General features: G+C 70.0%; 52 protein-coding genes (2 of these 52 only partly in view). 38 read left to right on the top strand and 14 right to left on the bottom strand.

The features are described 5' to 3' along the window. The 6 genes in view from ABZ027_RS02120 to ABZ027_RS02095 are tightly spaced (at most 33 nt apart) and all read right to left on the bottom strand, a layout consistent with a single transcriptional unit that may run on beyond the window. Positions 1–210, bottom strand: partial view of an alginate lyase family protein gene (locus ABZ027_RS02120; RefSeq protein WP_356763378.1) — the beginning only. Its footprint begins 1041 nt before the window's first position; 210 of the gene's 1251 nt are visible here — the first part of the coding sequence; it begins with the start codon at positions 208–210; its stop codon lies beyond the left edge, outside the window. Between the two features lie 29 nt (positions 211–239). Continuing rightward, positions 240–3572, bottom strand: a complete 3333-nt coding sequence (locus tag ABZ027_RS02115) for a putative Ig domain-containing protein (protein ID WP_356763376.1) — start codon at positions 3570–3572, stop codon at positions 240–242. Then, entirely contained in the window at positions 3569–5098 is a 1530-nt protein-coding gene (locus ABZ027_RS02110) for a glycosyl hydrolase family 28 protein (protein WP_356763374.1), read from the bottom strand. The genes ABZ027_RS02115 and ABZ027_RS02110 overlap by 4 nt, the downstream gene beginning before the upstream one ends. 33 nt (positions 5099–5131) lie before the next feature. After that, on the bottom strand, positions 5132–5998 hold the full coding sequence (locus ABZ027_RS02105; RefSeq protein WP_356763455.1) for a carbohydrate ABC transporter permease: 867 nt from the start codon (positions 5996–5998) through the stop codon (positions 5132–5134). A 23-nt stretch (positions 5999–6021) separates the two neighbouring features. Continuing rightward, on the bottom strand, positions 6022–7020 hold the full coding sequence (locus tag ABZ027_RS02100; protein ID WP_356763372.1) for a sugar ABC transporter permease: 999 nt from the start codon (positions 7018–7020) through the stop codon (positions 6022–6024). Next, positions 7017–8366, bottom strand: coding sequence for an extracellular solute-binding protein (locus ABZ027_RS02095; protein ID WP_356763370.1), 1350 nt, complete (start codon positions 8364–8366; stop codon positions 7017–7019). Before ABZ027_RS02095 ends, ABZ027_RS02100 begins: the two co-directional genes overlap by 4 nt. A gap of 493 nt (positions 8367–8859) precedes the next feature. Here ABZ027_RS02095 and ABZ027_RS02090 point away from each other — a divergent pair, with 493 nt between their 5' ends. The 7 genes from ABZ027_RS02090 to ABZ027_RS02060 all read left to right on the top strand — a co-directional run bounded on the left by ABZ027_RS02090 (position 8860) and on the right by ABZ027_RS02060 (position 17639). Further along, positions 8860–9873 carry a hydroxyacid dehydrogenase gene (locus ABZ027_RS02090; RefSeq protein ID WP_356763368.1) on the top strand — a complete coding sequence of 338 codons (1014 nt, stop codon included), beginning with the start codon at positions 8860–8862 and terminating at the stop codon, positions 9871–9873. A gap of 210 nt (positions 9874–10083) precedes the next feature. Then, on the top strand, positions 10084–11172 hold the full coding sequence (locus ABZ027_RS02085) for a LacI family DNA-binding transcriptional regulator (RefSeq protein ID WP_356763365.1): 1089 nt from the start codon (positions 10084–10086) through the stop codon (positions 11170–11172). Positions 11173–11567: 395 nt separating this feature from the next. After that, positions 11568–12902, top strand: a complete 1335-nt coding sequence (locus ABZ027_RS02080) for an extracellular solute-binding protein (protein WP_356763363.1) — start codon at positions 11568–11570, stop codon at positions 12900–12902. 11 nt (positions 12903–12913) lie between these two features. Continuing rightward, entirely contained in the window at positions 12914–13798 is an 885-nt protein-coding gene (locus ABZ027_RS02075) for a sugar ABC transporter permease (protein ID WP_356763361.1), read from the top strand. Further along, entirely contained in the window at positions 13798–14712 is a 915-nt protein-coding gene (locus ABZ027_RS02070) for a carbohydrate ABC transporter permease (RefSeq protein ID WP_356763359.1), read from the top strand. The genes ABZ027_RS02075 and ABZ027_RS02070 overlap by 1 nt, the downstream gene beginning before the upstream one ends. A gap of 22 nt (positions 14713–14734) precedes the next feature. After that, entirely contained in the window at positions 14735–16375 is a 1641-nt protein-coding gene (locus ABZ027_RS02065; protein ID WP_356763357.1) for a family 43 glycosylhydrolase, read from the top strand. Between the two features lie 178 nt (positions 16376–16553). After that, positions 16554–17639, top strand: coding sequence for a substrate-binding domain-containing protein (locus tag ABZ027_RS02060; protein ID WP_356763355.1), 1086 nt, complete (start codon positions 16554–16556; stop codon positions 17637–17639). A gap of 73 nt (positions 17640–17712) precedes the next feature. Here the strand turns inward: ABZ027_RS02060 and ABZ027_RS02055 are convergent, their stop codons facing one another. Continuing rightward, positions 17713–18117, bottom strand: coding sequence for an SgcJ/EcaC family oxidoreductase (locus ABZ027_RS02055; RefSeq protein WP_356763353.1), 405 nt, complete (start codon positions 18115–18117; stop codon positions 17713–17715). A 92-nt stretch (positions 18118–18209) separates the two neighbouring features. After that, positions 18210–19118, bottom strand: coding sequence for an SMP-30/gluconolactonase/LRE family protein (locus ABZ027_RS02050; protein WP_356763351.1), 909 nt, complete (start codon positions 19116–19118; stop codon positions 18210–18212). 391 nt (positions 19119–19509) lie between these two features. Between ABZ027_RS02050 and ABZ027_RS02045 the strand changes: the two genes are divergently transcribed. After that, positions 19510–21696: an SdrD B-like domain-containing protein gene (locus ABZ027_RS02045; RefSeq protein ID WP_356763349.1), complete on the top strand. Its 2187-nt coding sequence runs from the start codon at positions 19510–19512 to the stop codon at positions 21694–21696. 73 nt (positions 21697–21769) lie between these two features. Here ABZ027_RS02045 and ABZ027_RS02040 read toward each other — a convergent pair whose 3' ends face one another. Next, a complete protein-coding gene (locus ABZ027_RS02040; protein WP_356763347.1) occupies positions 21770–23020 on the bottom strand; it encodes a Dyp-type peroxidase in 1251 nt (416 codons plus the stop codon). 53 nt (positions 23021–23073) lie between these two features. On the opposite strand from ABZ027_RS02040, the gene ABZ027_RS02035 reads away from it, so the two are divergent. The 4 genes from ABZ027_RS02035 (at position 23074) to ABZ027_RS02020 (ending at position 26645) form a co-directional block, all read left to right on the top strand. Next, complete coding sequence (locus ABZ027_RS02035) at positions 23074–24456, top strand: right-handed parallel beta-helix repeat-containing protein (protein WP_356763345.1); 1383 nt, start codon at positions 23074–23076, stop codon at positions 24454–24456. Continuing rightward, entirely contained in the window at positions 24453–25175 is a 723-nt protein-coding gene (locus ABZ027_RS02030) for a hypothetical protein (RefSeq protein WP_356763343.1), read from the top strand. The genes ABZ027_RS02035 and ABZ027_RS02030 overlap by 4 nt, the downstream gene beginning before the upstream one ends. A gap of 109 nt (positions 25176–25284) precedes the next feature. Beyond that, entirely contained in the window at positions 25285–25791 is a 507-nt protein-coding gene (locus ABZ027_RS02025; protein WP_356763341.1) for a GNAT family N-acetyltransferase, read from the top strand. A 74-nt stretch (positions 25792–25865) separates the two neighbouring features. After that, the gene (locus ABZ027_RS02020) at positions 25866–26645 is read left to right on the top strand and encodes a helix-turn-helix transcriptional regulator (RefSeq protein WP_356763340.1); all 780 of its coding nucleotides are present in this window, start codon (positions 25866–25868) and stop codon (positions 26643–26645) included. Here the strand turns inward: ABZ027_RS02020 and ABZ027_RS02015 are convergent. Beyond that, entirely contained in the window at positions 26624–27046 is a 423-nt protein-coding gene (locus tag ABZ027_RS02015; RefSeq protein WP_356763338.1) for a hypothetical protein, read from the bottom strand. The two genes, ABZ027_RS02020 and ABZ027_RS02015, sit on opposite strands and share 22 nt — an antisense overlap. A gap of 106 nt (positions 27047–27152) precedes the next feature. Here ABZ027_RS02015 and ABZ027_RS02010 point away from each other — a divergent pair, with 106 nt between their 5' ends. The 3 genes from ABZ027_RS02010 to ABZ027_RS02000 all read left to right on the top strand — a co-directional run bounded on the left by ABZ027_RS02010 (position 27153) and on the right by ABZ027_RS02000 (position 28596). Beyond that, a complete protein-coding gene (locus tag ABZ027_RS02010) occupies positions 27153–27929 on the top strand; it encodes a helix-turn-helix transcriptional regulator (RefSeq protein WP_356763336.1) in 777 nt (258 codons plus the stop codon). Beyond that, entirely contained in the window at positions 27926–28114 is a 189-nt protein-coding gene (locus ABZ027_RS02005; protein ID WP_356763334.1) for a DUF397 domain-containing protein, read from the top strand. The genes ABZ027_RS02010 and ABZ027_RS02005 overlap by 4 nt, the downstream gene beginning before the upstream one ends. A gap of 77 nt (positions 28115–28191) precedes the next feature. Continuing rightward, the gene (locus ABZ027_RS02000) at positions 28192–28596 is read left to right on the top strand and encodes a VOC family protein (protein WP_356763332.1); all 405 of its coding nucleotides are present in this window, start codon (positions 28192–28194) and stop codon (positions 28594–28596) included. Here ABZ027_RS02000 and ABZ027_RS01995 read toward each other — a convergent pair. Further along, on the bottom strand, positions 28576–29265 hold the full coding sequence (locus tag ABZ027_RS01995; protein ID WP_356763330.1) for a helix-turn-helix domain-containing protein: 690 nt from the start codon (positions 29263–29265) through the stop codon (positions 28576–28578). The genes ABZ027_RS02000 and ABZ027_RS01995 overlap by 21 nt on opposite strands. 10 nt (positions 29266–29275) lie before the next feature. Then, on the bottom strand, positions 29276–30247 hold the full coding sequence (locus ABZ027_RS01990) for an AraC family transcriptional regulator (protein ID WP_356763328.1): 972 nt from the start codon (positions 30245–30247) through the stop codon (positions 29276–29278). A gap of 131 nt (positions 30248–30378) precedes the next feature. On the opposite strand from ABZ027_RS01990, the gene ABZ027_RS01985 reads away from it, so the two are divergent. After that, positions 30379–31206, top strand: coding sequence for an NmrA family NAD(P)-binding protein (locus tag ABZ027_RS01985; RefSeq protein ID WP_356763326.1), 828 nt, complete (start codon positions 30379–30381; stop codon positions 31204–31206). Here the strand turns inward: ABZ027_RS01985 and ABZ027_RS01980 are convergent. After that, entirely contained in the window at positions 31203–32366 is a 1164-nt protein-coding gene (locus ABZ027_RS01980) for a YihY/virulence factor BrkB family protein (protein ID WP_356763324.1), read from the bottom strand. The two genes, ABZ027_RS01985 and ABZ027_RS01980, sit on opposite strands and share 4 nt — an antisense overlap. Before the next feature lie 81 nt (positions 32367–32447). On the opposite strand from ABZ027_RS01980, the gene ABZ027_RS01975 reads away from it, so the two are divergent. The 21 genes from ABZ027_RS01975 (at position 32448) to ABZ027_RS01875 (ending at position 55198) form a co-directional block, all read left to right on the top strand. After that, the gene (locus tag ABZ027_RS01975) at positions 32448–32651 is read left to right on the top strand and encodes a hypothetical protein (RefSeq protein WP_356763322.1); all 204 of its coding nucleotides are present in this window, start codon (positions 32448–32450) and stop codon (positions 32649–32651) included. Between the two features lie 161 nt (positions 32652–32812). Then, positions 32813–35254: a Pls/PosA family non-ribosomal peptide synthetase gene (locus ABZ027_RS01970; protein WP_356763320.1), complete on the top strand. Its 2442-nt coding sequence runs from the start codon at positions 32813–32815 to the stop codon at positions 35252–35254. Positions 35255–35367: 113 nt separating this feature from the next. After that, positions 35368–37488 (top strand): non-ribosomal peptide synthetase, encoded by a 2121-nt coding sequence (locus ABZ027_RS01965; RefSeq protein ID WP_356763318.1) that lies wholly within the window; start codon positions 35368–35370, stop codon positions 37486–37488. A 77-nt stretch (positions 37489–37565) separates the two neighbouring features. Further along, a complete protein-coding gene (locus tag ABZ027_RS01960; protein WP_356763316.1) occupies positions 37566–38558 on the top strand; it encodes a TauD/TfdA family dioxygenase in 993 nt (330 codons plus the stop codon). Beyond that, a complete protein-coding gene (gene sbnB / locus ABZ027_RS01955) occupies positions 38555–39589 on the top strand; it encodes a 2,3-diaminopropionate biosynthesis protein SbnB (protein WP_356763314.1) in 1035 nt (344 codons plus the stop codon). Before ABZ027_RS01960 ends, sbnB begins: the two co-directional genes overlap by 4 nt. Before the next feature lie 35 nt (positions 39590–39624). Beyond that, complete coding sequence (gene sbnA / locus ABZ027_RS01950; protein ID WP_356763313.1) at positions 39625–40596, top strand: 2,3-diaminopropionate biosynthesis protein SbnA; 972 nt, start codon at positions 39625–39627, stop codon at positions 40594–40596. 132 nt (positions 40597–40728) lie between these two features. Next, positions 40729–42363: an acyl-CoA dehydrogenase family protein gene (locus ABZ027_RS01945; RefSeq protein ID WP_356763312.1), complete on the top strand. Its 1635-nt coding sequence runs from the start codon at positions 40729–40731 to the stop codon at positions 42361–42363. Between the two features lie 426 nt (positions 42364–42789). Beyond that, positions 42790–44085 carry a hypothetical protein gene (locus ABZ027_RS01940; RefSeq protein ID WP_356763310.1) on the top strand — a complete coding sequence of 432 codons (1296 nt, stop codon included), beginning with the start codon at positions 42790–42792 and terminating at the stop codon, positions 44083–44085. Positions 44086–44145: 60 nt separating this feature from the next. Next, positions 44146–44718: a GNAT family N-acetyltransferase gene (locus ABZ027_RS01935; RefSeq protein ID WP_356763308.1), complete on the top strand. Its 573-nt coding sequence runs from the start codon at positions 44146–44148 to the stop codon at positions 44716–44718. Positions 44719–44845: 127 nt separating this feature from the next. Further along, on the top strand, positions 44846–44929 hold the full coding sequence (locus tag ABZ027_RS01930; RefSeq protein ID WP_356763453.1) for a putative leader peptide: 84 nt from the start codon (positions 44846–44848) through the stop codon (positions 44927–44929). Positions 44930–45053: 124 nt separating this feature from the next. Continuing rightward, positions 45054–46751, top strand: coding sequence for a nitrite/sulfite reductase (locus ABZ027_RS01925; protein WP_356763306.1), 1698 nt, complete (start codon positions 45054–45056; stop codon positions 46749–46751). Beyond that, positions 46748–46927 carry a hypothetical protein gene (locus ABZ027_RS01920; protein ID WP_356763304.1) on the top strand — a complete coding sequence of 60 codons (180 nt, stop codon included), beginning with the start codon at positions 46748–46750 and terminating at the stop codon, positions 46925–46927. Before ABZ027_RS01925 ends, ABZ027_RS01920 begins: the two co-directional genes overlap by 4 nt. Then, positions 46924–47634 (top strand): phosphoadenylyl-sulfate reductase, encoded by a 711-nt coding sequence (locus tag ABZ027_RS01915; RefSeq protein WP_356763302.1) that lies wholly within the window; start codon positions 46924–46926, stop codon positions 47632–47634. Before ABZ027_RS01920 ends, ABZ027_RS01915 begins: the two co-directional genes overlap by 4 nt. Continuing rightward, positions 47631–48206: an adenylyl-sulfate kinase gene (cysC, locus tag ABZ027_RS01910; protein ID WP_356763300.1), complete on the top strand. Its 576-nt coding sequence runs from the start codon at positions 47631–47633 to the stop codon at positions 48204–48206. The genes ABZ027_RS01915 and cysC overlap by 4 nt, the downstream gene beginning before the upstream one ends. Then, positions 48203–49141, top strand: a complete 939-nt coding sequence (gene cysD, locus ABZ027_RS01905; RefSeq protein WP_356763298.1) for a sulfate adenylyltransferase subunit CysD — start codon at positions 48203–48205, stop codon at positions 49139–49141. The genes cysC and cysD overlap by 4 nt, the downstream gene beginning before the upstream one ends. 2 nt (positions 49142–49143) lie before the next feature. Then, a complete protein-coding gene (locus ABZ027_RS01900) occupies positions 49144–50478 on the top strand; it encodes a GTP-binding protein (protein ID WP_356763296.1) in 1335 nt (444 codons plus the stop codon). 223 nt (positions 50479–50701) lie between these two features. Next, positions 50702–51811: an ABC transporter substrate-binding protein gene (locus tag ABZ027_RS01895; protein ID WP_356763294.1), complete on the top strand. Its 1110-nt coding sequence runs from the start codon at positions 50702–50704 to the stop codon at positions 51809–51811. Between the two features lie 12 nt (positions 51812–51823). Further along, positions 51824–52627 (top strand): ABC transporter ATP-binding protein, encoded by an 804-nt coding sequence (locus ABZ027_RS01890; protein WP_356763292.1) that lies wholly within the window; start codon positions 51824–51826, stop codon positions 52625–52627. Continuing rightward, entirely contained in the window at positions 52614–53519 is a 906-nt protein-coding gene (locus ABZ027_RS01885; protein WP_356763290.1) for an ABC transporter permease, read from the top strand. Before ABZ027_RS01890 ends, ABZ027_RS01885 begins: the two co-directional genes overlap by 14 nt. Positions 53520–53524: 5 nt before the next feature. After that, positions 53525–54265 (top strand): sirohydrochlorin chelatase, encoded by a 741-nt coding sequence (locus tag ABZ027_RS01880; RefSeq protein WP_356763288.1) that lies wholly within the window; start codon positions 53525–53527, stop codon positions 54263–54265. Between the two features lie 84 nt (positions 54266–54349). After that, entirely contained in the window at positions 54350–55198 is an 849-nt protein-coding gene (locus ABZ027_RS01875) for an aldo/keto reductase (protein WP_356763286.1), read from the top strand. A gap of 3 nt (positions 55199–55201) precedes the next feature. Here the strand turns inward: ABZ027_RS01875 and ABZ027_RS01870 are convergent, their stop codons facing one another. Beyond that, a complete protein-coding gene (locus ABZ027_RS01870; RefSeq protein WP_356763283.1) occupies positions 55202–55753 on the bottom strand; it encodes a DUF1697 domain-containing protein in 552 nt (183 codons plus the stop codon). Between the two features lie 243 nt (positions 55754–55996). On the opposite strand from ABZ027_RS01870, the gene ABZ027_RS01865 reads away from it, so the two are divergent. After that, positions 55997–57671: the 5' portion of an MMPL family transporter gene (locus ABZ027_RS01865; protein WP_356763281.1), read on the top strand. Its footprint extends 572 nt past the window's final position; only the first 1675 of its 2247 coding nucleotides appear in the window; its start codon is at positions 55997–55999; the stop codon falls past the right edge of the window.

The following is a 57671-nucleotide window of genomic DNA, read 5'->3' as shown; positions in this document are numbered from 1 at the left end:
CGCGGCGACCCTGACCTTGGCTCGGTTGATGTCGCCGGCGTTGTGCAGCATGCCGGGGTGGGTGAAGGTGGCGGGCGCCGCGTCCGCGGTGGTGGCTGCGAACGTGCCGCCGAGAGCGAGTGCGGCGGTGAGACCGCCGGCGGTCCTGAACAGACCGCGGCGGCTCAACTCGGTTTCCTGGAGGTATGTGTGGGGGGAAGTGCGGCTCATGATGGGTGCGACTCCAATCCGTGGGGGGATCAGCCGGGGTTGATGCTCACCTCGTCGAACTCGGTGGTGGCGAGGGCCAGGGGGTTGCGGGAGCAGACCACGAGGCCCACGTGATAGGCGGCGTCACCGAACCCGGGGATCTGGCCGGAGGCCAGGGAGGTCCAGGTGGCGCCGTCGTCCGATGAGACGGCCGCGGCGAAGGTGGTCCCGGTGCGCTTCAGCCGGAGCAGCAGCGGCAGGGCCACGGTCGCGGTGCCGGAGAAGGCGGAGGCACCGGCCACGGTGGGCCGCAGCATGAGCTGCGCGGTGGTCCCGCCGGTGACGATCACTCCGGCCGCCTGGTCGAACGGTGACAGCGACTTCGCCATCAGCAGCCCCACCCGGTCGGCACTCGCTCCGGTACGGGAGACCAGCCGGGCGGTGACCGTGCAGTCGCCGGTGACCGGTTGCCGGACGAACTGTCCCGTCATTCCCTGGTTGTTGACGGTGAGATCGGCTCCGGCGCCCCGGACCACGAAGGTCCCGTCCTGGTGGGCGGTGCTGCCCGGGGTGCGGACGGCGACGACGCCGAGCGTCCCGAAGTCCCGGTCGTCGAGGACGACGTCGCCGAGGTCTCCGTACGTCCAGGGGACGGGCGGCGGTGTGCCGACCGTGAGGGTGAGCGTGCCGGAGACGTCTCCGGCCGCGTTGCCCGCGGTGAAGGTGACCGTGAACTCGCCGGTCTCGGTGGGGGTCCCGGAGATCAGGCCGGTGCGCTTGTCGACGCGCAGCCCGTCGGGCAGGCCGCTCACGGCGAACCGGATCGGCTCATGGGTGGCCCGCAGCAACTGCCGGAACGGGACCCCCTGGTTGGCGAACGCCGTGCTGGCGGAGGTGAGTTGAGGCAAGGACGGCGAGGGCATGACTGTCGTCGCGGGTTGCGAACGCGGGCCTCGCCCGGCGGTGTTGGTCTTCGCGACGGCGTAGTGATACGTCGTCCCGGGGGTGCCGGTGGCGTCCGCGTACCGGATGCGGGTGCCGAACCCGACCGGGCCGACGCCGGTCGCAAGGGTCCGATACGGCCCGTCGGCGTCGGTGGCGCGCAGCACCTGGTAGCGGGCGGAGAGGTCCGGGTCGGTCCAGGCCAGCTCGACGGCGTCGGCCCCGCTGGTCGCGGTGAGGTCACCGGCGGTGCGGGCGGGCTTCGGCACGGACCACACCTCGCCGGACGCCGAGGTCACGCTGACGTTGTCGAAGGCGCCCGTACCGGTGTCGGCGTACTCCTCGTCGACGCCGAGGCAGGAGGTGAGGACCAGACCGGCGTACGCGGTGCTCCCCAACTCGACCTCACTGGTGCCGACCTCGGTCCAGCGGATGCCGTCCGGGGAGATGGCGCCGGTGCAGCGGCGGCCCTTGCGGGTCACCCGTACCCAGTAGGGCGCGCGCAGCCGGTAGCCGTCACCCGCGCCCTCCACGTACGGCGCCTCGATCGGGGTAGCCGACTCGGGCAGTGCGCCCAGGCTGGAGATCGGGAAGGCGGCGGAGGTGGTGATGGCCTGTTGCTGGGTGGGTGGCACGGGGGTGCTGCCGGTTGCGGTGACCTGGGCTCCCGCCGACGCCCGTACCGACCACACCCCGCTCCAGGTGTGCAGCGGCAGCCCCTGGATCAGCATGGCGGCGTGCGCGGCGTCCGCGTCCAGGGCGGCCCGTACGGTGACCCCGATCTTGGAGTACTGCGAGCTGAGCGGCCACACGATCCGCGCGGTGACCGTGCCGTCGCCGCGCAGCGGCAGCTGGGCGACGCGGTAGGTGTCGGCGGTGCCGGATGCCTCCAGCACGAACCGCTCACCGTCGAAGCCGGCGGAGCCGGGGATCCGTACGTCCCCGAGGTCCCGCGTGGACCAGGGCGCGGGGAGTCCTGCTGTGGCGGTGACAGTGCTCGAAGTTACGCTCTGACCCTGGGAGTTGGTGGCGCTGACGACGTAGGAGTACGTCCGTCCGGCGCGCACCCCGCCGTCCGTGTACGTCGGCTTGTCGACGCCGGTGGCGATCTCCTCGTACGGCCCGTCGGGCTCGGTGGCCCGGCTGACGGTATAGGTGCTCGCCCATGCGGACGGCAGCCAGCTCACGGTGACCGACGATCCGTCGCCGGTCGCGGTGACGCCGGTGGGCGTCGTGGGCACGGTCGGCGCGGGCGCCTTCGTGCCGGCGTAGGTGAAGGTGCCCCAGCTGGGCAGGTCGTCGTTGCTGCCCTCGACGAGGCGGGCCCCACCGGTACCGCGGAAGACGGCCGCCTTCGTGTACGGGGTGTCGAGGCCGCGTACGCCGGCGTAGTGGGCGTACGCCATCTCGTAGATCGGGGGCAGGGTGCCGCGTCCGGTGGCCGAGACGGTGGTCTTGATGTACTTGCCGGTGCGGTCGAGGTCCGGGACGAAGGGGACGTCGCCGCCGATGTTGTAGCGGGCGGCGTACTCGAAGTTCGCGAGGATCCGCTCGCTGTCGTACCCCCACAGGTCGACGCCCTGGTTCCAGGCGACCTGGGCGATGTCGCCGGTCAGGCCGACCGCGAGCTGCTCGTGGCCCTGGTCGCGGCCGGACTCCTGGCCCTGGCCGGCGTCAGTGACGATGCGGTGGGTGACGCTGCCGTTGCCGGCTCCGGCCGCGGCGAAGCGCAGGGCGTCCTCGAAGAGGGCGGGCTGCTCGCAGAACACGCCGATGGCGAGGATGGTCTGAAGGGCCGTCAGGTCCCAGTTGCCGTTGGCGTACAGCATGTAGCCGGACACGGCCGGGTACCAGGCGTCCAGGAAGGACGCCTCGCAGCGGGCGATGTCCTCGTCCGTCCACCCGTCGTAGTCGCCGTGCCGCAGCAGTTCGGCCGCGTTGACGAACTTGAACGCCTGGAGTCCCGCGCCGAGCGGGCCGTCCGCGCCGGTGACCTTGGTCAGCGAGGCGGACCAGGCGTTGAGGATGTCGCGGGCCTTGTCGGCGTGGGCGCGGTTTCCGTTGGCACACCACATCAGGGCGTTCTGGTAGGCGGCGGCCGAGTCGGCGACCGCCTGGTTCTGGAAGTTGCTGGGGCCACGGCCCCAGGAGGTGATCTGCCCGGTGTTCTGGATCGCGTACGTCGGCTGGGAGCGCGCGTGGGCCGCGAGCGCCAGGTAGCCGTCGTACACCGGGGATTCCTTCGCGGCGACCGCGGCCTTCATCCGGGCGAGGTCGGCGGCGCTGTGCAGCAGGCCGGGGTGGGTGAAGGTGCGGGAGCCGGTGTGCTGTTCGGCGGCCCGGGCGGCGGTGGGCGTGAGCAGTCCGCTCGCGCCCGCCACCAGCAGGAGGGCCGCCGTGCCGCCGAGGAAGCCGCGGCGGCTCGGAGCTGGAGTGATCATGACGCGGCGGCCGCCTCGGCCTCGGCGGTGGTGAGGAACTTCAGGTTCGTCACATGCTCGTTGTAGAACCACTGGACGGCGTCAGTGGTGTAGTACCAGCTCGGCTTCTTCATCGAGTCGGCGACGACCAGCCCGTTGATCACCAGGTTCTCGAAGGTGACGTTGTTGATGGCGTGGTCGGCGTCGTAGCCGAGGAACAGCGACGGGTTGGCGCGGGTGCCGGTGTAGCTGAGGTTCTTGACGTAGACGTCCTCGATGCCGCGGCCCACCGAGGTGTTGTACTTCGGGTTGAACATCACCTTCATGTAGATGACCTGGCCCCAGCGGAAGTCCTCGATCCGTACGTCCTCGATCGTCACGTTCTTGATCAGGTTGGAGTCGCCGGGGTTGAGGGCGATGCAGCCCTGGTAGTTCATCTGGGGCTCACGGTGGTCGAGGACGTCGATGTTCCTGATGACCAGGTTCTCGAGCGTCTCGGGGGCGTCGCTGTTGCCGTGCGTGCCGACGTTGATCGGGTGCGCGACGTCGGCCCACAGGGTGCAGTTCTGGATGGTGATGTCGCGGGTGTCGCCGTAGTAGTCCCAGCGGTGGCAGTAGATGGCGAAGCAGTCGTCGGAGTTGCGCATGAAGCAGCCGTCGAAGACGATCCCCGTCGAGGAGAAGACGTCGAAGCCGTCGCCGTTGCCCTTCGAGCTGAACGACCGTGCCTTCTTGACGTGGACGTTCTCGCTCATGCCGAAGGTGCCCGCGTAACCGTTCGGGTTCATGATGATGACGTCCTCGACGCGGATGTTCTTGCTGCCCTCGCAGAGGATCCCGCCCGGGCCGGCGGTGATCATGCCGTGGCCGGTGAGGGCGGCCTTCTCCACGTTCTTGAAGAACACCTGGGCCTTCAGGACCGCGCCACCCGCCAGATACACGGTCTTGCCGCTGGGGACGGTGAGGACGTTCCCGGTGACGGTGTGGGTGCCGGGGCCGAAGTAGAGGACGTCCGGGTCGTCGGCGGACGGCGGGTTCGGGTCGATGTGGTTGGTGATGACGTGCAGACAGTCGAAGATCTCGTCGTTGATCTGCACGACCACGTCACGCGGCTCGTCGAGGGTGAACCGCAGGGTGTCGCCGAGGAGTTCGGGCTTGATGCCCAGGGCGTCCGGCCGCACCCGGGCCTTGGTGGTGCCGCCCTTGACGTAGGTCACCTCGATCTCGACGGAGCCCTGGAAGTCGAAGTACACCATCGAGGAGTTGAGAACCTTGCCGGACCCGGTCGTGGCGTTGATCTCCTCCAGCTGGGGCCGCCAGATGTCCAGGGTCTGCCACTCGCCGTCCGGGGCGGTGCGCACTCTCACCTTGAAGCTGGTGTTCGTGGGCATGTCCGCGGGCCGGGGGTAGGTCACGAGCTTCGGCGCGGAGAGGGTGCCCGCGTCGTCGGCCCGGGCCGACGACGCCGTCAGGCCGGTGAGGCCGGCGGCGAGCACGGTGGCGCCCGCCGCCTGGAGGGCGGTACGGCGGGACAGGGGCGTGTTCATACGTGACTCCTTGCAACAGGCAGGCAGAAGGGGCTACTTGAGCCCGGTCGTGGACATCCCGGCGACGAAACCGCGCTGGGCGATCAGGAAGATCAGCAGGATCGGGACGACGTACATCACGGACCCGGCGGCCGCCAGGTTGTTGACGGGCAGCCCGCCTTCCGTGACGTAGGAGGTCATGATGGCGACCGAGAGCGTCGTACGGTCGCTGGACAGCAGCAGCATGGGGGCGATGAAGTCGCCCCAGGTCCAGGTGAAGGCGATCACGAAGCTCGCGGCCAGCACCGGCCAGGACTGCGGCAGGAAGATCCGCCAGAAGATCCCGCCGTAACCGCAGCCGTCGACGATCGCGGCCTCCTCCAGCTCCCGTGGCATGGCGGCGAAGAACTGCCGGAACAGGAAGACCAGATACGGGGCCGCCGACAACCCCCACAGCACCCACGGCCAGTAGGTGTCGACCATGCCGACCTTGGCGAAGATGAGGTACGTCGGGAAGAGAGTGATCATCTGCGGCAGCATCATCGAGCCGAGCAGGACACCGAACAGCACCTTCTTGCCGGGGGCGTCCAGACGGGCGAAGCCGAAACCGACCCAGGCGGAGCTGAGGGTGACGAGGGTGGCGTAGATCAGGGCGATGATGAGGGAGTTGCGGGCGTATCCGAGGAAGTCGATGCTGGTGAAAGCCTCGGCGAAGTTGTGCCACTGGATCTTGTCGGGCAGCCAGTGCACCGGGGAGGCGGCGAGTTCGGGCGTGGTCTTCAGGCCCGTGATGACCAGCCAGCCGAACGGGCCGACCAGCAGACCGGTGACCGCGACGAGGACGGTGTAGAGGACGAGGCGGGACGCGCGCACCCGCACCCGGAGGGCGGGGGCGAGGTTCTCGGGGGGCACGGGGGGCATGGCGGCCGTGGCGGTGGTGGCGGTCACTTCTTCGCCTCCGGGTCGACGTTGTAGAACACCACACCGGAGGTGAGCCTGAAGATCAGGCCGGTCGCGATGAGGATCAGGACGAAGAGCACCCACAGGAGCGCGGAGGCGTAGCCGTAGCGGCCGAGCGCGAAGTACTCCGCGAACACGTGCATCATGTACATGTAGTTGGTCTGCGGGATCGCGGTGACGCCGGCCGGGGTGGGGTTGGGCGCGATCAACAGCGGCATGATCGTCTGCACCGAGGCGATCATCCCGGTCACGGCCTGGAACAGCAGCACCGGCGACAGCAGCGGCACGGTGATGCTGCGGAAGGTCCGCCAGGCGCTCGCACCGTCGATCCGGGCCGCCTCGTGCAGCTCGCGGGGCACGTCCTGGAGCCCGGCCAGGGAAATGATCATGACGTTTCCGGCACCCCACAGCACTGCCATCAGGATCACGTAGCGGGCGTACGGGTCGTCCAGCCAGGCGACCGCGTCGATGCCGAAAAGGTTGAGGACGCCGTTGGCTGCACCGGAGTCACGGTTGAAGAGCGTCTTGAAGACGAGGCCCGCGCCGACCGGGGGCACCACGGCCGGCAGATAGAGCAGGGTGCGCCACAGCCCGCGGGCCCGGATCGGGCGGTTGACCAGGACCGCGAGGCCGAGCCCCGCGACGATCGACAGCGGTACCGAGGTGAGGGCGAACACGCCGGCCCGGCTCAACGAGTCCCAGGTCACCGGGTCGGACAGCAGTTCACGGTAGTTGTCGAACCCTACGTAGCTCCAGTGCGGGGAGATCCCGTCGAAGGTGGTGAAGCTCAACCACAGCGCGTACGCCATCGGCCCGACGGTCAGCAGCAGGAAACCGACGATCCAGGGCGAGGTGAACAGATAGAACGCCCGGTGCCGGCGGGCGGTCATGGAGGTCCGGGGCAGGTCTCCCGAGCGGACGGCACCGCCTCCGATGGCGGGCCGCGGTCGCCGCACGGCCTCCGGTATCTGACTGACCGTCATCCCACCTGCTCCTTACCGCGCTTCAGCTGTTCGTTGACCGACGAGTTGAGGCGTCCCGCGAGGGTGTCGACGGAGATCCGGCCGTTCATCGCGGCCGGCATGACCTGGTTGAGGAGGGCTTCGAGCGCGTCCCACTTGGCGTAGGGAGTGAACGGGGTCACCGAGAAGTGCTTCAACTCGGCCTCCTGCACCCTGAAGACGCGTTTTTGGTAGTCCTCCTTCTGCGGCATCAGCGGGCGCAGCGACTTCAGGGTCGGTATCCCCCAGCCGCCCGCCGCGCGGGCCTTGGCCGGCCCCTCGCCGAAGAACCACTCGAAGACCCGCCAGGCGGCGTCCTTGTTACGTGCCTTCTTCGGCATCCACATGCCCGTGCCCGCCTGGCAGGAGCTGAGCCGCGGGCCGCCCTCGAAGACGGGGGCGGGGGCGAGGCGGGACACCTTCGCGATCTTGGGGTCGGCGTTGATCATGCCGCCCAGCCAGTAGCCGCTGCCCGACATGGCCATCCGGTTCGCGACGTAGGTGGGCCCGTCCCAGGCGTCCGGGTTGGGTTGGATGAGGCTCGGCCCGACTCTGGCCTTGGCGTAGTCCACGTACCAGGTCAGGGCCCTGCGGGCCTCGGGGGTGGTGAAGTCGACCCGGGTGAAGTCCTCGGAGAAGATGTTTCCGCCGGCGGCGGCGACCAGGTTCGTCAGCAGGACGACGATGTTCACGCCGTTGTAGCTGCCGCCGTAGACGGTGGTCTGGCCGTTCTTCCGCTCGACCAGTCGCCCGGCCTTCTCCAGCCACTCCTCGTAGGTGATCGGCTCGGTCTCGGCGGGATAGTCCACGCCCGCCCGGTCGAACTGCGCGGTGTTGTACCAGTACATGGCGTCCTGGGAGAAGTCCTTCGCCATGCCGTAGCGGGGCCCCTTGCCCTGGACGGCGCCGTCGTACCGCCACAGGTCGTTGACCGGGTCGAGGTCTTCGACCCTGAGAACGGTGGACTTGGCGAAGTACGGGTCCAGGTCCTCGGCGACGCCCCGGGCCGCGTAGAACGGCGCGTCCAGGGCGCCGACGCCGCGCACCAGGTCCGGCGGGTTGCCGCTGGTGAGCATCGCGATCAGGCGGGTGATGTCGTCCTGCACCAGGGTGATCCTGATGCCGAGTTCCTTCTGGGCCTGCTGGATCAGCTCCGGGGCGATGTCGTCGAGCTTGGCCATCACCGTGATGCTCTCCCCGCCGCCGGTCGCGGCACCTGCCACCTGCAGGGCGCAGCCGCTCAGCGCTGACGCGCCGGCCGCGGCGCCTCCCGCCGACAGGGCGAGGAATCGGCGGCGGCCCATCGAAGCACCGACACGAGGGCGCATGAACGCACCACCTCTCACTTCCTTGTTCGACATCTCGACCCGAGATCGAACCGGCGTCGCGATGTCGTGGACAACCGGTTGTCAGACAGTGGGCAGAGCTTCTTCCTGTCCGGAAACCGCGTCAAGAGCCTTGACGAACTTTCGAAAAGACTGCGTAACCTTGATGTCATGAGCCAACCGGTCGAACGGAACCGGTGAACGCGCTCTGATCTGCGAAGGCGACGGGGAACAAGACGGAGTCTCCTGCGGAGCTATCTTGGGAACCGGTTGCCAATACGTCCGCCGGTCCCGGCGCAGCCAAGCGCTCCAGGGTCGCCGCCGAGCCCCGGTAAGCGATTTCGCGACATCCGGACCCTCGCGGGCACCGGCCGCACCGGACCGCGACCGACTCCCCCGCCCATCTTGCCGATTGACCGCCCGTCTCCGCCAGATCTACGGTAGAAGACGCTTTCTGAAAATGTTTCCACCCAGTGCCCAGTGTGTCAGGAGAGACATGCCCAGCCCTCAGCCCCCCAGGGCCGTGTTCGCGATGGATCCGGTGCACCTCCCCCTGCTGTTCCCGCCGCCCCTCATGACCCGGTTGGCCAAGGCGGCCGAACTCGATCCCGCGCTCGTCATACGGGACTTCGCCGATCCCGCCGCGGCCGACGCCCTGGCCGACGCCGAGGTACTGATCACCGGCTGGGGCTGCCCCCGCCTGGACACCGGCGTCCTCGCCACGGCGCCCCGGCTGCGCACCGTCCTGCACGCCGCCGGCTCGGTCCGCTCGCTGGTCGGCGAGGCCCTGTGGGCGCGCGGCATCACCGTCTCCAGCGCGGTCACCGGCAATGCCCTGCCGGTCGCGGAGTACACCCTCGCGATGATCCTGCTCGCCGGGAAGGACACCTTCACCCACCGCGAGCGCTTCCGCGCCGACCACACCTACCCGCGGCCCGCCGAGACGGCGTCCATCGGCAACGTCGGCCGCCGGATCGGTGTCATCGGCGCCTCCCGGGTGGGCCGCCGTCTCCTGGAGCTGCTGCGGCCCTTCGACTTCTCGGTCCTGCTGCACGACCCCTACGTCAGCCCCGCCGAGGCCGCCGCCCTGGGCGCCGAACTCCTGCCGCTGGAGGACCTGCTCGCGCAGAGCGACATCGTGAGTCTGCACGCCCCGGACATCCCCGAGACCTACCGCATGCTCGACGCCGGACGGCTGGCCCTCATCCGGGACGGCGGCGTCCTCGTGAACACCTCCCGGGGCGCCCTGATCGACCCCGACGCCCTCACCGGGGAGTTGGTCTCCGGCCGGCTGCACGCGATCCTCGACGTCACCGAACCCGAGCCGCTGCCCGCTGACTCCCCGCTCTACCGACTGCCCAACGTCTTCCTCACCCCGCACATCGCAGGCTCGCTCGGCAACGAGCTGGAGCGGTTGGGCCGCATCGTCGTCGAGGAACTGGAACGCCTGGTCGCGGGTCTGCCACCGGCCCACGAGGTACGCCACTCGGACCTGGCGCGGGTCGCGTGAGGTCGGCGCGGACCGCCCTGCGCACCCGGGGGAAACAACCGGAAACAATGGGATACGGTTTCAGTACCGGCGTGGACCAGCGGACACCCCACGGACTCCGGCAGGGTCCAAGAGGTGTGCCCCGCACTGCCGGTCCACCTGGTCATTCCGGTCCACCCGGTTCTCCCGGTCCCCGGGCGAGTCGGCCGCAACGGTGAAGGAGCCGCAACGGTGAGTCAGCGCAAGGCGTCCGGCGACGCCGGACGGGCCACCATCCGCGATGTCGCCGAACAGGCGGGCGTCTCCGTCGCCAGCGTGTCGCGCGTCCTGTCGGGCAACTACCCCGTCTCGGAGGACCTGCGCCGCCGGGTGATGAAGGTGGTCGGCGACCTGGACTACGTCACCAACGCGCACGCCCGCTCCCTCGCCGGCGGCGGTACGCCGACGGTCGCCATCCTCATCAACAACATCACCGGCGCCGCCTTCGCCCATGTCGCCAAGGGCGTCGAGAGCGCCGCCACCCTGCGCGGCTGGCTCTCCCTGGTCGGCACCACCGGCGACGACCCCGAACGGGAACTCGCGCTGGTGAACCTGATGCGCCAGCAGGGCGTGGCCGCGGTGGTCCTGCTCGGCGGCGCCTACGACTACGACGAGTACCAGTTGCGCATGGCCCGCTTCGCCCGCTCGCTGGACGCGGCCGGCTCACACCTGGTGCTGGTCGGCCGACCACCCCTGGAGGGCGACGTGCCGGCCACGACGGTCGACTACGACAACGAGGGCGGCGCCTACGCGATGGCCAGCCACCTCCTGTCCGCCGGGCACCGCAGGGTCCTGGTCCTGCCCGGTCACGCCGAACTCACCACCGCGCAGGGCCGCTTGAGGGGCGCCAGGCGCGCCTTCGAGGCGTACGGCGTGCCCTTCGAGCCGGGCATGGTGCGGCACGGTCCCTACGACGACGAGCACGGATACGAGGCGGTCGAGGAGAGCCTGCGTGAGGGCCTGGACTTCACGGCGGTGCTGGCAGGCACCGACGTGGTCGCCGCGGGCGCGGCACAGGCGCTTCGCGCGGCGGGCCTGCGGGTGCCCGAGGACGTCTCGATCGTCGGCTACGACGACATCCCGCTGGCCTCCCAGCTCACCCCCCAACTCACCACCGTGCACGTGCCGTACGAGGAGATGGGCCGGGTCGCCCTGCGTGCCGTCGCCGACCGGCGCGAGGGCGGCGGGGGCCGCCGCAAGGGCACCGACGGGGACCACCTGGTGCTGGGCACCCATGTCGTCGTACGGAACTCCGTGCGGCCGCCCGCCCAGCGAGGATGACGCGACCTTCCTCCGGACCCGAACGAGCTGCTCGTTTCGTAAACGTTTTCTGGAAGTTTTCACCGGCCACCGGGCCACCCCCGGTTCCGCCCCCGTCACTGCGGCCGATCCGACTGCCTAGCCTCTGACCTGGTAACACTCCGGCGGCCAGCGCCACGTCAGGAGTCCAGCCGCGGATAACCGCGCGGACAAACCGGCGTAACAAATTGCTCCGCACCTCTTGCTATGAGCAGGACCGTCGGCCTACCGTCCCAGCAACCGCTTACTACAGCTTCTGCTTGGCCGAACCCCCGCAACCGCGAGCCGATGGATTCTCCGGCCGCCGTTCCCGGCCGACACCCAGCCGTCACCCCCTCCCCCTCCCTGAGCCCTACTTCCCGAAGGAACACGGTCAGATGAACTTCACCAGCCGCCGGAGAAGGTTCGCCCGCACCGCCGTAGCGGGACTCGCGCTGTCAGGTCTGCTCTCCGCGTGCGGCGGAGGATCCGACTCGGGGGGCTCCGACTCCTCCGGCCCGGTCACCCTCCCCTTCTGGGGCTGGGCCAACGGCCAGGAGGCGGTCGTCAAGGCGTTCAACGCCTCCCACAAGGACATCCAGCTGAAGTACACGAAGGTCACCGACCAGCTGACCATGCAGAAGCAGCTGACCAACGCGGTGAAGGCCGGCAACGCTCCCTGCCTGGTGCAGAACACGGCGGAGTACGTCACGAGCTGGGTCTCGCAGGACGCGCTCGCCGACATAACGAAGTACGTCGAGGCGGACAAGGACAAGTTCAACGCCGGTTCCTGGGCGAGCGCCGAGGTGCAGGGCAAGATGTACGGCGTCCCCACCAGCTCCTCCCCCAACTTCACGATCTACCGCACCGACCTCTTCCAGAAGTACGGCATCAAGGCGCCGACGACCTGGGACGAGTTCATCGCCGCGGGCAAGGAGCTGAAGAAGCACGGCGTCAAGATCACCAATTACGCCGGTGAGGACCCGAGCACCCTGGAGGTGCTCGCGATGCAGGCCGGGGCGCACTGGTACGCCATCGACGGCAACTCCTGGAAGGTGAACTTCCAGGACGAGGGCACACTGAAGGCCGCCAAGGTGATCCAGGAGATCATCGACAACGACCTGAACGCCAAGCTGTCGTTCGCCGACTACGCGGCCGTGCAGCGCAGCTACGACAACGGAGACACCGCCACCCGGCAGATCTCCACCTGGCAGATGGCCGGCATGGTGCAGAACTTCACCAAGTCCTTCGGCAAGTGGGCCCTCACCCCCTGGCCGACGTTCACCGGCGAGGCGCCCAAGACTCCGGCCGGCACCAACCTCACCGGCAGCGTGACCCTGGTGACGAAGGGCTGCAAGAACCAGGAGCAGGCAGCCGAGGCCGCGCTGTGGATGTCCACCGACACCGGCGCCGTCAAGACAATGGCCAGCCCGACCACCGGCAACGGCGTGATGCCGGCGCTGAAGAACAGCGACACCTACGTCGGTGACGCGATCTCCGACAAGCTGCTCGGCAAGAACTACGAGCCGGCCAAGAAGACCGTCACCGACAGCCTCAACACGGTCACCACCGACTGGGTCTTCGGCCCGGACTGGACGGCGATGTTCACCGAGATGCAGGCGGGCTGGGCCAAGGTCGTCAACAAGCAGGAGAAGGTCACCGACCTCCTGGCGCACATGCAGGAGTGGACGGTCAAGGACCTCAAGTCCCGCGGCATCAGCGTCAAGGGCTGAGGCAACCCACGATGATTCGCTCCCTGCGCTGGAAGGGCGCCGCCTTCACGGTGCCCTTCCAGCTCGGCTTCGTCTTCCTGTACCTGCTTCCGATCGGCTACGCCGTCTACCAGTCGCTGTTCCGGGTGCAGCAGTCCGGACTGGGCCTCGGCGGCTCCACGGAGGAGTTCTCCGGCCTCGACAACTACCGGCAGGGCCTGACCGACTCGGCGTTCATGGGTTCCGTCCTGCGGGTGGTGCTGTTCGCCTGTGTGCAGATCCCGGTGATGCTGCTCATCAGCCTGGTGCTGGCGCTGCTCCTGGACGCCCTGACCTCCAAGGCGGCGAGCCGGTTCCGGATCGTGCTGCTGGTGCCGTACATGATCCCCGGCGTGGTCGCCGCCGTCGTCTGGATCAATCTCTACAGCCCCGATGTCGGCCCGCTGACCCCGCTGGGCGAGGTGTTCGGGTTCTCCTGGAACTTCTTCGCGCCCTCGATGGTGTGGTCGTCCATCGGCAACCTGCTGACCTGGCACGGCATCGGCTACAACATGGTGATCATCTACTCGGCGCTCCAGGGCGTGCCTCGCGAACTGTTCGAGGCCGCGCGTCTGGACGGCGCCTCCGAGCGGCGGATCGCGCTCAGCATCAAGATCCCGTATGTGCGGGGCGCGCTGGTGCTGACCGGCATGCTCTCGGTCATCCAGATGCTGCAGATCTTCAACGAGCCCGCGCTGTTCCGGAACATCACCCCGCAGACGGTCAGCGACAGCTTCACCCCGATCATGATCATCTACAACCAGGCGTTCAACGCCGGCAACTACCACTACGCCGCCGCCCTGTCGGTGCTGCTCGCCCTGATCCTCGGCGTGGCCTCCTTCCTCTTCTACCGGCTGACCTCGAAGGAGGTGGACTGATGGTGATGACCGACAGCGCGACCGAGCGGCCCGCGACGGACGCCGTCCGCCGGCTCACCCAGCCGGACCCCGCCGCGCGTGGTCGCGGCGGCCAGCGCTTCCTCCTGGTCGGACTGATCCTGGCCAGCGTCTACAGCCTGTTCCCGGTGTGGTGGCTGATCGTCGCCTCCACCAAGGACCGCACGGGGCTCTACCAGTCGAACGGCCTATGGTTCTCCGGCTGGCACCTCTGGGACAACCTGCACCAGCTGTTCACCTACGAGAACGGCATCTTCCTGCGCTGGACGGCCAACTCGTTCCTCTATGCGGGAGTCGGCTCCCTCGGCGGCACCCTGCTCGCCCTCGCCACCGGCTACGGCCTGGCACGCTTCGACTTCCCCGGCCGCAACCTGGTGTTCGCGTGCGTGGTGGGCTCGTTCCTGATCCCGATCGCCCTGCTCACGCTGCCGCTGTACCTGCTGTTCTCGGAGATCGGCCTGGTCGACACGGTCTGGGCGATGCTGATCCCCTGCCTGATCAACCCGTTCAGTGTGTACCTCGCCAAGGTGTACACCGAGGCCACCATCCCCTTCGAGCTCCTGGAGGCGGCCCGTATCGACGGCGCCGGAGAGCTGCGGATCTTCTTCAGCATCGTGCTGCGGATGATGACGACCGGTGGCGCGACGGTTTTCCTGCTCGCGTTCGTGAACACCTGGAACGCCTTCTTCCTCCCGTTGACCGTGCTGCGCGGCGAGGAGAACTGGACCCTGAACCTGGGCCTGTACAACTGGTCCGGCAAACGCCTGGAGTCCGGTGTCGACCTGACGAGTCTCGTCCTGACGGGCGCGCTGCTGTCCATCGTGCCGATGGCGATCATGATGGTCGCGATGCGCCGTTACTGGCGGACGGGCGTGACGCTGGGAGCGCTCAAGTGACCGTGATCCAGGGGGCCTTGGCGTGACCCGTCTGCACAATCCCGTCATCCGGGGGTTCGCCCCCGACCCGTCCCTGATCCGGGTCGGCGACTGGTACTACGTGGCGACGAGTTCCTTCGAGTGGTTCCCCACGATCCCGATCCACCGCTCCCGGGACCTGGCGCACTGGGAGTACGCGGGGCATGTGCGAGGGGCGGCCCCCGGCGGCTCACTGGCCGGGGTCCCCGACTCGGGCGGCATCTGGGCGCCGTCGCTGAGCTGGGACGGGGAGCGTTTCTGGGTGACGTACGCGATCGTCCGCTCGGTCGGCACGCCGTACTTCGACACGGACACGTATGTCAGTACGGCCACGGACGTGGACGGCATGTGGAGCGCGCCGCGCCGGGTGGCGAGCCATGGCTTCGACCCCGCGCTCTTCCACGAGGGGGGCAGGCTGTGGCTGCTGAACCTCCAGAACGACCACCGCCCGGGCGGCAGACGCTTCGCCGGGATCGTCCTGACCGAGCTGGACCGCGACACGCTGAGTCCGGTCGGCGGCACACACCTGCTGCTCCAGCACGAACGGCTCATCGAGGGGCCGAAGGTGGTCCGGCGCGAGGGCTGGTACTACCTGGTCCTGGCGGAAGGCGGCACCGGGTTCGAGCACGGGGTACGGGTGGCACGGGCGCGTGAGCTGACCGGTCCGTACGAGCTCGACGACCGTCCGCTGCTGACGTCCAGGGACGACCCGTCGCTGCCGCTGCAGAAGGCGGGCCACGGCGAACTGGTGCGAACACCGGGAGGTGACTGGGTGTTGAGCCATCTCACGGCCCGCCCGGTCAGCACACCCGACGGCCCGCGCTGCCCGCTCGGCCGCGAGACGGCGATCCAGGCGGTGACCTGGGACGCGGAAGGCTGGCCCCGGATGCGGCACGGGGGTCCGCATCCGGAGGTCCAGGTCGAGATCGACGTATGCGACGCACTCGATGCAGTCGAAGAACGGGAGGCACGGGAGGCACCGACGAATTCAGGTGGGCCTCTGCCTCAACTACCGGACCAAACCGACCCGTTGGGCTGGCCCTGGAGCTCCCCGCGCGCCACCCCCGACTCCTCCTGGGCGGACGCCACGACCCGGCCCGGCTGGATCCGGCTGCGCGGCCGGCACGGGCCCGAGTCGCGCTGGGCGCACAGCCTGCTCGCCCAGCGCGTCACCGAGCACCGGGCCGAGGCGGAGGTCACCGTCGAAGCGAGTCCACGCACGTTCACGCAGGCGGCCGGGCTGATGCTCTGGTACAGCGCCGAGGCGTATCTCGCCCTCGACCTGACCTGGGCGGAGCCGGAGGGTGAGGGGCAGCGGGGACAGCAGTGGAGCGGGGAGGGCCGTACGGTCCTCAGTCTGGTGGCGCGGGAGGAGTCCGTGACCCGACAGGTGGCCGTGGTCGACGTCGCCTCGGAAGGGCCGTTGACCCTCGGTGTCACGGTCGACGGTTCGGACGCGCGGTTCTGGTACGTGCGGAGCGGGGTGCGGACACCGGTGGGGCCGCCGCTGGACTTCACCGAACTCTCCGACGACTACGGGACCAAGCTGCGCTTCACCGGCTCGATGGCCGGCATCCATGCCGTGGACCTCGTCGACGCGGCGTTCTCGGCCGACTTCACCGGGTTTCGGCTCACCTGCCGGTAGCGCTGCGGCGTGCTCACCCTCGCCCCGTTCGAAGTTTCGAAAGTTCAGGCCCGTACGGACCTGCGAAGTCCGGCCCCTTCCCGACTTCGCCCGGTGAACCTAGGGTAGGAAGCGCTTACTATTTCCGCCCTGTCGAAACTTTTCATGGCCCACGGGCGGGCCGGAGAGGTGGTTCCCGATGGTCCGTACGGGGAGTGCGAGCGTGGCGGCCGGGCCGACCCTGGCGGTCGTGGCCCGCGAGGCCGGGGTGTCCGTGCCGACCGCCTCGAAGGTGGTCAACGGCCGTGAGGACGTGGCTCCCGAGACCCGGCGACGGGTCACGGAGGCCCTGGACCGGCTCGGCTACGTCCGCAGACCCAGGTTCGACGCGGCGAAGTCGTCGGGACTGGTCGACCTGGTGGTGCACTCGCTGGACAGTTCCTGGTCGGGGGCGGTGCTGCACGGGGTGGAGGCGGCGGCCCACGACGCGGGCCTGGAGGTGGTGGTGTCGGCCGGCCTGACCCGGACCCGCAGCAGCCGCCCCGAACGAGGCTGGCTCGACAAGCTCATCGCCCGCGGCTCCTCCGGCGTGCTGTTCAACCTGGCCGAGCTCACCGATTCGCAGTACGCCTGGCTCGACCAGCACAGCATTCCGTACGTACTGATCGACCCGGTGCTGGAACCTCCGGCGGGCGTGGTGTCGGTCGGGGCCGCGAACTGGCAGGGCGGGGTGACGGCGACCGAGCATATGCTGGCCCTTGGCCATGAGCGGATCGCCGTGATCGCGGGCCACCAGCGCAAGATGTGCAGCAGCGCCCGGGTCTCCGGCTACCGCTCGGCGCTGGCGTCCGCCGGGGTCCGGATCCGCCCCGAGTACGTTCGCCACGCCGGTTTCGACGAGAGCGTCGCCCGCCGCCGCATGCTGGAACTCCTCGACCTGCCCGAGCCGCCCACGGCCGTCTTCGTCTGCTCGGACCGCATGGCGCTCGGTGTCTACGCGGCCCTGTCGGAGCGGGGTCTGCGAGTTCCCGAGGACATGAGCGTCGTCGGTTTCGACGACCTCCCCGAGGCCCGCTGGCTCACTCCGGCCCTCACGACGGTCCGGCAGCCACTGTCGGAGATGGCGGCGACGGCGCTACGACTTCTGGTCCGGATGATGGAAGGGGACCGCCCGGAGAGCACCCGTACGGAGCTGTCGACGCGGTTGGTGGAGCGGGCGAGTACGACGGGGGTCGGTCTGACGGAACTCGGTACGGCGAGGGTCGGTGCGGCGACACCGGCGTGAGCGGCACCTCTCGCAGCGCCTCCTGGATGATCGATTCCAAAGGGTCAGCGTGCAGCCAGTCTGTCCGAAAAGATCAGTCGATGACGACCTGCGTGTTCTGGCAGGCGGTCAGCAGCCAGCGGCCGTCGTCCTGCTTGGTCATCACGTACAGCGGAGCACCCTCGCTCTCGTCGTCCGGGGACAGGTAGCGCTGACGCACCTTGACCGCCGCGACGTCCGGGCGGATGAAGAGCACGTGGACCACCTCGTAGCTGACCTTGCCGTCCCAGCCGGCCGCGGGGAGCACCTTCCGGGTGAACTCCGAGATCGCTTCGAGGCCGATGAGAACCTTGCCGTGGCCCGTCGTCCAGACCGCGTCGGGGTGGAAGAGGGCGAGGAATTCGTCGGGGTCCTTGTGTTGCTGGGAGTGCTCGACGGTGGCAACGACCTGCTTGACGGCTTCGATGTCTGCGGCGTGCGCCGGGGACTCCGTGTTCATGCGGACGATGGTGCTACCTCAAGCACGGTTGAGATCAAGAGAGGCGACCGGCCCACACTGCCAACGGCCACTGACCCCTTGGAATCGATCATCTAGAGACGCGGAGCCCCTGTCACCGACATCACCAGCGAGTACAGGGACGTGGTCGCGGTGATGAACAGGCGGTTGTTCTTCGGGCCGCCGAAGGTGACGTTGGAGACGGGCTCGGGCACGCGCAGTCGGCCGATGAGGGTGCCGTCGGGGGCGTAGCAGTGGATGCCGTCGCCGAGGGCGGCGGCCCACAGGCGGCCCTCGTCGTCGAAGCGGATGTTGTCGAAGTGGACGTCGCCCCTCGCCTCGGCGAACACCTTCCGGTCGGTGAGCGTGCCGTCCTCACGAACGTCGAACACGTCGATCCGGGCGGCCCGCGAGTCGGAGACGTACAGCCGTTTCTCGTCAGCGGACAGGATGACGCCGTTGGGTCCCTCGAAGCCGTCGGCGGCGAGGTGCACGTCGCCCGTCGCGGGGTCGATCCGGTACACGTTGCACGCGCCGATCTCGGATTCGGCGCGATGGCCCTCATAGTCGCTGATGATGCCGAAGTCCGGGTCGGAGAACCAGATCGTGCCGTCGGAGCGTACGACGGAGTCGTTCGGGCTGTTGAGCTTCTTGCCGGCGTACCGGTCGGCGAGGACGGTCACGCTCCCGTCGGGCTCGGTGCGGGTGACCCGGCGGTTGCCCTGCTCGCAGCTGACCAGGCGGCCCTGTCGGTCGAGGGTGTTGCCGTTGCTGTTGCCGGCCGGGGTGCGGAAGACGCCGACGGTGCCGGTGGCCTCGTCCCAGCGCAGGAGGCGGTCGTTCGGGATGTCGCTCCAGACCAGTTGGCGCCACGCGGGGACGTACACCGGCCCCTCGGCCCAGCGGCAACCGTCGTACAGCACCTCCAGCCTGCTGTCGCCGTTCGCCCAGCGTCCGGCACTGAAGTGGTCGTCCAGGATCTCGTACGGGCCGTCGGCGGGCATGGCGTCCTCTCAGCAGGGTGGACCCATGGTGACCCGACATGTGGCACGAAGGCGAGAACCCAGCGGCCGAACGACACGGGATCGAGTGGTAAGAAGCACGTGATCCACGAGTGATCGGGCAGTCGCCCCCGGCACCCCTCAGCTCAACAGGGCAATGGGTCACCCATTCAGCCTATGGTCACAATCTGTGTGTGTCTTGTTACTCTGAGCTAACGATGTGGCTGTGGTGGGGCGCGCGTGGTCGCGTTGTCCCGGGGGGCTTGTGACCGGCCTGGAATCCGAGGCCTGACCTGCGCCTGTCCTGCCGAACGCCGCTGAACACCCGGTGCCTCGAGCGAAAGCCGCTTTGGGCCCCACTCCAAGGCAAGAGCGAGGCAGAGATGGGAATTACGTGAGCAGACGAACAGTCTGGCGGGCGGTGCTGGCACTGAGCTGTGCCGGCCTCATGCTTGCCCCCGCCACCCCGGCCTCCGCCCAACCCGGTGAGGGCAAGCTGACGGTCAATGTGTTCAGGGAGTTCGCCGCGAAGGGCACTCTCAACCCGCAGATCCAGACCGCCCTGGGCGGCGCGACCATTCGCGTCACGAGCGACCATTCGGGGGAGACGCGGACCTATCCGGTCGGTCCCGACGGGAGCGTCACCATCGACTTCGACACCTGGAGGCGCTCCAGGGGAAAGTACAAGGTCGAGCTGGTCGACTGGCCGAACAAGTTCGACCCGGCCACCGGCACCGGGTTCCTGCAACCGGCGTTCGCCGGCACGGGATTGTCCTCCCACCTCAACTACGTGAACCTGGAAGAGGGACAGGACGCCACGCTCGACCTGGCCGTTTGGAATCCCGACGACTACTGCCAGGACAACCCGACCCTGGTCACGGCCTGCCAGCAGGCGGCGACCAAGCCGGGCCAGAAGACGCTGGTCACCTTCCCGTACAACTCCCGCGGTGACACCCAGGGCAGCACCACGAACCCGAAGCCGATCGCCACCGTCCAGGACACCGGCGCCCTGTACGGGCTGGCCTACCGCAAGAAGGACAAGCGGCTCTTCTCCGGCGCCTACGCCAAGCGCCACACCGAGTACGGCCCCGGCGGCCAGGGCGCGATCTACGTGACCGACCGGACAACCGGCGCCACCAGTGTGTTCACCAGGGTGCCGAACGCGGGAACCACCCCGCACAACCAGGGCAACCGGGTGGACGCCCCGTTCGCCAACCGGCCCGGCAAGGAGTCCCTCGGCGACATCGAGATGTCCTCGGACGGCTCGGAGCTGTACGTCGTCAACATGAACGACGGCAACCTCTACACCTACGACGCGACGCAGGCCACCGCCGGGGCACCCAAGCGCGCACCGGTCCAGATCCCGGATTCCGCCTGCTCGCCTCCCGGTGACTGGCGGCCGATGGGGCTGGGTGTGCGCGATGGTGTGGTGTATGTGGGCGGCGTCTGCTCCGCCGAGAGCACGCAGGATGTCACCAAGCTGCGTGCGGTGGTGTGGACGTACGACCCGGCCACTGCCACGTTCGGCGCCGCACCCATCGTCGACGAACCACTGAACTTCCCCCGCGACCCGGCCAACGATCCCACGCCGGGCGACTGGAAGCCGTGGACGCGGGACAACCTGGCCCAGTTCCCCATGGGGAACGTGACCTACCCGCAGCCGATGCTCAGCGACATCGAGATCGAGCGTGACGGCGGCCTGGTCCTGGGCTTCCGCGACCGGTTCGGCGACCAGTCCGGGCTGGTGATTCCCAACGCCAACCCCAACGGCCCCGTGGAGAGCACCGTCACCGGCGGCGACATCATCAAGGTCTGCCGCAAGTCCGACAGCACCTACCACTGGGAGGGCAGCACCGACTGTCCGCGTCCCCGCGGCGGCAACGAGTGGTTCACCGGCGACACCTATTACACCGGGACCGGCCATCGGGAGGCGGCGTGGGGCGCGCTCGCGCTGCCGCTGCAGCAGGACACGATCGCCAGCACCTTCCTGGACCCGTATCGAACCGTCAACTCCGGCGGGGCCGGGTGGTTCGACCGCACGACGGGTCACCGTGACGCGACCCAGGACGGGTTCGGGGTCGTCTACGCCACCGACGGCGGCTTCGGCAAGGCCAATGGTCTGGGCGACCTGGAACTGCTGTGTGATGACCCGCCGGTGCAGATCGGCAACCGGGTCTGGCTCGACGACGGCGGCGGCACCCAGAACGCCAGGTACGACGAGACCCTCGGCATCCCCGGCGTGACCGTCACCCTCAAGGACACGTCCGGCAACGTCATCGCGACGAAGAAGACCGACGCCAAGGGCGAGTACTACTTCGACCACCGCGACGGTCTCCTGCCGAACACCGACTACACGGTGGAGTTCGACAAGACCACCGCCGACACCAGCAACCTGCCGGGCGGCATCACCCTCGCCGACCTGATGTGGACGCGCACCACGGGCCGTGACCCGGCGACCAACTCGGACGCCGAGCCGACCGGCGGCGACGAACAAGCCCCGACAGCCGTGGCGAAGGTGACGACCGGCCCGCCCGGCTCGGTCGACCATGACCTCGACGCCGGGATGTGGGCCGGCACCTGACAGCCGCCGGTTCAGTTGGGAGGATGTGGGCCGCGCCCGTACGGCGGCCCACATCCGCCTGTGCTCGCCTGGTTCAGGAGAACAGTGGGGCACCGAGCGGACGCTCGGCCGAGAAGCCCGGCAGCACGAGAAAGGTGCCGGAGGCGGTGGCCGTGGCGAAGGCGGACAGGTCGTCGCCGTCGTCCAGCCGCTGCTGCGTCGCCACGAAGGTGCGCAGTTCACGCTGGAAGCAGATGAACAACAGCCCGCGGTCCTCCGGCCCGTTGGCGTAGCTGTAGCCACGCCGCAGCATCAGCCCGCTGCCCGTGCCGTTCGGGTTGGCCCGCCGCGCGTGCGCCATGGCCGGCACCAGGTACCGGCCCTGCGCGGACTTCGCGCCCAGATCCATGGGCGCATCCGGGCCACCGCCGCTGAGCGGGGCACCGTCCTCGCGGCGCCGGCCGACCGCCCGCTCCTGGTGAGTGAGTTCCTGGGCGAGGAAGCGTGCCACGTCCAGCCGCAGGCGCCGCACAACCGCGACCGTGCCGCCCCGCACCCGGCCCGGGCCCGGTAGCCACACCTCTCGCTCCAGTTCCGCGGGGGTGCGCGGCACCACCATCCCGTCAAGGAAGCCCAGCAGGTTGCGCATCGGCACCCGCTGCCCGGCGCCCCCGGGCCGGGTGGGTGGCCGGAAACCCTGCTGGGCCCAGCCCGGCACCGCCGAGTGCTCCTGGAGCCAGGCTCTCAGGACGCCGTCGGCCAGCGTCACCACCTGCGGGTCGGACGCGCAGACCTGGACCATCAGGTCGCCGCCCCGGGCCGAGTCCGACATCTCCTCCCGGGCGAAACTGGGGAGTTCGCGGGCTCCGGGCAGGGTGCTGTCCACCGCTTTCACGACGCGCGGACCCACTCCGACGGTGACCGTCAGGTCCCCCGGCGGGAAACCGCCGAGGGCGGCATCACCGCCGTGCGTGGTGAGCTCGAGGACGCGTGTGCCCAGCCCCGCCAGCAGCCTCCCGTTCCGGCGCACGAAGTCACTGCCGGGCGCGTCCGGGTGTGCGGCTGCGGGCAGGTCGTACACCGACAGAACCACGTGCTGTTGGGGCTGCACCGGACGGTCCACCCCGGCCTGGCGGCTGCCCCGAGCGGACACGGTCACCATCTCCGGCGCGCAGGACACCGGCGAGGCGTCGTCCGGGGAAGCGGCCGGCCGTTCGCCCGCACCGACCACGTATCCGGTGATCCCGGCGGCCACCGTGACCGCCGTGCCCCTCGCCAGCGCCCTGCGCCGCGACAGCCGCTGTTCCGTACCTGCTTCACCCGGTCGAGTACTGTCAGTAATCATTCGGGCACTTTAAGCTAAAGTTCGCTGCCCTTACGGATCGGGAGAAACCGCACATGATGTCGCTCATCGCCCGCTGGGCGCATGGCCGTTGGCCCGCCGCGACGTTGGGCGGCGCGCTGGCCGCCGCGCTCCTGTGCGGCGGCTGCTCGGGACTGTCCACCACCGACGACGGTCACGCTCCCGCCCGCTCAACCGGGCCCGCCACCATCCGGGTGCCGGCACAGGCGGCCACGATCAACGCCGCCCTCACGCGGGCCCGCCCCGGTGACCTGGTGCTCGTGTCACCCGGCGTGTACCACGAGAGCGTCCGGGTGCGCACCGACCGCGTGGTGCTCCGGGGCACCGACCGCAACCGCGTCGTCATCGACGGCCAGGGCCGACGCTCCAACGGCATCGTCGTCACCGCCGAAGGCGTCTCCGTGGAGAACCTCACCGTCCGCAACCACCTCCTCAACGGAGTCCTCGTCACCGGCATGAGCGACGCCGCCGGCGGGCTCGCCCGCGGCAGCGACGGCTACCAGCACCTCGACCCGGCCCGCTTCCCTCCCCTCGACGGCTTCCGCGTCCGCTACGTCACCGCCCACGCCAACGGCCTCTACGGCATCTACGCCTTCAACGCCCGGCACGGGGTGCTCGAGCGCAACTACGCCTCCGGCAGCGCCGACTCAGGCCTCTACGTGGGCCAGTGCAAGCCCTGCCACATCCTCGTCCAGGACAACATCGCCGACCACAACGCCATCGGCTACGAAGGCACCAACGCCAGCGGACCCACCTGGGTGCTGCGCAACCGCTTCACCCGCAATCGGGTCGGCATGACCATCGACACCGATTACCAGGAAGCGTATGTACCCCAGACCGGCGGCGTGGTCGCCGGCAACCTCGTCTCCGACAACAACGCACCCGACACGCCCGAGCAGGCCGACGGCGGCTTCGGGATCGGCGTCGGCATCGCCGGCGGTCAGCACAACACGTTCCTGCGCAACCGCGTCACCGACAACTCACGCGCCGGCATCGTGCTCACCTCGCACGAGGACGTACCTCCCCTGGGCAACCGGCTGGAGGACAACACCCTGTCCGCCAACGCGATCGACATCACCTACCAGGCGTCCGTCCGCGCTCCCGGCCAGGGAAACTGCCTGCACGGCAACACCCTCTCTCGCACCCTCCCGGAAGACCTCCCCCGCACGGCACCCTGCCCCGCTGGAAACAGCCGGACCTCCACAACGGCGCCTGCCGCCCGCACCGCACCGCCACCAGCCGGAATCGCCTTCCTGGACGTGGTCCCGCCCCCCGCCCAGCCACAACTCCCGCACGCGCGCACCGCATCCCCCAGCCCCGCCCTTCACCTGCCCGGCGATGTCCACACCGATCGCGTACCGCTCCCCGCCCCGGATCTGCTCGCCACCCGCAGCCGCCACGACGTGACCGCCCGATGAGACTGCCACGCCGACCCGCTCCGCCCGCCGTTTCGGCCTGGGGTATCGCGCTGAGCCTCACGCTCTTGTTCTGCGCCACCGCCTGTACCCAGGACAAGACCCCCGCCCCGCTTACCGCGACGACCACCCCCGCGCTGACCGCCCCGCAGGCCGAACTGCTCGCCCTGACCCGGTTCACCAACTACCGGCGCGGCTCCGCCCAGGTCACCGCCGACATCCCGGTCCAGGGACACTCCGCCCAGCTCACCGGCCGCCTCGACTGGCGCCACGGGGCCGGGCTCGCCGTCCTCCAGGGCAACGGCGGGGCTCTGGAACACGGACGCCACCTGCTGCGCTGGGACCGCGCCACCGTCGCGGTCCGGTACGACTGGACCGGCCCCCTCCCCACGCACCCACCCCGCGACGGCTGGACCCAGCGCGCGCTCACCGCCCACGCGTCCACCCTGGACACCAGCCTGCTCCTGCTGCTCAACCTGGCCGCCGACCGGCCCGACAACGCCCAACTGCTGCTCCACAGCGGCGCACGCCGTCTCAGCCGGGAGAGAGTGGCAGGCGTCCCTGTCACGGTCTTCGCGGGCCCGTCCACCGCCGCCCCCGGTGCGGCGCGCTCCACACCTGGCCGCACCCTCTACTGGGTCGACGCGAACGGAGTACTGCGCCGCTTCTCCGCCCGGCCGGGCGGCGCCGGCAGCTGGTTGGTGGCGACGTTCACCGCATGACCTCTTGCCGCCCTCCCCACCGCAGGCCCCGCGTCAGGCGCGGCACGCGACGTTCGCCCTGTTCTGACGTGAGAGGCGCAGGCATCCGGGTGCGGTGAAGAATGAGTCCATGCGTATTCGAGCCGCGCGCCTGGACGAACTGCCCGCCCTCCAGGACATCGAGAGGGCCGCCGGGCAGTGCTTCCGGGACATCGGTATGCCGGAGATCGCCGAGGACGAGCCGCTCCCGCTCGGTGAGCTCGCCGCATATCACCACGCCGGACTGGCCTGGGTCGTGGCCGACGGCGCCGACGTCCCGGTCGCCTACCTGATCGCCGACCGGGTGGACGGCAACCTCCACGTCGAGCAGGTCTCAGTGCACCCGGACAGCGCACGTCGAGGTGTCGGCCGGTCGCTGCTGGAACATCTGGCGGCCCACGCCAGGAGCGAGGGTGCACCGGCCCTGACCCTCACCACGTTCACCCACGTCCCATGGAACGCCCCCTACTACGCACGCTGTGGTTTCCAGCTCATGGACGCCAGCAGTCTCACTCCCGGTCTGGTGAGGATCCGTGAAGGCGAGGCGGCACATGGCCTGGACCGGTGGCCGCGGGTCTGCATGCGCCGGGAACTGTGACCCCGCGGTGCCGTCCTGGGCAATTCCCCGCCGGGAATGGCCTGGCCCCCTCCAATGCCGTTACAACGGGCACCGTGGACTTCCCTCGTGCGCTCCGTGAACGTCGTATCCGCCGTCACCTCAGTCAGCTCGAACTCGCGTTGCGGGCGGGCACCACGCAACGGCATCTCAGTTTCATCGAGTCCGGCAGATCAATCCCCGGCCGGAACATGGTCGTACGCCTGACCGAATCGCTCGATCTGCCGTTGCGGGAGCGCAACGAGTTGTTGCTTGCCGCCGGGTACGCGCCCGTCTACGCCGAGACCGCGCTCGACGCCCCGGAGCTGGCTCCCGTGCGGACGGCGATCGAGCACATCCTGCGCGGGCACCTGCCCTATCCGGCGCTGGTCGTGGACCGGGACGGTGGGCTGGTCGCCGCGAACAGCGCCTTCGGCTTGATCACGGAAGGGGCGGCGCCCGAGCTGGTCGCCCCGGGCTCGAACGTGTACCGTCTCGCGCTGCATCCCGACGGCGTGGCGCCACGCATCCGCAACCTCGCCGAATGGGCCCGTCACATCCTGGCCCGCCTCGGCCACCTGGACGATCTTCGCTCCGAACTGGCCTCGTACATACCGGAGTTGGACCCGTCTGCCGGGCACCTAAGCTTCGCCGTCCCGCTCCGCCTGGAGTCCTCGTACGGGGAACTGCACCTGATGACGACGGTGACAACCTTCGCCACCGCCGTCGATGTGACCCTCTCCGAGCTGAAGCTGGAGGCGTTCCTGCCGGCCGACCCGGCGACCGCCGAAGCGTTGTCGGCGGCCGCCGACGCCAGGGATCTCGCGACTTCGGGTCAGGCTCCCGGGAACATGTAGTCGGTCCTGATCCGGCCGTCGTCGTCCAGCACGAGAATCTCCAGGCCGCCGCCGAGCACATCGCCGGTCTCGACGGACACGGCCTCCCAGTGGAACTTGACCACGCCGTCGAGGCGTACGGCGTCGGAACACGACCGGAAGGTGAATCCCTGCTTCTCCACGAAGTCCTGGTAGCTCCGTGTCACGCGCACCTCGACGGCGTCGTGCCCTCGCGCCTCCAGGGTCGGGTGGTCGAAGCCGAGTCCGGCGGCGATCTCCCGTATCTCCAGCGGCGGTTGGAGTACATGAGCGCCGTCCTCCGACCAGAGCCGCTCGATCAGCGAGCGGCGTTGTGCGGCGTCCGCCTCAGTCCACTGCGCGATGTAGCGGTCAGCCAGGTCCTGCGGATCGACCCGAATCATCTCTGTCCCCTCGCCCGTCGGGTTGCTTCGCACCTGATCCTGCGGGCCGCGCCGGACGCAGCCAATTCCCTGCCGGGAATCGTCACGGGCGGGCGGCTGATCCCGCGTGGGCGCACTGCTCGCCCTCTTCCGCGAGTCCGCCGGATACACACAGAGGTCACTGGGCGAGCGGTTCGTCGTGGGTGAGCAGCAGATCGCGTCGATCGAGCAGGGCAGGCGACCGCTGAAGCCCGACCTCGCCGAGCAGCTCGACGAACTCCTCGGCACGAAGGGGGCGTTGTCGACTGCGTTGAGCCGGATGCCTGAGGTGGATCTCGTACCGCTGTGGGCGGAGGAGTATCTGGATCGGGAGCGGGAGGCGATCGCGATCTCGTGGTACGAGAGCCTGCTGGTTCCCGGTCTGCTCCAGACGGAGCGGTACGCGCGCGAAGTCTTCCGCAATCGCGTGCCGCTCTACGACGAGGACGAGATCGAGCAGCTCGTGGCAGCGCGCATCGAGCGGCGGGAGATCCTGCACCGCAGAGTGCCCCCGATGATGAGCTTCGTGATCTGGGAGGCCGCGCTAAAGGATCAGTTGGGTGGCAAGAAGGTGTACGTCGAGCAGCTGCGGCACCTGCGGGAGTACGCCGGTCTACCGGGCCTCGCGCTCCAGATCCTGCCCCTCGGCCGCACCGCTCACGCCGGCCTCGAAGGCCCGTTCATCCTGCTGGAGACCCCTGAGCACCAGCGGCTCGCGTACAGCGAAACCCAGCGCGGAAGCACGCTGATCGCCGATCCTGACGAGGTGGGGATCCTGACCCAGAAGTATGCGATGCTGCGGACGCAGGCCCTCAACACCGAGGATACGAGGGATCTGTTGGACCGTCTCCTGGGAGAGCAATGAGCGGCACGGCACTTGAGTGGTTCAAGTCCAGCTACAGCAGTGGCGAAGGCGGCGCCTGTATCGAAGTCGCCACCCTCCCCACCACCATCCACATCCGCGACTCCAAGACCCCCACCACCCCGCACCTCACCGTCACGCCCTCCGCCTGGGCCGCGTTCCTGAAGTTGACCGACGGGAACGTCTAGCTCGGCGCGGGACGCGACCCCCGGGTGAGTCCGATTCGTTCAAGACTCCCCGTCGCCGCGCTGCCTACCGTGGCCGTATGACTCCACGATTCGACGCGATCGGCATGGTGGCCTCCGACATGGCCGCCTCGATCGCCTTCTACCGCCGTCTCGGCTTCGCTTTCCCGGACGGAGCCGAGAAGGAACCGCACACCGAGGCCGCACTGCCGGGCGGGCTGCGGCTGATGCTGGACAGCGAGGAGGTGGTTCGCTCGTTCGATCCGGAATGGCGGCCGGCGGCCGGGGACGGCCGTATCGCGATCGCCCTGCTCTGTCAGAGCCCGGCCGAGGTCGACTCGGTCTACCAGGACATGGTGGGCGCCGGGTACCGGGGCCCGCGCAAGCCGTGGGACGCCGTGTGGGGGCAGCGTTACGCGGGCCTGCTCGATCCGGACGGCAACGGTGTCGACCTGTTCGCGCCGCTAACTGGAGCGGGCCAGTAGCCGGCTGAGCGGCATACCCGCCAACTCCCGTACGTCTCTTGCCAGATGGGCCTGGTCCGCGAACCCGGACCGGGCCGCCGTCTCCGCGAAGGGGACCCCGGCGCGGGCCAGGGCGAGGGCGCGTTGCAGTCGGAGTACCCGGGCGAGTGTCTTGGGGCCGTAGCCGAAGGACGCCAGGGAACGGCGGTGCAGCTGGCGGGCGCCGAGGCCGAGTTCGTCGGCGGTGGCGGCGACCGGGCTGCCCGCGTCGAGGGCGGTGACGAGCCGTCGTAGGAGCGGGTCGGGGGGTTCGGTGGCGGCGGCCCAGCACAGGGCCACCTGCTCCAGGCCGCTCGCCGGGTCGGCGGCGGCGTTCACCTGCGCGGTGAGCCGCCGCACCTCGGCGGCCGGACGGAGGTCGGCCAGCAGCACCCGCCGGTCACGCAGCTCGTGCGCGGGGACGCCCAAGAGGGCGGGCGCGGTGCCGGGGTAGAAGCGGAAGCCCGCCCACTCGCTCGGTCTGTCGGGGGTGACGTAGGCGTGCGTGTCGGGACCGGCGACCAGCAGCCGACCCTCGTTCCACAGCAGGTCCATGCATCCGTCGGGCAGGACAGGCCCCGCTGCGGACCCGGACGGCGTGCTGGTCCACACCACCGCTCCGGTCAGCCGGGACGCCCACTCCGCGTACACGTACGCCAGGCTACGCCGCCCGCGTCCGGTGCTCCTGCGGGCTCACTCCGTACACCCGCTTGAACGCGCTGGAGAGGGAGAACGAGCTGCCGTAGCCGACCTGGCGGGCGATCGCGTCGAGGGTGTCGTCGCTGTCGCGGAGGCGGTCGGCGGCGAGGGCGAGGCGCCAGCCGGTGAGGTAGGTCATCGGGGGTTCGCCGACCAGGTCGGTGAAGCGGCGGGCAAGGGCGGCCCGGGACACGCCGGCCTTGCCCGCGAGCGAGGCCACGGTCCAGGGGTGCGCGGGGTCGTCCTGGACCAGCCGCAGGATGCGGCCGACGACGGGGTCGGCGAGCGCCGCGTACCAGGCGGGCGGCTCCGCCTCCGGGCGGGCGAACCAGGCCCTGAGCGCGGCGATGACCAACAGGTCGAGGAGGCGGTCGAGGACGACTTCCTGACCCGGCTCGTCGCGCACGACCTCTTCCATGAGGACGGGCGTGAGCGGGCACCGCCACCTGTCGGAGGTGAGGGACAGCAGCGGCGGCAGCGCGTCCAGCAACCGGCCGCCGATCTCGTTCTGCACCAGGTACGTCCCGATCACCATCATCGTGGAGCCGTCGGCCCGATCGCCCCAGCTGCGCACGCCGATGTCCATGGAGCCGTTGAGGGGCCTCCCGTCGGGGTAACGGCACTCGGCGCCCGGCAGGATCACCGCCTGGGGCACGGTGCCGGGGTCGTCGGCGCAGGTGTACGGGCCAGGGCCGCGCGCGATGGCGAGCTCACCGGCCCGCAGCCGCACCCGCTCCCCCGCGTCCGGCACGATCCAGGCGTCGCCCCGCACCATCAGCATCACCGTGAGGGGGGCACGGTCCTCGACGCGCACGGCCCACGGCGGATCGAAACACGCTCGGATCATGAAGGCACCCCGGGCCCTGGGCCCCTCCAGGAGGCCTGCGAGGGGGTCCCCCCGCGTGAGCGCATTCGAGCGTGGGGGAGCGTCCATGGCGTCAGCGTAGACGCCCGCGCATGGGAATGAGCCGTTCGGCGATGGGCTGTTGGAGCGCCCCGCCGTTGACTTGGGGCATGGGAGAAAACAGCGGAGAAAACACAGCGAACGCAGCGAGCAGGCAGACCATGACGGTTGTGGTGACCGGTGCCTCCGGGCGGACCGGAAGCCGGGTGGCGGCCGCATCACGGGCTGCGGGGCTGACGGTGCGGCCCGCCTCCCGCGCCCACGGCTTCGACTGGGAGGATCCGACGACCTGGGCCGAGACCCTGCGGGACGCCGACGCGGCGTACCTCATGTACCCGTCGGACGTCGGCTTCCCGGAGGCGGCCGAGGGGATCGGCGCGCTCGCCCGGGAGGCGGTGGGGCTGGGGGTGCGGCGGCTGGTGCTGCTGTCGGCGCGCGGTGAGGAGCAGGCGCTGCCGACCGAGGAGGCGCTGAAGGCGTCGGGCGCGGACTGGACGGTCGTACGGGCGTCGTGGTTCTCGCAGAACTTCAGCGAGGGGCCGCTGGTGGAGGGGCTGGTCCACGGCGAGCTGGTGTTTCCGGCCGGTGAGGTGGAGGAGCCGTTCATCGACGTGCGGGACATCGCGGACGTCGTCGCGGTGGCGCTGGCCGAGGGGAGCCGGTACGTCGGGCGGACCGTGGAGCTGACGGGGCCTCGGCTGCTGTCGTGGCGGGAAGCGGTCGCGGAGATCTCGGAGGCGACGGGCGTCAAGGTGACGTACACCCCGGTGCCGGTGCGGGCGTACGCGGAGACGCTGGCGGGGTTCGGGGTCCCGCCGGAGGAGGTGGGGCTCTTGGTGGAGGTCTTCGAGGGGCTCATGGACGGGCGCAACGCACGGCTGACCGATGATGTGCGGCAGGTCCTGGGGCGGGATGCGCGGGACTTCGGGGATTTCGTGCGGGATGCTGCCGCGACGGGAGTGTGGAAGTCGTCCGGGTTCAACGACTAGGACCCCTCCGGCTTGTGCGGCGGGTGCGGGTGGGCGTTCTTGACGTGGGTGCGCAGGCGGGAGGTGACGTCCTCCGGGGGCAGGAAGCGGGACCAGCGTTCCGGGAACTCGGAGGGCATGTCCGGGTCGTCCGGGTCGTAGGGGGCGTGGGGGTCGGACTCGCGGTGGGCGGCCGCGCGGGCCACGTACTCGGCGACCTGGGCCTCCCGCATGCGTTCGTTGGCGGCGCGGGCCGCAGCCGTCGCGGCGGCCGGCCAGACCCGGTCGATGGCCGCGTTGACCGCGGCGCCCACCAGGACGGCGAACGCGGACACACCGATCCACAGCAGCACGGCGACGGGCGCGGCGAGCGAACCGTAGATGGTGGGGCCCTCGACGGTGTTGGTGAGGTAGATGCGCAGCAGGAAGCTGCCGAGCACCCACATGGCGAGGGCGACCAGGGCGCCGGGCACGTCCTCGATCCACGGGGAGCGCACGGGCACCGACACGTGGTAGAGCGTGGTCAGGAAGACGATGGACAGCACGATGACGACAGGCCAGTAGAGCACCTGCACGACCGTCGTGGACCACGACACGATATTCACCACCGCGTCCGGCCCGGCCACCATCAGCGGCAGTGCGACCGAACCGATCAGCAGCGCCACGACGAACAGCAGGAACGCCATCAGACGGGTCTTCACGATGCCGCGGACTCCGTCGAGGCCGTACATCACGGTGATGGTGTCTATGAAGACGTTCACCGCTCGGGAGCCCGACCACAGGGCGAACAGGAAGCCGATGGAGATGACGTCGGGCCGGCCGCCCTTCATCACGTCGTGCAGGATCGGCTGGGCGATCTGTGTGACGCCCTTGTCGGACAGGACCGTGCGCGAAGCCTCCAGGAGGTTGGTCTCCAGGCTCGCGATGGTGTCGGCGCCGGTCCAGTCGTCGACGTAGCCGAGCAGCCCGATCATGCTGAGCAGCAGAGGGGGGACGGACAGCAGCGTGAAGAAGGCGGCCTCGGCGGCCAGGCCCAGGATCCGGTACTCCATGCACGAGTTGACGGTGTCCTTGAGCAAGAGCCAGGCGGTCCTGCGCTTGGAGACGTTGCGGTAGAGGGCGCGCGCCCGGTGGAGACGGCCGGAGGCGTGTGGTTGGGGAGATTCGCTTGCTGCCTGCACGATCCAACGGTATCCGTCGCATGAGGCTGCACTCATCCCGTGGTGTCCCGCCCGTGAAATCGCACTGATCGATAATCGTTCATGAGTAAATCGAACCATTTTTCTGTCATGTCCGCGTTGGCCGGAATGTCGCACCTGGGGAGGCCGGATCCACAGGACGCCCGCACCGGCCGTTCGGTGAACTCCCTGGTCGGAGATGAAAAGGGCTCGAAAACCTGTCTGGTCGATTCGATGTGCGCCGCCGAAAAAGCGCCAATGACTGAAATGGCCTTGAAGCGTTCATGAATTACCCACAAGAATTTCGACTGCATTGAAGCGCCCTCGACCAGGGCGACCTCGCACACCCGAGCCATTTCACCCCTTTCACGCCGGCATCACGTTCCTCTTCTTTTTCATCTTGTCGCATTTCGTGTACGACGTATCAGAAACAGCAGCAAGGAGCGCCCGTGGGGGGAATTCCCGGCGCCGGCACCGAAAGCGTTCTGGCCGAGGTGCTGGCCGGTGTAGTACGCAAGGAACACGTACCGGTCGACAGTCACTTCTTCGACGATCTGGGCGCCAACTCACTGGTTATGGCCCACTTCTGCGCCCGTGTCAGGAAACGCCCGGAACTGCCGGCGGTATCCATGCGGGACGTCTACGGACATCCGACGATCCGCCGACTGGCGGCGGCCCTCGCCGAGACGCCGGCCGAGACACCCGTCGCCGTCCCGGCCGAACCGCCGCCCGAACCGGGCAGCACGGCACGGTACGTCCTGTGCGGAATCCTGCAGTTCCTCGTCTTCGCCGGGTACTGCCTGCTCGCCGGGACGGCCACCGCCCACGGCTACGACTGGGTCTCCGGCGGCGAGGGCATGGCCGCGGTCTACGGCCGCTCGGTGGTCTTCGGCGGCGCCCTGTTCGCCGCCGCCTGCGCTCTTCCGGTCCTGGCGAAGTGGCTGCTGGTCGGCCGCTGGAAGGAGACCGAGTTCCCGGTCTGGAGCCTCGCCCACCTGCGCTTTTGGACAGTGAAGGCGTTGCTTCAGGCCAACCCGATGGTCCTGTTCGTCGGCAGCCCGCTGTATGTGCTGTACCTGCGGGCGCTGGGCGCGCGCATCGGACCCGGCGTGACGATCCTGTCCCGCTCGGTGCCGGTCTGCACCGACCTGCTGACCGTCGGCGCCGGCACGGTGATCCGCAAGGACTGCCACTTCCTGTGCTACGCGGCGCGGGCCGGCCGGATCCACACCGGTCGCGTCACCCTGGGCGGCGGGGTGTACGTCGGCGAGAAGACCGTCCTCGACATCGGCACGACGATGGGCGACGGCTCCCAGCTCGGCCACTCCTCCGCCCTGTACGACGGCCTCACGGTCCCGACGGGCGAGCGCCGGCACGGCTCACCGGCCCAGCGCACCGACGTCGATCACGTCCGGATCCCGTCGGCGCGCTGCTCCACCGCGCGCCGGTTCGGATACGGACTCGCGGGGCTGCTCCAGATGCTGCTGCTGTACGTCCCGTTCGGCGTGGGCGGCGCGCATCTGCTGCTCACCGCGGCCCCCGAACTGGAGGTGTTGGTCGCGCCGGACTCCCAGGACCTGGCCTCGGCCCGGTTCTACGTCGAGGCACTCGTCCTGTCCCTCGCGCTGTTCGCGGCCTTCCTGGTCATCGGCCTGGCGGTGGTGACGCTGGTGCCCAGGCTGCTGCGGCCGTTCCTGCGCCCGGACCGGGTCTACCCGCTCTACGGTTTCCACTACTCGGTCCAGCGCGCGGTCGCACGCCTGACCAACATCAAGTTCTTCCCGTGGCTGTACGGCGACAGTTCGTACATCGTCCCCTATCTGCGGGCCCTCGGTTACGACCTCTCGACGGTGGAGCAGACCGGCTCCAACTTCGGTACGCAGGTGCGGCACGAGACGCCGTATCTGGCCACCGTCGGCAGCGGCACGATGGTCGCCGACGGATTGTCGATCGTGAACGCCGACTTCTCCGCCACGTCCTTCCGCGTCTCGCGGACCACGATCGGTGCGCACAACTTCCTCGGCAACCACATCGCCTATCCGGCGGGCGGCCGCACCGGCGAGAACTGCCTGCTGGCCACGAAGGTGATGGTCCCGCTCGACGGGGAACTCCGCGAGGGCGTGGGCCTGCTCGGTTCGCCCTGCTTCGAGATCCCCCGCTCGGTGGAGCGTGACACCCGTTTCGACCACTTCCGCGAGGGCGACGAACTGCGCCGCCGGCTCCGCGCGAAGAACCGGTACAACCTACGCTCGATGGGCCTGTTCCTGTTCATCCGCTGGCTGCACTGGTTCGGCCTCACCGTGCTCGGCTTCGCCGCCGTCGACCTGTACGGCGTCCACGACGCCGTCGGCGGCCCGCTCATCGGCGCCGGTCTGATGGCGGCCCTGGTGTTCACCACCTTCTACTACGTCCTGGTGGAACGGCTGATCGGGCACTTCCGGCCACTGCGGCCGCTGCTCTGCTCGATCTACGACCCGCGCTTCTGGCGGCAGGAACGCCTGTGGAAGATGCCCGACAACCACCTCGTGGTGTTCAACGGGACCCCGTTCAAGAACGTCGTCTGGCGGCTGCTGGGCGTCCGGCTCGGCCGCCGGGTCTTCGACGACGGCTGCTCCATCACCGAGCGCACGCTCACCGCCATCGGCGACGACTGCACGCTCGCCGCGCACACCAAGGTGCAGGCCCACTCGCAGGAAGACGGCACGTTCAAGTCCGACCACATCACGATCGGCGCGGGCTGCACGCTCGGGACCGGCTCGCTCGTGCACTACGGCGTCTCGATGGGGGACGGCGCCGTACTCGCTCCCGACTCCTTCCTGATGAAGGGCGAGGAGATGCCTCCTGGGGCGCGGTGGGGCGGCAATCCGGCGGTCGCACCGCGGCACACCTGAGCGCGACGGGCGCCGCCTATCCGCATCGTGCGCAGGCGCAACACGCGCGTCATGCGCAACACGGGCAACATGCGCAACACGCGCAACAGCAAGGGCAATGGGGGGAATCAGGCATGGCAACAGTTCCGCGCTGGGCGCTCGATCCGGTGCCGGGTACGGCCGAGTACGAAGTGCCGCTTCCGGTGGGGGTGACCGCCGGGCCCGCCGAGGTGCTCGCCGCCCACCACCGGGTCCTGGCCGCGCTGTCCGGTGAGAGCGAGACCACCACCGACGACTCCGGGCTGTGGGTGAGTCTCACCGGCCGCACGCTGCGGCTGCGGTACCGCACCGATCTGCTGGACGCCGAGGCGGCCGCCCGGGTCGCGGGCTACCACCTCGCCGCCCTCGCCGAACCCGAGCGACGGAGCCTGGTGTCCGAGGACGAACTCCGGTACCAGCTGGAGGATCTGGCGGGCCCGCGCCGACAGCTGCCCGACCGGCGGGTCCACGAACTGTTCGAGGAGCGCGCCGCCGCCCACCCGGACGCGGTGGCCGTCGTCCACGGCGACCGGTGCTGGACGTACGACGAACTCAACTCCCGGGCCAACCAGTTGGGCCGGGCCCTGCTGGCACGGGGCCTGGAGCGCGAGGGCGTGGTCGCCGTCGTGATGGAGCGGAACCTGGACTGGATGGCGGCCGTGCTGGCCGTCCTGAAGGCGGGCGGGGTGTACCTGCCCGTCGAGCCGCACTTCCCGGCCGCGCGGGTCACCGCCACGCTCGACCGCGCGGGCTACGGCCTCGTCCTCACCGAGCGCGGCAGCGACGGTGCCGTCGAGGGGACGGCCCGGACCCTGTTCGTGGACGCCGCGTACGCCGAGGCCCACCCGGACGGCGACCTCGGGGTGTCCGTCTCGGCAGGTCAACTCGCCTACATCTACTTCACGTCCGGCTCCACCGGCGAGCCCAAGGGCGCGATGTGCGAGCACGCCGGGTTCCTCAACCATGTGCTCGCCAAGCTCGACGACCTCGGTGTCGGCGCCGGGGACGTGGTCGCGCAGACCGCGCCCCAGTGTTTCGACATCTCGCTGTGGCAGTTGCTGGCCGCGCCGGTGGCCGGCGGGCGGACCCTGCTGGTCGGCCAGGAGACGATCCTGGACGTGCCCCGGTTCGTGGACACCATCGAGCGGGGCCGGGTCAACGTGCTCCAGCTCGTGCCGTCGTACCTCGAAGCCGTGCTCGCCGAACTGGAGCAGCGACCGCGTGAACTGCCGGACCTGCGCTGTGTGTCGGTCACCGGCGAGGCGGTGAAGAAGGAGCTGGTCGAGCGCTGGTTCACGGCCCGGCCCGGGATACCGCTGGTCAACGCGTACGGGCTGACCGAGACCTCGGACGACACCAACCACGAGGTCATGCTCCGGGTGCCCGACGAGGACCGGGTGCCGCTCGGGCGGCCGATCGCCAACGTACGGGTGTACGTCGTCGACGAGGATCTGACGCCCGTGCCGCTGGGGGCGCCCGGCGAGATCGTGTTCTCCGGGGTCTGCGTCGGCCGCGGATACGTCAACGATCCCGAGCGCACGAAAGCCGCGTTCACCGACGACCCGTACCGGCCCGGTGAGCGGCTGTACCGCAGCGGCGACCAGGGGCGCTGGCTGCCCGACGGGAAGCTGGAGTTCCTGGGCCGCCGGGACAGTCAGGTGAAGATCCGGGGCTTCAGGATCGAGATCGGCGAGATCGAGAACGCGCTGCTGCGGGTGCCCGGCGTCCGGGACGGCGCGGTGGTCGTGGTCCGCGGCACCCGGCTGGCGGCGTTCTGCACCGGCCCGCGGCCCGTCGGCGCGGACACGGTACGGGAGCGGCTGGCCGCCTCGCTGCCCGCGTACATGGTCCCGGCGGTCGTCCACTGGCGTCAGCGGCTGCCGCTGACCGCCAACGGCAAGACGGACCGCCGGACGCTCACCGCCCTCGCCGAGGACCTCGACGTGGGCGCCAACGTGGGCACCGACGAGGGCACCGGGACGCAGGACCGGCCGGGGACGCCGGACGAGCGGCGGATGGCCGCCGCCTGGGCCGAGGTGCTCGGTGTCCCCGAGGACCGGATCGGCCGGCTCGACCACTTCTTCGACCGCGGCGGCACCTCACTGGCCGCCGTGAAGCTGGCGATCGCCCTGGACCGGGCGATCACCCTCAAGGACGTCACCCGCCATCCGGTCCTCGCGGACCTGGCCGGGCTCCTCGAACGACCGGCCTCGTGAACCGCGGGCGCCTCTCCCCGATGGACCGCCTCTCCCCGATCGACCGCTCAAGCGCCCCACCCGAAAGGAACACCGAGATGTCGCCCTCGTCTGAGACGCTGCTCCCCGACGTCGAGTTCGCGCCCAGCCGTCCGCCCCTGGTGCACGCCGACGCCGCCGGCGATCCGGCGCGCTGGACCGCCGCGCACCGCGACGCACTGCGGGCCACGGTCGCCGGGCACGGCTCGGTCCTGGTCCGCGGGCTGGGCCTGACCGACGCCGCCACGACCGAAGCCGTCTTCGGCCGGCTGGCCGGCTCCCTGATGGCCGACCGGGAGCCCTTCGCGCCCCGGCGCCGGTACGCGGACGGCGTGTACTCCTCCACCAAGTGGCCGGCGAACCAGCAGATGTGCATGCACCACGAGGCGAGCTACGCGCTGGAGTTCCCGGGCCTGCTGCTGTTCGCCTGCCTGGAGGCACCCGGCGCGGGCGGCGCGACCTGCGTGGCCGACGGCTCGGCGGTGCTCGACGCGCTGCCCGCCGAACTGGCCGAGCGGTTCGAACGGGAGGGCTGGCTGCTGAACCGGACGTACAACGACGAGATAGGCGCTTCGGTGGCCGAGGCCTTCGGCACCGACGACCGCGGCGCCGTCGAACGGTACTGCCGCGCCAACGGCATCGCCTGGGAATGGCGGCTCGACGGTTCGCTGCGCACCAGCCAGCACCGCAGCGCCGTGGTCCGCCACCCGGTCACCGGCCGCCGCTGCTGGTTCAACCAGATCGCCTTCCTCAGCGAATGGACGATGGATCCCGAGGTCCGCGAGTACCTGGTGGACGTGTACGGGCCCGACCAGCTGCCGTTCACCACCCGCTTCGGCGGCGGCGACCCGATCGACGAGGACGTCGTCCGCACGGTCAACGAGGTGTACGAGGCGCACACCGTGCGCGAGCCGTGGCGCGCCGGGGACCTGCTGCTCGTCGACAACATCCGCACCGCGCACAGCAGGGAGCCCTTCGACGGCCCGCGTGAGGTGCTGGCCGCGCTCGGCGACCCGGTGCGGCGCTCCGACTGCGAGGTGAGGACCGTATGAGCACCGTCCAGAGCGTGCCGCCGTTCGCGGTGATCAGCGGCGAGCAGGTCCAACGGGCGCTGCACGGGCGGGAGTCGGAGATCGGCGAGCTGGTCGAGGGCGTGTACCGGCTGCACGGTGCCGGTGACTCGGTGAACCCGCCGTCGTACTTCCTGCGTTTCCCGGACCGGCCCTCGTCGCGGATCATCGCGCTGCCCGCCTCGCTGGGCGGGCCGCTCCGGGTGGACGGCGTGAAGTGGATCTCCAGCTTCCCGGAGAACACCAGGTCGGGGCTGCCGCGGGCGTCCGCGGTGCTGATCCTCAACGACCCCGGCACCGGTTATCCGTACGCCTGCCTGGAGAGTTCGGTCATCAGCGCCACCCGCACGGCGTCCTCGGCGGCACTCGCGGCCCACCGGCTCGGCGCCGGACGGGAGCGGCCGCGGCGGGTCGGGTTCTTCGGCACCGGTCTGATCGCCCGCTACATCCACACCCATCTCACCGCCACCGGCATGGAGTTCGAGGAGACGGGCGTGTACGACCTGTCCGCCGACAGCGCGGCGGGCTTCCGGGGGTACCTGGAGCGGTCGGGCGCGCAGGGGCGGATCACCGTGCACGAGAAAGCCGAATCCCTGGTCCGGTCCAGCGACCTGCTGGTGTTCGCGACGGTCGCGTCCACGCCGCACGTCCACGATCCGATGTGGTTCGCGCACCATCCGCTGGTGCTGCACGTGTCGCTCAGGGATCTAGCACCGCAGATCCTGCTCGGGTCCGCCAACTTCGTCGACGACGTCGAGCACTGCCTGAAGGCGGAGACCTCCCCGCACCTGGCCGAACAGGTCACCGGTAGCCGCGAGTTCGTGAACGGCACGCTGGACGACGTACTGACCGGGCGGGTCGCCGTCCCGACGGACCGCACGGTGGTGTTCTCACCCTTCGGGCTGGGGGTGCTCGACCTCGCGGTCGGCAGGTTCGTCCACGACGAGGTGGCCCGGCAGGGCGAACTGCGCGTCGTCGACGGGTTCTTCCACGAGCTGCGCCGGTACGGCTGACCGACGGGCACGTGGTGCACGAGGAGGGGGGCGGCATGCCCGTCATTTCTGATCCGGCGCAGTTCAACGAGGAGGATCTCTACGTCGACCTGAGGGCCGCGTTGGGACTTCCGCTGTATCTGAAGTGCGAGGGGTTCAACTTCGCCGGGTCGGTCAAGCTGAAGGCCGCCGCCGAGATGGTCGACGCGGCCGAACGCGAGGGCCGGCTGCGACCCGGTTCGGTCCTGGTCGAGTCGTCGTCGGGGAACCTGGGCGTGGCGCTCGGCATGATCGCGGCGAGCCGGGGCCACCGGTTCCTGTGCGTGACCGACGCGCGCTGCAACCGGGCGAGCGTCCGCCTGATGGAGGCGCTCGGCAGCCACGTCCACATGATCGACGAGCCGGACCTGCACGGGGGGTTCCTGGGCGCCCGGATCGCGTACGTGCGGGCACTGTGCGCCGCCGACGAGAGATACGTGTGGCTCAACCAGTACACCAACCAGGGCAACTGGCGGGCGCACTTCCGCACCACCGCGCCCGCCATCGCGCGCAGCTTCCCGGACCTGGACGTCCTGTTCGTCGGGGCCGGCACCACCGGGACCCTGATGGGCTGCGCCCGCTGGTTCTGGCAGTGGCGGCGCCGGGTGCGGGTGGTCGCCGTCGACAGCGTCGGCTCGGTGACCTTCGGCGCCGCCCCGGGCCCACGGATGATCCCCGGGCTGGGCACCAGCGTGCCGCCGCCACTGCTCGACGAGTCGTACGTCGACGACGTGGTCCACGTCGAGGAGACGGACACCGTACGGGTGTGCCGTCTGCTGGCCCAGCGGGGCTTCCTCTTCGGCGGCTCCACCGGGACCGTGGTCAGCGGGGCCGGCCAGTGGCTCGCCCGGCACAGCGGTCGCGATCTCACCGCCGTGGCCATCGCACCGGACCTCGGCGAGCGCTACCTCGACACCGTCTACCGCGAGGGCTGGCCCACGGACGTCACGGAGGCGGAGGTGCCGGCCGCCTTGGCAGGGCTTGCCTGAGGGGCTCGCCAAGAGGCCGGGCCGGGTCAGGCGGGCGCGGCGGCCGACGGACCGCACCGCCCGCTCACCCGCCCGCGCGGCTCCGGGCCATGTCATGGTGGTGACCTCCGGCACGACGGGTAGGTTCCTGACATGGCAGGCAGCACCCACACCGTGACCAATCAGCCTCCGCCGCTGATCGGGTACGACGTCTTCACCGCCGACCGCGCCCTGACCGAGGCGGTGGAGCGACACACCGACCCCGGTCTGCTCGACGAGGTGCGCGGCGAGCTGGCCGCGCTCGGCCAGGCCGCCGGTTCGGCGCAGGTGCAGGAGTGGGGGGCGCAGGCCAACGAGAACCCGCCGCGCCTGCGCACCCACGACCGCTACGGCCACCGCCTCGACGAGGTCGACTTCCATCCGGCCTGGCACCGACTGCTCGGCAAGGGCGTCTCGGCGGGCCTGACCGCGGCCTGGACCCGGCCCGGCGGGCATGTCCGGCGGGCCGCCGCGTTCCTGGTGTGGACCCAGGTCGACGCCGGCAACCTCTGTCCGCTGTCCATGACCCACGCCGCGGTGCCCGCCCTGCGCACCGACCCCGCGCTCGCCGCTCAGTGGGAGCCGCGGCTGACGTCCATGGTCTACGACCGCGGGCTGCGGCCGGCCCCGACCAAGGCCGGGGCGCTGTTCGGCATGGGCATGACGGAGAAGCAGGGCGGCAGCGACGTACGCGCGAACACGACGGCCGCCACCCCCCTCGCTGAGGACGGGACGTACGAGCTGACCGGGCACAAGTGGTTCTGCTCGGCGCCGATGTCGGACGGCTTCCTGGTGCTGGCGCAGGCACCGGAGGGGCTCACCTGCTTCCTGGTGCCGCGCGTACTCGCGGACGGCGACCGCAACGTCTTCATGATCCAGCGCCTCAAGGACAAGCTGGGCAACCGGTCGAACGCCTCCGCCGAGGTCGAGTTCGACGGGACCTGGGCGCGCCGGGTCGGCGAGGAGGGGCGGGGGGTGCGCACCATCATCGAGATGGTGGCGGCGACCCGCCTCGACTGTGTGCTGGGCTCGGCGGGCCTGATGCGGCAGGCCGTGGCGCAGGCCGTCCACCACTGCACGTACCGCGAGGCGTTCGGCGACACGCTCGCCGACCAGCCCCTGATGCGCAACGTGCTGGCCGACCTCGCCCTGGAGTCCGAGGCGGCCACCACCCTCGCGCTGCGGCTCGCGGCGGCCTACGACGACGGGGGCGAGCAGGAGCGGGCGCTGCTCCGGATCGCCGTGCCGGCCGCCAAGTACTGGGTGACCAAGCGGTGCCCGCCGGTGGCGGTGGAGGCCGCCGAGTGCCTGGGCGGCAACGGGTACGTCGAGGAGTCGGGCCTGCCCCGGCTGGTGCGCGAGTCACCGCTCAACTCGATCTGGGAGGGGGCCGGGAACGTCCAGGCGCTGGACGTGGTGCGGGCGTTGCAGCGGGAGCCGCAGGCCCTGAACGCCTACCTCGTGGAGGTCGGCGGGACCCGCGGCGCCGATCACCGTCTGGACACGGCGGTCAAGGACCTGCTGACCGAACTCGGCGATCTGGACGGCGTCGAGGGACGGGCACGGCGGCTGGCCGAACGGCTCGCGCTGGTGCTCCAGGGCTCGCTGCTCGTGCGGTACGCGCCCCCGGAGGTCGCCGACGCGTTCTGCGCGTCCCGCCTGGGCGGCGACGGCGGCGCGGCCTTCGGCACCCTGCCGAGCACCCTGGACCTGGCGTCGGTGGTGGAACGGGCACGGCCGCAGTTGTGAGCCGTCGGCAGCGCCGGGCGGCCTGATCCAACGATGCGGGACGCGGGGGTGATGCCGCGCCGACACGGCACCACCCCCGCCGTGGGCCCTTTCCAGGCCGATGACGCCGCTCGGGCGTCCCTCAAGTTTCGGACACGGCGCGGCCGCCCCGCCAGGGTTTCGGGGGGTTGCAAGTTGGTGGTGTCTGTGTGCGGACTGTGCCCTTCCGTCCTGCCCGGACGGCACCATGGGACGGTCGGTCACATACCGGTCGGCGCCGAGCCGCGGCGGGCACCTCCGCGCCCCAGGAGTGCATCTTCCGCATATTTGCGGGGTCTTCGTCCCGCACCGGCCCCGACTGCCGTAGCATCCCTCTACGGGCCACCCCACCTGCTCCTCGGTCAACGTACGGATCACCAGGCGCAGTTGCCCGCCTCGGGAGGATGCATGAAACAGCGCGGCAGACACCGTCGGCGCAAGCGGGGCAGGGCGCTACGTGCCTTCCTCGCCGGGACCGCCCTCGCGCTGACCGGCGCGGCCACCATGATCAGCGTTTCGCAGGCCACGGTGGACGGCAACCCCGGGGCCCTGAAGCCCCTTTCCTCGGCCACCGACACCGCCGCGCTGGGGCTCGAGGCGCAGCAGGTACCGCAGGCCTCCCTGGACCGGCTCGCCTCGGCGATGGGCCGGCCGGTGGGCGTCGACGCCGTCCTCCACCACGCCGACAAGAGCCTGCGCGCCCCGGACTCCTGCGCGGGCGAGGAACGCGGGGCGCTGCCCGTCGAGCCCGCCGCCACCCGCGCCTACTGCTGGAACGCCGCCGACACCCGCTCCTGGCGGGCCGGCGCGGTCACCACCTCCGGGGACGCCGACGACGACGGCGTCTGGGGCCAGAACCGGGTCATCCTCTCCGGCTGGGCCCAGACCACCGGCACGCCCGGCCGCGGTCTCGCCCGGGTCGCCTTCGTCGACGCCAACGACCTGGGACACCTCCGCTACACCTCAGTGCTGCTGGTCGTCCCGGTCGACGGCGGCCGCGACTACCGGGCGCTCGCCTCACGGCTGTCCGGCATGGTCTGGTACGAGGACAAGCTGCTGGTCACCGCCGACGACAAGGGGCGCGACGCCCTGTACGTGTACGACATGAACCGGGTCCAGCGCACCACGGTGGACGCGGACGCGGTGGGCCGGGTGCCCGGCGGCTGGTCGGCGCACGGCTACCGGTACGTGCTGCCCGCCGTCGGGTCGTACCGGCTGACCGGGGCGGACGGCGCCACCCGCCCCGAGAGCATCTCCCTGGACCGCACCACGACACCCGACAGCCTGGTCGCGAGCTCACAGCCCGCCGACGACGAGGACGGGCCCACCCGCCTGTGGCGCTACTCCTTCTCCACGGCCCCGGCCCTGACCGCCCGCGCCGGACTGCTGGCCACCGACACCACAGGCCGCGCCGAACCGACCGAGGCGTACCGGACCGACGGCTCCGACATCGGAGGCGTCCTGTCGTACCACGACAACTGGTACGTGGCCCGCGTCGGCTCGGGCGACGGGCACGGCACGCTGTGGCGGCAGACCCGGGACGGCGCGCGGGCCACCCGGTGCGGACCCGAGGAGCGGCGCAACTGCTGGATCCCCGACACCCCGTCCCTCTCCTACTGGGAGGAGAGCGGCGAGGTCTGGACGCAGTCGGAGCGAATGCTCTTCGCGCTGCCGCTCGCCTCGATCGACCGGGCCCTCACGTAGCGAGGCCGCCGGACGGCGATCGATCGACAGACCGATCGGGCTCATGATTTTCTGACCGCCATGACCAACATCCCCGTGACCACCTGGTCCCTGGAGCAGACGTCCCCGACCGACCTCCTGCCGGCCGCCGCGCCGGAGGGGGACGTGCGGATCGTGCGCTCCGAGGTCCCCTCGCCCGAGTTCAGCCGCTTCCTGTACGCGTCCGTCGGCGGCGACATCCGCTGGATCGACCGGCTGGGCTGGACGTACGCCCGGTGGCAGGAGCACCTGAACCGGTCGGGAGTGGAGACCTGGGTGGCCTACGACCGGGGAACGCCCGCCGGGTACGTGGAGCTGAACGCGCAGGACGACGGTGTCGTGGAGATCGCGTACTTCGGCCTGCTTCCGGCCTTCCGCGGGCGGCGGATCGGCGGGCACCTGCTGTCGTACGGGGCCGCCCGCGCCTGGGACCTCGCGGACCGCCAGCCCGGAGTGCCGCCGACCAAGCGGGTGTGGCTGCACACCTGCAGCCTGGACGGCGAGCACGCGATGGACAATTATCTGCGGCGGGGCTTCACGCTCTTCGACACCAAGGTCGAGGAGGAACCGCAGGTGACCGCACCCGGCCCCTGGCCCGGCGCTTACCCTGCCTGACCTGCGCGGACAAGACCGCGTCGGCAGCATGTGACCGACAACACCTTCGTCTCGCCATTCGGGACAAGGATGTCCGCATCGCGGACAAAGCTGGACTGTGTCCAGATCGCCATGACACGCTTCCGTCATGTCTGGAACTGGAATTGCCTTGGTGAGTCGGCGACACGTCGACCTCGGCCGCATGTCCAGCGCCATCTGTCCATCGATCTGACAGCCCCGGCAAGTCCGACATTCCCCTTCTGTCTCATTCCGCGCAGCGCCGCGCACATCCACCCGTGCGCGCGCACGCGCAGGTCAGAGCAGCTTATCCGCCTGTCCCGAAGGACGTATCAACCATGGCCGCCACCCCACAGAAGCCTGCCGCCGCGCCCGTCCGCCGCAAGGTGAGCCGTCACCGCGGTGAGGGTCAGTGGGCCGCGGGGCACTTCACCCCGCTCAACGGCAACGAGCAGTTCAAGAAGGACGACGACGGTCTCAATGTGCGGACACGCATTGAGACGATCTACTCCAAGCGCGGGTTCGACTCGATCGACCCCAACGACCTGCGCGGCCGGATGCGCTGGTGGGGTCTGTACACCCAGCGCAAGCCCGGGATCGACGGCGGCAAGACCGCGATCCTGGAGCCGGAGGAGCTGGACGACAAGTACTTCATGCTGCGGGTCCGCATCGACGGCGGCCGGCTGACCACGCGCCAGCTTCAGGTCATCGGCGAGATCTCGCAGGAGTTCGCGCGCGGCACCGCCGACATCACCGACCGGCAGAACATCCAGCTGCACTGGATCCGGATCGAGGACGTGCCCGAGATCTGGAACCGCCTGGAGGCGGTCGGCCTGTCCACCACCGAGGCCTGCGGCGACACACCCCGCGTGATCATCGGCTCGCCCGTCGCCGGTATCGCCGAGGACGAGATCATCGACGGCACCCGGGCCATCGAGGAGATCCACGACCGGTTCATCGGCAGCAAGGAATTCTCCAACCTGCCCCGCAAGTTCAAGACCGCGATCTCCGGTTCCCCGCTCCTGGACGTCGCCCACGAGATCAACGACGTGGCGTTCGTCGGAGTCGAGCACCCCGAGCACGGCCCCGGCTTCGACCTGTGGGTCGGCGGCGGCCTGTCCACCAACCCGAAGATCGGCGTCCGGCTCGGCGCCTGGGTTCCGCTGGACGAGGTCCCCGAGGTGTGGGCGGGCGTGGTCGGCATCTTCCGCGACTACGGCTACCGGCGCCTGCGCACCCGCGCCCGGCTGAAGTTCCTGGTCGCCGACTGGGGCCCGGAGAAGTTCCGCCAGGTCCTCCAGGACGAGTACCTCAAGCGCCCGCTCGTCGACGGCCCCGCGCCCGCCACGCCCGTGGAACGCTGGCGCGACCACGTCGGCGTGCACCGGCAGCGGGACGGCCGTTTCTACGTCGGCTTCGCCCCGCGGGTGGGCCGGGTGGACGGCGCGACACTCACGAAGATCGCTGAGCTCGCCGAGGCCCACGGCTCGGGCCGGGTCCGTACCACCGTCGAGCAGAAGATGATCGTCCTCGATGTCGAGGAGGCGAAGGTCGAGTCGCTGGTCGAGGCCCTCGAGGCCCTCGACCTGACCGCCAAGCCCTCCCCGTTCCGGCGCGGCACCATGGCCTGCACCGGCATCGAGTACTGCAAGCTCGCCATCGTCGAGACCAAGCAGCGCGGCTCCGCGCTGATCGACGACCTGGAACGCCGTATCCCGGACTTCGACGAGCCGATCACCATCAACATCAACGGCTGCCCGAACGCCTGCGCCCGTATCCAGGTGGCGGACATCGGTCTCAAGGGGCAGCTGGTCCTCGACGGGGACGGCAACCAGGTCGAGGGCTACCAGGTGCACCTGGGCGGCGCGCTGGGCCTGGAGGCCGGTTTCGGCCGCAAGGTGCGCGGCCTGAAGGTCACCTCCGACGAACTGCCCGACTACATCGAGCGCGTCCTCAAGCGCTTCCAGGAGCAGCGCGAGGAGGGTGAGCGCTTCGCCACCTGGGCCACGCGCGCGACCGAGGAGGCCCTCTCATGAGCGAGCGGGCCGCCCCCTTCTACTGCCCCTACTGCGGCGACGAGGACCTGCGTCCGAACGAGGAGAGTCACGGTGCCTGGGAATGCGCGGCATGCAACCGCGCATTCCAGCTGAAGTTCCTCGGGCTGCTGGCCCGGGGTGTTCAGCGGGCCGACAACGGACGGGACCAGATATGACGACGGCTCAGGAAGCCCGTACGACCGAGGAGTTGAAGGCGCTCGCCGAGCAGGCGGGCCGCGACCTGGAGAACGCCGACGCGCTGGAGATCCTCCAGTGGGCGGTCGACACCTTCGGGACACGCTTCTGCGTGACCTCCTCGATGGAGGACGCGGTGGTCGCCCATCTCGCGTCCCGGGTGAGGAAGGGCGTCGACGTCGTCTTCCTCGACACCGGCTACCACTTCGAGGAGACCATCGGCACCCGGGACGCGGTGGAGGCCGTGATGGACGTCAACGTCATCACGCTGATGCCGACGCGGACGGTCGCCGAGCAGGACGCCGAGTTCGGGCCGAAGCTGCACGACCGCGACCCCGACCTGTGCTGCAAGATGCGCAAGGTCCAGCCGCTGGAGGAAGGCCTCAAGGAGTACTCGGCCTGGGCGACCGGGCTGCGCCGCGACGAGTCCCCGACCCGGGCGAACACCCCGGTCGTCGGCTGGGACGAGAAGCGCCGGAAGGTCAAGATCTCCCCGATCGCCCGCTGGACCCAGGACGACGTGGACGCGTACGTCACCGAGCACGGTGTCCTCACCAACCCGCTGCTGATGGACGGTTACTCCTCCGTCGGCTGCGCGCCCTGCACCCGCCGCGTCCTGGAGGGCGAGGACGCCCGAGCCGGCCGCTGGGCGGGCCGCAACAAGACCGAGTGCGGGCTGCACGGATGACGACCACTGTGCTGTCGACGAATCAGGAGAACCAAGTGACGACCGGAGCCACCGTCTGGCTCACGGGTCTGCCGAGTGCCGGCAAGACCACCATCGCGTACGAGCTGGCAGGCCGGCTCCGCGCCTCGGGCCACCTCGTCGAGGTGCTCGACGGCGACGAGATCCGCGAGTTCATCTCCGCGGGCCTCGGCTTCTCCCGCGAGGACCGACACACCAACGTGCAGCGCATCGGCTTCGTCGCCGAGCTGCTGGCCCGTAACGGTGTCAAGGTGCTGGTCCCGGTGATCGCGCCGTACGCCGACAGCCGCGAGGCGGTGCGCAAGCGCCACCAGGACGGCGGGGCGGCGTACGTCGAGGTGCATGTGGCGACCCCGGTCGACGTGTGCAGCGAACGGGACGTCAAGGGTCTGTACGCCAAGCAGGCGGCGGGCGAGCTGACCGGGCTCACCGGGGTCGACGACCCGTACGAGGAGCCCGTCTCGCCCGATCTGCGCATCGAGTCGCAGCACCAGACCGTCCAGGAGTCCGCGGCCGCGCTGCACGCGCTGCTCACCGAGAGGGGACTGGCATGACGACGACCGCAGCCGAGGTCGAGGAGGGTACGGACACCCCGTACGACCTCTCGCACCTGGACGCGTTGGAGTCCGAGGCGGTGCACATCTTCCGCGAGGTGGCGGGCGAGTTCGAGCGGCCGGTGATCCTGTTCTCCGGCGGCAAGGACTCCATCGTCATGCTGCATCTGGCGCTGAAGGCGTTCGCTCCCGCGGCGATCCCCTTCTCGCTGCTGCACGTGGACACCGGGCACAACTTCCCCGAGGTGCTGGAGTACCGGGACCGCACGGTCGACAAGCACGGCCTGCGGCTGCATGTCGCGTCCGTGCAGGACTACATCGACCGGGGTGTCCTCAAGGAGCGCCCGGACGGCACCCGTAACCCGCTGCAGACGCTTCCGCTGACGGAGAAGATCCAGGCCGAGAGGTTCGACGCGGTCTTCGGCGGCGGTCGCCGGGACGAGGAGAAGGCCCGCGCCAAGGAGCGGGTGTTCTCGCTGCGGGACGAGTTCTCGCAGTGGGACCCGCGCCGCCAGCGCCCCGAACTGTGGAACCTGTACAACGGACGGCACGCTCCCGGCGAGCACGTCCGCGTCTTCCCGCTCTCCAACTGGACCGAACTCGACGTGTGGCAGTACATCGCCCGCGAGGGCATCGAGCTGCCGGGGATCTACTTCGCCCACGAGCGCGAGGTGTTCCGGCGGGCCGGCATGTGGCTGACGGCCGGCGAGTGGGGCGGCCCGAAGGACACCGAGACCGTGGAGAAGCGGCAGGTGCGCTACCGCACGGTCGGCGACATGTCCTGCACCGGCGCCGTCGACTCCGACGCCACCACGCTGGAGGCCGTGATCACCGAGATCGCCGCATCCCGGCTCACCGAACGCGGCGCCACCCGCGCCGACGACAAGATGTCCGAGGCCGCGATGGAAGACCGCAAGCGCGAGGGGTACTTCTAATCATGAGCACGCTCACGACCGAGGAACTCTCGGAAACCACCCTGCTGCGGTTCGCCACCGCGGGCTCCGTCGACGACGGCAAGTCCACCCTCGTCGGCCGCCTCCTGCACGACTCCAAGTCGATCCTCACCGATCAGCTGGAGGCCGTCGAGCGCGCCTCCGCGAGCCGTGGCCAGGAAGCCCCGGACCTCGCGCTGCTGACCGACGGCCTGCGGGCCGAGCGGGAGCAGGGCATCACCATCGACGTGGCCTACCGCTACTTCGCGACGCCTCGCCGCCGGTTCATCCTCGCCGACACCCCGGGCCATGTGCAGTACACCCGCAACATGGTCACCGGCGCCTCCACCGCCGAACTGACGGTGATCCTCGTCGACGCCCGCAACGGCGTCGTGGAACAAACCCGCCGGCACGCGGCGATCGCCGCCCTGCTGCGCGTCCCCCACGTGGTCCTCGCCGTCAACAAGATGGACCTGGTCGACTACCAGGAGACCGTGTTCGCGGGCATCGCCGAGGAGTTCACGAAGTACGCGACCGAGCTGGGCGTCCCCGAGGTCACCGCCATCCCGATCTCGGCGCTCGCCGGTGACAACGTGGTGGAAGCGTCGGCGAACATGGACTGGTACGGCGGGCCGACGTTCCTGGAGCACCTGGAGTCGGTGCCGGTCGCCCACGACCTCAGCCACTGCCACGCCCGACTGCCCGTGCAGTACGTGATCCGTCCGCAGACCGCCGAACTCCCCGACTACCGCGGGTACGCGGGCCAGATCGCCGCCGGTTCCTTCCGCGTCGGCGAGCAGGTCACGGTGCTGCCGTCCGGCAGCTCGACGAAGATCTCCGGCATCGACCTGCTGGGTACGCCGGTCGACGTCGCCTGGACCACGCAGTCGGTGACCCTCCTGCTGGAGGACGACATCGACATCTCGCGCGGCGACCTGATCGTGCCCAGCAAGGACGCGCCGCCGACCACCCAGGACATCGAGGCGACCGTCTGCCATGTCGCCGACGCCCACCTGACCGTCGGTCACCGCGTGCTGCTCAAGCACGGCACCCGCACGGTGAAGGCGATCGTCAAGGACATCCCGTCCCGGCTCACGCTCGACGACCTGTCCCTGCACCCGCACCCGGGGCACCTCGTCGCCAACGACATCGGCCGGGTGAAGATCCGCACCGCCGAGCCGCTGCCGGTCGACTCCTACGCGGACTCGCGGCGCACCGGCTCGTTCATCCTGATCGACCCGAACGACGGCACCACGCTCACCGCGGGCATGGTCGGCGAGTCGTTCGCGTCCCCGGAGCCCGTCAAGGACGCGGCCGAGGACGACGGGTGGGACTTCTGATCATGATCTCCAAGGACTTCTACTCCTCGTTCGCGAAGGAGGGCGGCCGCGTCGGCAGCGGTCACCTCGGCAGCGGGCAGGGCGGGGTGGCGCGATGTGTGCGTTGACGTACGCGCACTGCCTGCGCGCCCGCACCCCCCACCGCTGTAGACGAAAACCTGCCGACCTCCCGGCCACGACCTGAAAGACCGTGACCGCCGGGCCAACGAGGGGAACACCTCCCGTGCCTGCCAACCGCTCCACCCTCCTGCGTCGCGGCATAGCCGCGATGACCGCCCTGCCCCTGCTCACCCTCGCCGCCTGCAGCTACGGTTCCGAGGCAAAGGACGACCAGACCGCCAAGGTCGCCGCCGGCGCCAAGAAGATCGACGGTCTCGACTCCGTCAAGATCGGGTACTTCGGCAACCTGACCCACGGCACCGCCCTGGTGGGTGTGCAGAAGGGGTACTTCCAGAAGTCCCTCGGCGCCACCAAGGCCCAGTACCAGATCTTCAACGCGGGCCCCTCCGAGATCGAGGCCCTCAACTCCAAGTCGATCGACATCGGCTGGATCGGCCCGTCCCCGGCGATCAACGGCTACACCAAGTCGAACGGCAAGAACCTGCGCATCATCGGCGGTTCGGCGTCGGGCGGTGTGAAGCTCGTGGTCAACCCGAAGAAGATCAAGTCCCTCAAGGACGTCAAGGGCAAGACGATCGCGACTCCGCAGCTGGGCAACACGCAGGACGTGGCGTTCCTCAACTGGATCGCCGACCAGGGCTGGAAGGTCGACGCCGAGAGCGGCAAGGGTGACGTCTCGGTCGTCCGCACGGACAACAAGGTCACCCCGGACGCCTACAAGTCCGGGTCCATCGACGGCGCGTGGGTGCCCGAGCCGACCGCGTCCAAGCTGGTCGCCGAGGGCGCCAAGGTGCTGCTGGACGAGTCGTCGCTGTGGCCGGACAAGAAGTTCGTGATCACGAACATCATCGTGCGGCAGGACTTCCTCAAGGAGCACCCGAAGGCCGTCGAGGCGGTGCTGAAGGCCTCCGTCGACACGAACAAGTGGATCAACGCCAACCCGGACGCGGCCAAGGCCGCTGCGAACAAGCAGCTGGAGGCGGACTCCGGCAAGGCGCTGCCGGCCAACGTCCTGGACCCGGCCTGGAAGTCGATCCAGTTCACCAACGACCCGCTGGCCTCCACCCTCAGCACCGAGGCGGAACACGCCGTCAAGGCCGGTCTGCTGGAGAAGCCCGACCTGAAGGGCATCTACGACCTCACGCCCCTCAACAAGGTCCTCAAGGCCGAGGGCGAAAGCCCGGTCGACGCCGCCGGCCTCGGCACGAACTGACCGCAGGTCCCGATGAGTTCCCAGGAGGTGACGACCATGGCCACGACCTTCGCCAAGGCCGCCGAGACGGTGGAGCACGCGGCGCGCATCGAGCACGTCTCGAAGTCCTTCGCGGGCCCCGCCGGGCAACAGCTCGTGCTGGACGACATCAGCATCGATGTCGCACCGGGCGAGTTCGTCACCCTCCTGGGGGCCTCGGGCTGCGGCAAGTCCACACTGCTGAACCTGGTGGCGGGGCTGGACAAGCCCACCGTCGGGTCCATCACGACGGAGGGCCGCCCGGCCCTGATGTTCCAGGAGCACGCCCTCTTCCCGTGGCTGACCGCGGGCAAGAACATCGAACTCGCCCTCAGGTTGCGGGGAGTTCCGAAGAACGAACGCCGGCCCAGGACCGAGGAGTTGCTCGAACTCGTCCGGCTGAAGGGCGCGTACGGCAAGCGGGTGCACGAGCTGTCGGGCGGTATGCGCCAGCGTGTGGCGCTGGCCCGGGCGCTCGCCCAGGAGAGCAACCTGCTGCTGATGGACGAGCCGTTCGCGGCCCTGGACGCCATCACCCGGGATGTGCTGCACGACGAGCTGACGCGGATCTGGGCGGAGACCGGTGTGTCCGTCCTCTTCGTGACGCACAACGTGCGTGAGGCGGTGCGGCTCGCGCAGCGTGTGGTGCTGTTGTCGTCCCGGCCGGGCCGCATCGCGCGCGAGTGGACGGTCGACATCCCGCAGCCGCGCCGTATCGAGGACGCGCCCGTGGCGGAACTGTCCGTCGAGATCACCGAAGTACTGCGTGGGGAGATCCGCCGCCATGGCCAGCACTGACACGAAGACGACCGACGGGAGCGCCAGGAACGGCTCCGCGCTGGCCGGCATCGAGGCGGGCCTCGACGCGCTGGAGAGCTCGGCCGGCGGACGGCCGCCGTTTCGCCAGACCTTCCGCGAGAAGATCCTGCCGCCGATCACCGCGATCATCGTGGTCCTGGTGGTCTGGCAGGGGCTGATCTCCCTGAAGATCGTCGACGACCCCTCGAAGCTGCCCTCCCCCGGCGCCGTGTGGGCCGAGGCCGAGGACGCGTGGCTCAAGGGCACGCTGCTCGGCTACATCTGGACGAGCGTCTCGCGCGGTCTGTTCGGCTTCGCGCTCGCCCTCGTCATCGGCACGCCGCTGGGCCTGCTCGTGGCGCGGGTGAAGTTCGTGCGCGCGGCGATCGGGCCGATCCTGTCCGGTCTTCAGTCGCTGCCGTCGGTGGCCTGGGTACCGGCCTCCGTGATCTGGCTGGGTCTGAAGCCCGAGATGATGTACGCGGTGATCCTGCTCGGCGCGGTCCCCTCGATCGCCAACGGTCTGGTGTCCGGCGTCGACCAGGTGCCGCCGCTGTTCCTGCGCGCGGGACGGACCCTGGGGGCGACCGGTGTGCGCGGCATCTGGCACGTCGTCCTGCCCGCGGCGTTGCCCGGTTACGTGGCGGGTCTGAAGCAGGGGTGGGCGTTCTCCTGGCGCTCGCTGATGGCCGCCGAGATCATCGCGCAGGCGCCGGACCTCGGCACGGGCCTGGGTCAGCTGCTGGAAGTGGGCCGTACGAACAGCAGCATGGCCACGGTCTTCCTGGCGATCCTGCTCATCCTGTTCGTCGGCATCGCCATCGACCTGCTGATCTTCAGCCCGCTGGAGCGGTGGGTGCTGCGCAGCCGCGGTCTGCTGGTGAAGAGCTGAGCCTCATGCACAAGAAACCCGTCCTCCTGGTCATCGCCCACGGCAGCCGCGACCCGCGGCACGCCGCGACGGTGCACGCCCTCGTCCGGCGGGTGCGCTCGCTGCGCCCCGGCCTGCGGGTGGAGACCGGTTTCCTGGACTTCAACGTCCCGTCCGTGCAAGGGGTGTTGGAGTCGCTGGCGGCGCAGGACGTGGGAGAGGTCGTGGCGCTGCCGCTCCTGCTGACCCGCGCGTTCCACGCGAAGGCGGACATCCCGGCGGTCCTGCGGGACGCGCCGCCGCGGCTGCGGATCCGGCAGGCCGAGGTGCTCGGCCCGTCGCCGCTGCTGCTCACCGCCTTGGAACGGCGGTTGCACGAGGCGGGGTTGACGCCCGCCGACAAGTCCTCGACCGGGGTCGTACTGGCCTCGGCGGGGTCCACCGACCCGGAGGCGATCGCAGTGATCGCTGAAATCGCGCGGGAGTGGCGGCACACCGGTTGGTGCGCCGTGCGACCTGCGTTCGCCTCCGCTGCTCTGCCCCGTACCGAGGACGCGGTACGGGAACTGCGGGCCCTCGGCTGCGAGCGGGTCGCCGTCGCGCCGTACGTCCTGGCGCCCGGTTTCCTGCCCGACCGGATCGCCCGGGGCGCGGCCGGGGCGGACGTCCTGGCGGAGGTGCTCGGCCCGTCGCCCGAGGTGGCGCGGGTGCTGCTGGAGCGGTACGACGCGGCCCGGGTGCCGGTGCTCGCGGCCGTGGGGGCGTGACGCCGTCCGACGTGGGGCGGAACCCTCCGACGGGACTGCCCGCTCCCTGTCCGGCCGGAGCGCTCCTGGAATAGGCTCGGCCGAATGATCCAGGACTCCTTCCCGCTGGGCGGGAATCTGCCCGTACGGCGGCTCGGCTACGGCACCGCACAGCTCACCGGCCCGGGCTACTGGGGCCCGCGCGGTGATCCGGCGGACGCGGTGGCGGTGTTGCGGCGGGCGGTGGAGCGCGGGGTGACGCTGATCGACACGGCGGACAACTACGGCCCGTCGATCGCCGAGGAACTCGTGGCCGAAGCCCTGCACCCGTACCCCGAGGGGCTGGTGATCGCCACCAAGGGCGGCGTGGTGCGCACCAGCGACCGGGCCTGGCACATCGACGGGCGGCCCGAGCGACTGCGGCAGATGTGCGAGGCGAGTCTGCGCAGGCTGCGGCTGGAGACCGTCGACCTGTACCAGGTGCACCGGCTGGACCCGGACGTCCCGATGGCCGAACAGCTGGGCGTGCTCGACGAGTTGCGCGCCGAGGGCAAGATCCGGCACATCGGCCTCGACACCGTCACCGTCGAACAGCTGGAAGCGGCCCTGGAGTTGACGTCGGTGGCGTCCGTCCAGAACCGCTACAACCTGCTCGACCGTGCCTCGGAGCCGCTGCTGAGGGTGTGCGAGGCGCGCGGGGTGGCGTTCCTGCCGTGGTTCCCGCTGGGCAACGGATCGCTGACCTCGGATGCGGTGTGCGCCGACATCGCCGCCGCGCACGGTGCCGGCCCCGGCCAGATCGCCCTGGCGTGGCTGCTGCACCGCTCCCCGGCGCTGTGCCCGACGCCGGGCACCGGCTCCCTCACGCACCTGGAGGAGAACCTGGGCGCCGGTGCCGTGGAGCTGTCCGCGTCCGATCTGACCCGGCTGGACGCACTGGTCACGGCGGACTGAGGGTCACGCCGAGCCGGTCATCCGCACGAGCTTGAGGACGGTGTTCCAGTTGCGGCTGGTGGCGATCACGCCCTTGTTCAGCCGGGGCTTGGAGAGGTGCTCGGCCAGCTTGGAGCGGCCGAGGCCGTTCGGGGCGTAGAGGTACAGGGCGCGGTCGCCGAGCCGGAACTCCTCCGGGAGGTAGGCGGCTCGGTCGATCTCGGCGAACCGTTCCTCGTCGACGGGGGCGGAGAAGTAGGTGACGTGCAGTTGCCTGGCCTCCAGGTCGGCGGCCGGGAACGGGCAGGCCTCGGCGACCGCGCTGAGGTAGGCGTGGTCGCGCACGATCACGTCGACCGCGAAGCCGAACCTCTTCTCGATCGCCGCCGTGATCTCGTCGGCCAGCGATTCCTCGTCCCCGTGGTCACTGGCGAACACGGCCTGCCCGCTCTGCAGATACGTGCTCACGTCGTGGTGGCCGAGGCTCTCCAGCAGGGCGCGGAGGTCGGCCATCGGGACCTTCCTGCTGCCGCCCACGTTGATCCCGCGCAGCAGCGCCGCATACGTCGTCGTCATCCGCACACCTTAGGCAGCCTCTGGCCCCTGTCGGGGCAACTCGGTGGTGTCGTCGGGCGGGCACCCCGGTAGATGTAGGGGGCCGCCGTCCTACCCAGTGGGGAGAGGCGGTCACCGGGAGGATGATTCCGGCCCGCGAGAGCTCACCGAGCAGCACGAGGTGTTGGGTTTATCCGCCCCATACCTTCGAACTGAAAGGTGACGGCAGGGGGCTGTCACCGCTCACGAGGGGGCAAGCCCGTCATGGCGAACGGAGATACGCGGGTGCGGGGCCTGGCCGCGCGGGCCGGCGGCTGGAGTGCCCGGCACCGATGGGCTGCCGTCGGAATATGGGTGCTGTTCGTGGTCCTGGCGATGGGGCTCGGTTCGGCGATGGGCACCGTCGAGGTCAAGGACAGCGATCAGCTCGGTGGCGAGACCCACACCGCGGCCAAGATCATCGAGGATGCCGGGATCGAGGAACCGGCCGGGGAGAGCGTTCTCGTCCAGGCCCGGGACGGCTCGGTCAAGGCGACGGACGCCGAGTTCCGGACCGCCGTCGACGCTGTGATGAAGGCCGTCGAGGGGACCGGCCGGGTCACCGACGTGACCTCGCCGTACGCCACGAAGACGATTTCGCAGGACGGCCGCAGCGCGCTCGTGCAGTTCGACATGCGCGGTGACTCCGACACCGCCGGCGAACGGGTCGAGCCGGTGTTGAAGGCCGTCGAGGGCGTACAGAAGGAGCACTCCTCGCTGCGGATCGAGGAGATCGGCGGCGCCAGCATGATGAAGACGTTCGACGACGCGTTCGGCGACGACTTCCAGCAGGCCGAGTACTCCGCGGTGCCGGTGGCGCTGGGCATCCTGCTGATCGCGTTCGGCGCGCTGGTCGCCGCGCTGCTGCCGGTGGCGCTCGCGCTCACCGCGATCATCGCGACCACGGGTCTGATGGGGATCGTCAGCCACTTCCAGCCGATGGACGACACCTCCAGTTCCGTGATGCTGCTGGTCGGCCTCGCCGTGGGTGTCGACTACTGCCTGTTCTACCTGCGCCGCGAGCGCGAGGAGCGGGAGGCCGGGAGGGACCCGGAGACCGCTCTGCGGATCGCCGCGGCGACCAGTGGCCGGGCCGTGATCGTCTCCGGTGTCACGGTGTGCGTGGCGATGGCGGGCATGCTGTTCACCGGGCTCGCCACCTTCGAGGCGATGGGCCTGGCCTCCCTGATGGTGGTCGCGGTCGCCATGGTCGGCTCGGTGACCGTTCTCCCGGCGCTGCTGTCGCTGCTGGGCCACCGGGTGGAGAAGGGCCGTATCCCCTTCCTGAAGCGGCGCAAGAACGCAAGCAACGGCAGCCGGTTCTGGTCGGCGGTCCTGAAGGTCGTGCTCGCCAAGCCGTGGGTCTCCGTCCTGGTCGCGGCCGGCGCGCTGCTCGCCATCGCCGCGCCCGCGGTCGGCATGAAGACCCAGAACCTCACCCTGGACCAGGAGTTCGGCGACTCGCTGCCCATCGTGCAGACGTACAACCGGGTCAACGAGGCGTTCCCCGGCGGCTCGGGGCCGGCCACGGTCGTGGTCAAGGCGGACGACATCAACGCCACCGACGTGCGCGACGCGTTGGCACAGTTCAAGGAGCAGGCGGTCAGCTCGGGCGCCTCGCGCGGCCCGGTCGAGATCAAGCTGCACGACGCGCAGAACGTCGCCTTCGTGTACGTCCCGCTGGTCGGCGGCTCGGACCAGGACAAGGCGGGCGCGAGTCTGGTCAAGCTGCGTGACCAGGTACGGCCCGCGACGCTGGGCAAGGTCGACGGGGTGCAGGCGCCGATCACCGGAGAGGTCGCGGGCAACAAGGACTTCAACGACCAGCTGATCGGCTCGGTCGCCCCGGTCTTCGCCTTCGTCGTGGTGTTCGCCTTCCTGCTGATGCTGCTGTCGTTCC

This window comes from Streptomyces sp. NPDC006332, from assembly GCF_040612855.1.
Classification (GTDB): domain Bacteria; phylum Actinomycetota; class Actinomycetes; order Streptomycetales; family Streptomycetaceae; genus Streptomyces.
This window is presented reverse-complemented; position numbering and strand designations above follow the sequence as displayed.

Bases quoted from the DNA above. Each gene is read 5' to 3' on its own strand.
- ABZ027_RS02115 (WP_356763376.1), bottom strand. From the start codon at position 3,572: ATGATCACTCCAGCTCCGAGCCGCCGCGGCTTCCTCGGCGGCACGGCG.
- ABZ027_RS02110 (WP_356763374.1), bottom strand. From the start codon at position 5,098: ATGAACACGCCCCTGTCCCGCCGTACCGCCCTCCAGGCGGCGGGCGCC.
- ABZ027_RS02105 (WP_356763455.1), bottom strand. From the start codon at position 5,998: ATGCCCCCCGTGCCCCCCGAGAACCTCGCCCCCGCCCTCCGGGTGCGG.
- ABZ027_RS02100 (WP_356763372.1), bottom strand. From the start codon at position 7,020: ATGACGGTCAGTCAGATACCGGAGGCCGTGCGGCGACCGCGGCCCGCC.
- ABZ027_RS02095 (WP_356763370.1), bottom strand. From the start codon at position 8,366: ATGCGCCCTCGTGTCGGTGCTTCGATGGGCCGCCGCCGATTCCTCGCC.
- ABZ027_RS02090 (WP_356763368.1), top strand. From the start codon at position 8,860: ATGCCCAGCCCTCAGCCCCCCAGGGCCGTGTTCGCGATGGATCCGGTG.
- ABZ027_RS02080 (WP_356763363.1), top strand. From the start codon at position 11,568: ATGAACTTCACCAGCCGCCGGAGAAGGTTCGCCCGCACCGCCGTAGCG.
- ABZ027_RS02075 (WP_356763361.1), top strand. From the start codon at position 12,914: ATGATTCGCTCCCTGCGCTGGAAGGGCGCCGCCTTCACGGTGCCCTTC.
- ABZ027_RS02070 (WP_356763359.1), top strand. From the start codon at position 13,798: ATGGTGATGACCGACAGCGCGACCGAGCGGCCCGCGACGGACGCCGTC.
- ABZ027_RS02060 (WP_356763355.1), top strand. From the start codon at position 16,554: ATGGTCCGTACGGGGAGTGCGAGCGTGGCGGCCGGGCCGACCCTGGCG.
- ABZ027_RS02055 (WP_356763353.1), bottom strand. From the start codon at position 18,117: ATGAACACGGAGTCCCCGGCGCACGCCGCAGACATCGAAGCCGTCAAG.
- ABZ027_RS02050 (WP_356763351.1), bottom strand. From the start codon at position 19,118: ATGCCCGCCGACGGCCCGTACGAGATCCTGGACGACCACTTCAGTGCC.
- ABZ027_RS02040 (WP_356763347.1), bottom strand. From the start codon at position 23,020: ATGATTACTGACAGTACTCGACCGGGTGAAGCAGGTACGGAACAGCGG.
- ABZ027_RS02035 (WP_356763345.1), top strand. From the start codon at position 23,074: ATGATGTCGCTCATCGCCCGCTGGGCGCATGGCCGTTGGCCCGCCGCG.
- ABZ027_RS02030 (WP_356763343.1), top strand. From the start codon at position 24,453: ATGAGACTGCCACGCCGACCCGCTCCGCCCGCCGTTTCGGCCTGGGGT.
- ABZ027_RS02025 (WP_356763341.1), top strand. From the start codon at position 25,285: ATGCGTATTCGAGCCGCGCGCCTGGACGAACTGCCCGCCCTCCAGGAC.
- ABZ027_RS02015 (WP_356763338.1), bottom strand. From the start codon at position 27,046: ATGATTCGGGTCGATCCGCAGGACCTGGCTGACCGCTACATCGCGCAG.
- ABZ027_RS02005 (WP_356763334.1), top strand. From the start codon at position 27,926: ATGAGCGGCACGGCACTTGAGTGGTTCAAGTCCAGCTACAGCAGTGGC.
- ABZ027_RS02000 (WP_356763332.1), top strand. From the start codon at position 28,192: ATGACTCCACGATTCGACGCGATCGGCATGGTGGCCTCCGACATGGCC.
- ABZ027_RS01990 (WP_356763328.1), bottom strand. From the start codon at position 30,247: ATGGACGCTCCCCCACGCTCGAATGCGCTCACGCGGGGGGACCCCCTC.
- ABZ027_RS01985 (WP_356763326.1), top strand. From the start codon at position 30,379: ATGACGGTTGTGGTGACCGGTGCCTCCGGGCGGACCGGAAGCCGGGTG.
- ABZ027_RS01975 (WP_356763322.1), top strand. From the start codon at position 32,448: ATGAGTAAATCGAACCATTTTTCTGTCATGTCCGCGTTGGCCGGAATG.
- ABZ027_RS01965 (WP_356763318.1), top strand. From the start codon at position 35,368: ATGGCAACAGTTCCGCGCTGGGCGCTCGATCCGGTGCCGGGTACGGCC.
- ABZ027_RS01960 (WP_356763316.1), top strand. From the start codon at position 37,566: ATGTCGCCCTCGTCTGAGACGCTGCTCCCCGACGTCGAGTTCGCGCCC.
- sbnB (WP_356763314.1), top strand. From the start codon at position 38,555: ATGAGCACCGTCCAGAGCGTGCCGCCGTTCGCGGTGATCAGCGGCGAG.
- sbnA (WP_356763313.1), top strand. From the start codon at position 39,625: ATGCCCGTCATTTCTGATCCGGCGCAGTTCAACGAGGAGGATCTCTAC.
- ABZ027_RS01945 (WP_356763312.1), top strand. From the start codon at position 40,729: ATGGCAGGCAGCACCCACACCGTGACCAATCAGCCTCCGCCGCTGATC.
- ABZ027_RS01940 (WP_356763310.1), top strand. From the start codon at position 42,790: ATGAAACAGCGCGGCAGACACCGTCGGCGCAAGCGGGGCAGGGCGCTA.
- ABZ027_RS01935 (WP_356763308.1), top strand. From the start codon at position 44,146: ATGACCAACATCCCCGTGACCACCTGGTCCCTGGAGCAGACGTCCCCG.
- ABZ027_RS01930 (WP_356763453.1), top strand. From the start codon at position 44,846: ATGTCTGGAACTGGAATTGCCTTGGTGAGTCGGCGACACGTCGACCTC.
- ABZ027_RS01925 (WP_356763306.1), top strand. From the start codon at position 45,054: ATGGCCGCCACCCCACAGAAGCCTGCCGCCGCGCCCGTCCGCCGCAAG.
- ABZ027_RS01920 (WP_356763304.1), top strand. From the start codon at position 46,748: ATGAGCGAGCGGGCCGCCCCCTTCTACTGCCCCTACTGCGGCGACGAG.
- ABZ027_RS01915 (WP_356763302.1), top strand. From the start codon at position 46,924: ATGACGACGGCTCAGGAAGCCCGTACGACCGAGGAGTTGAAGGCGCTC.
- cysC (WP_356763300.1), top strand. From the start codon at position 47,631: ATGACGACCACTGTGCTGTCGACGAATCAGGAGAACCAAGTGACGACC.
- cysD (WP_356763298.1), top strand. From the start codon at position 48,203: ATGACGACGACCGCAGCCGAGGTCGAGGAGGGTACGGACACCCCGTAC.
- ABZ027_RS01900 (WP_356763296.1), top strand. From the start codon at position 49,144: ATGAGCACGCTCACGACCGAGGAACTCTCGGAAACCACCCTGCTGCGG.
- ABZ027_RS01890 (WP_356763292.1), top strand. From the start codon at position 51,824: ATGAGTTCCCAGGAGGTGACGACCATGGCCACGACCTTCGCCAAGGCC.
- ABZ027_RS01885 (WP_356763290.1), top strand. From the start codon at position 52,614: ATGGCCAGCACTGACACGAAGACGACCGACGGGAGCGCCAGGAACGGC.
- ABZ027_RS01880 (WP_356763288.1), top strand. From the start codon at position 53,525: ATGCACAAGAAACCCGTCCTCCTGGTCATCGCCCACGGCAGCCGCGAC.
- ABZ027_RS01875 (WP_356763286.1), top strand. From the start codon at position 54,350: ATGATCCAGGACTCCTTCCCGCTGGGCGGGAATCTGCCCGTACGGCGG.
- ABZ027_RS01870 (WP_356763283.1), bottom strand. From the start codon at position 55,753: ATGACGACGACGTATGCGGCGCTGCTGCGCGGGATCAACGTGGGCGGC.